The 54,681-nt window shown below is 59.6% G+C and carries 59 protein-coding genes (2 of these 59 cut by a window edge); 21 read left to right on the forward strand and 38 right to left on the reverse strand.

What is annotated here, in order from left to right:
- From ACFPM8_RS16785 to cyoA, 6 genes are all read right to left on the reverse strand, one after another.
- A protein-coding gene (locus ACFPM8_RS16785) for an ATP-binding protein (protein WP_378999075.1) crosses the window boundary here: on the reverse strand, nt 1-908 show its 5' portion. The gene continues 442 nt to the left of window position 1, outside the view; 908 of the gene's 1,350 nt are visible here — the first part of the coding sequence; it begins with the start codon at nt 906-908; its stop codon lies off the left edge, out of view.
- On the reverse strand, nt 892-1,707 hold the full coding sequence (locus ACFPM8_RS16790) for an SURF1 family protein (RefSeq protein WP_378999077.1): 816 nt from the start codon (nt 1,705-1,707) through the stop codon (nt 892-894). The genes ACFPM8_RS16785 and ACFPM8_RS16790 overlap by 17 nt, the downstream gene beginning before the upstream one ends.
- Nucleotides 1,704-2,186 carry a cytochrome o ubiquinol oxidase subunit IV gene (gene cyoD, locus ACFPM8_RS16795; RefSeq protein WP_378999079.1) on the reverse strand — a complete coding sequence of 161 codons (483 nt, stop codon included), beginning with the start codon at nt 2,184-2,186 and terminating at the stop codon, nt 1,704-1,706. The genes ACFPM8_RS16790 and cyoD overlap by 4 nt, the downstream gene beginning before the upstream one ends.
- Nucleotides 2,183-2,818 carry a cytochrome o ubiquinol oxidase subunit III gene (cyoC, locus tag ACFPM8_RS16800; protein WP_378999081.1) on the reverse strand — a complete coding sequence of 212 codons (636 nt, stop codon included), beginning with the start codon at nt 2,816-2,818 and terminating at the stop codon, nt 2,183-2,185. The genes cyoD and cyoC overlap by 4 nt, the downstream gene beginning before the upstream one ends.
- On the reverse strand, nt 2,811-4,814 hold the full coding sequence (gene cyoB / locus ACFPM8_RS16805; RefSeq protein WP_378999083.1) for a cytochrome o ubiquinol oxidase subunit I: 2,004 nt from the start codon (nt 4,812-4,814) through the stop codon (nt 2,811-2,813). The genes cyoC and cyoB overlap by 8 nt, the downstream gene beginning before the upstream one ends.
- A gap of 102 nt (nt 4,815-4,916) precedes the next feature.
- Complete coding sequence (gene cyoA / locus ACFPM8_RS16810) at nt 4,917-5,846, reverse strand: ubiquinol oxidase subunit II (RefSeq protein ID WP_378999084.1); 930 nt, start codon at nt 5,844-5,846, stop codon at nt 4,917-4,919.
- A gap of 150 nt (nt 5,847-5,996) precedes the next feature.
- Between cyoA and ACFPM8_RS16815 the strand changes: the two genes are divergently transcribed.
- From ACFPM8_RS16815 to ACFPM8_RS16825, 3 genes are all read left to right on the forward strand, one after another.
- Nucleotides 5,997-7,346 carry an MFS transporter gene (locus ACFPM8_RS16815; RefSeq protein WP_378999397.1) on the forward strand — a complete coding sequence of 450 codons (1,350 nt, stop codon included), beginning with the start codon at nt 5,997-5,999 and terminating at the stop codon, nt 7,344-7,346.
- A gap of 192 nt (nt 7,347-7,538) precedes the next feature.
- Nucleotides 7,539-8,045 carry an arsenate reductase ArsC gene (locus ACFPM8_RS16820; RefSeq protein WP_378999086.1) on the forward strand — a complete coding sequence of 169 codons (507 nt, stop codon included), beginning with the start codon at nt 7,539-7,541 and terminating at the stop codon, nt 8,043-8,045.
- Nucleotides 8,042-8,764 (forward strand): aquaporin, encoded by a 723-nt coding sequence (locus tag ACFPM8_RS16825; RefSeq protein ID WP_378999088.1) that lies wholly within the window; start codon nt 8,042-8,044, stop codon nt 8,762-8,764. The genes ACFPM8_RS16820 and ACFPM8_RS16825 overlap by 4 nt, the downstream gene beginning before the upstream one ends.
- 30 nt (nt 8,765-8,794) lie before the next feature.
- Here ACFPM8_RS16825 and treZ read toward each other — a convergent pair whose 3' ends face one another.
- Both treZ and ACFPM8_RS16835 read right to left on the reverse strand, forming a co-directional pair.
- A complete protein-coding gene (treZ, locus tag ACFPM8_RS16830) occupies nt 8,795-10,621 on the reverse strand; it encodes a malto-oligosyltrehalose trehalohydrolase (protein WP_378999089.1) in 1,827 nt (608 codons plus the stop codon).
- A 189-nt stretch (nt 10,622-10,810) separates the two neighbouring features.
- Nucleotides 10,811-11,017, reverse strand: a complete 207-nt coding sequence (locus tag ACFPM8_RS16835; protein ID WP_378999091.1) for a hypothetical protein — start codon at nt 11,015-11,017, stop codon at nt 10,811-10,813.
- A gap of 417 nt (nt 11,018-11,434) precedes the next feature.
- Here ACFPM8_RS16835 and ACFPM8_RS16840 point away from each other — a divergent pair, with 417 nt between their 5' ends.
- The 3 genes from ACFPM8_RS16840 (at nt 11,435) to ACFPM8_RS16850 (ending at nt 12,760) form a co-directional block, all read left to right on the forward strand.
- Nucleotides 11,435-11,767: a BON domain-containing protein gene (locus ACFPM8_RS16840; RefSeq protein ID WP_378999093.1), complete on the forward strand. Its 333-nt coding sequence runs from the start codon at nt 11,435-11,437 to the stop codon at nt 11,765-11,767.
- A gap of 68 nt (nt 11,768-11,835) precedes the next feature.
- Nucleotides 11,836-12,057, forward strand: a complete 222-nt coding sequence (locus tag ACFPM8_RS16845; RefSeq protein WP_378999095.1) for a hypothetical protein — start codon at nt 11,836-11,838, stop codon at nt 12,055-12,057.
- Between the two features lie 103 nt (nt 12,058-12,160).
- Complete coding sequence (locus tag ACFPM8_RS16850) at nt 12,161-12,760, forward strand: hypothetical protein (protein ID WP_378999097.1); 600 nt, start codon at nt 12,161-12,163, stop codon at nt 12,758-12,760.
- Nucleotides 12,761-13,019: 259 nt separating this feature from the next.
- Here the strand turns inward: ACFPM8_RS16850 and ACFPM8_RS16855 are convergent, their stop codons facing one another.
- From ACFPM8_RS16855 to ACFPM8_RS16875, 5 genes are all read right to left on the reverse strand, one after another.
- Entirely contained in the window at nt 13,020-14,159 is a 1,140-nt protein-coding gene (locus ACFPM8_RS16855; RefSeq protein WP_378999099.1) for a hypothetical protein, read from the reverse strand.
- A gap of 160 nt (nt 14,160-14,319) precedes the next feature.
- Nucleotides 14,320-15,024, reverse strand: coding sequence for a hypothetical protein (locus tag ACFPM8_RS16860; RefSeq protein WP_378999101.1), 705 nt, complete (start codon nt 15,022-15,024; stop codon nt 14,320-14,322).
- A 60-nt stretch (nt 15,025-15,084) separates the two neighbouring features.
- A complete protein-coding gene (locus ACFPM8_RS16865) occupies nt 15,085-15,627 on the reverse strand; it encodes a hypothetical protein (RefSeq protein WP_378999102.1) in 543 nt (180 codons plus the stop codon).
- Nucleotides 15,624-15,902, reverse strand: coding sequence for a DnaJ domain-containing protein (locus tag ACFPM8_RS16870; RefSeq protein WP_378999104.1), 279 nt, complete (start codon nt 15,900-15,902; stop codon nt 15,624-15,626). Before ACFPM8_RS16870 ends, ACFPM8_RS16865 begins: the two co-directional genes overlap by 4 nt.
- Before the next feature lie 305 nt (nt 15,903-16,207).
- Nucleotides 16,208-16,621 (reverse strand): ACT domain-containing protein, encoded by a 414-nt coding sequence (locus tag ACFPM8_RS16875; protein ID WP_378999106.1) that lies wholly within the window; start codon nt 16,619-16,621, stop codon nt 16,208-16,210.
- Nucleotides 16,622-16,839: 218 nt separating this feature from the next.
- Between ACFPM8_RS16875 and ACFPM8_RS16880 the strand changes: the two genes are divergently transcribed.
- Entirely contained in the window at nt 16,840-17,316 is a 477-nt protein-coding gene (locus ACFPM8_RS16880) for a YbhB/YbcL family Raf kinase inhibitor-like protein (protein ID WP_378999108.1), read from the forward strand.
- A 4-nt stretch (nt 17,317-17,320) separates the two neighbouring features.
- Here the strand turns inward: ACFPM8_RS16880 and ACFPM8_RS16885 are convergent, their stop codons facing one another.
- From ACFPM8_RS16885 to ACFPM8_RS16950, 14 genes are all read right to left on the reverse strand, one after another.
- Entirely contained in the window at nt 17,321-17,737 is a 417-nt protein-coding gene (locus tag ACFPM8_RS16885) for a VOC family protein (protein WP_378999110.1), read from the reverse strand.
- A 22-nt stretch (nt 17,738-17,759) separates the two neighbouring features.
- On the reverse strand, nt 17,760-18,245 hold the full coding sequence (locus tag ACFPM8_RS16890; RefSeq protein ID WP_378999112.1) for an adenosine-specific kinase: 486 nt from the start codon (nt 18,243-18,245) through the stop codon (nt 17,760-17,762).
- A 178-nt stretch (nt 18,246-18,423) separates the two neighbouring features.
- Entirely contained in the window at nt 18,424-18,630 is a 207-nt protein-coding gene (locus ACFPM8_RS16895; RefSeq protein WP_378999114.1) for a cold-shock protein, read from the reverse strand.
- A 155-nt stretch (nt 18,631-18,785) separates the two neighbouring features.
- Nucleotides 18,786-19,139 carry a non-heme iron oxygenase ferredoxin subunit gene (locus ACFPM8_RS16900; RefSeq protein WP_378999116.1) on the reverse strand — a complete coding sequence of 118 codons (354 nt, stop codon included), beginning with the start codon at nt 19,137-19,139 and terminating at the stop codon, nt 18,786-18,788.
- Between the two features lie 14 nt (nt 19,140-19,153).
- On the reverse strand, nt 19,154-19,540 hold the full coding sequence (locus ACFPM8_RS16905; RefSeq protein ID WP_378999118.1) for an SUF system Fe-S cluster assembly protein: 387 nt from the start codon (nt 19,538-19,540) through the stop codon (nt 19,154-19,156).
- Nucleotides 19,541-19,574: 34 nt separating this feature from the next.
- A complete protein-coding gene (gene sufU / locus ACFPM8_RS16910) occupies nt 19,575-20,021 on the reverse strand; it encodes a Fe-S cluster assembly sulfur transfer protein SufU (protein WP_378999120.1) in 447 nt (148 codons plus the stop codon).
- Complete coding sequence (locus ACFPM8_RS16915) at nt 20,018-21,304, reverse strand: SufS family cysteine desulfurase (RefSeq protein WP_378999121.1); 1,287 nt, start codon at nt 21,302-21,304, stop codon at nt 20,018-20,020. Before ACFPM8_RS16915 ends, sufU begins: the two co-directional genes overlap by 4 nt.
- Nucleotides 21,301-22,647 (reverse strand): Fe-S cluster assembly protein SufD, encoded by a 1,347-nt coding sequence (gene sufD / locus ACFPM8_RS16920; RefSeq protein ID WP_378999123.1) that lies wholly within the window; start codon nt 22,645-22,647, stop codon nt 21,301-21,303. Before sufD ends, ACFPM8_RS16915 begins: the two co-directional genes overlap by 4 nt.
- Before the next feature lie 172 nt (nt 22,648-22,819).
- On the reverse strand, nt 22,820-23,596 hold the full coding sequence (gene sufC, locus ACFPM8_RS16925; RefSeq protein ID WP_378999125.1) for a Fe-S cluster assembly ATPase SufC: 777 nt from the start codon (nt 23,594-23,596) through the stop codon (nt 22,820-22,822).
- 22 nt (nt 23,597-23,618) lie between these two features.
- The gene (gene sufB / locus ACFPM8_RS16930) at nt 23,619-25,073 is read right to left on the reverse strand and encodes a Fe-S cluster assembly protein SufB (protein ID WP_378999127.1); all 1,455 of its coding nucleotides are present in this window, start codon (nt 25,071-25,073) and stop codon (nt 23,619-23,621) included.
- Between the two features lie 14 nt (nt 25,074-25,087).
- The gene (locus ACFPM8_RS16935; protein WP_378999128.1) at nt 25,088-25,411 is read right to left on the reverse strand and encodes a HesB/IscA family protein; all 324 of its coding nucleotides are present in this window, start codon (nt 25,409-25,411) and stop codon (nt 25,088-25,090) included.
- A gap of 4 nt (nt 25,412-25,415) precedes the next feature.
- Nucleotides 25,416-25,901, reverse strand: coding sequence for an Rrf2 family transcriptional regulator (locus ACFPM8_RS16940; protein WP_378999130.1), 486 nt, complete (start codon nt 25,899-25,901; stop codon nt 25,416-25,418).
- Nucleotides 25,902-26,133: 232 nt separating this feature from the next.
- A complete protein-coding gene (locus ACFPM8_RS16945) occupies nt 26,134-26,574 on the reverse strand; it encodes a CBS domain-containing protein (protein WP_378999132.1) in 441 nt (146 codons plus the stop codon).
- Between the two features lie 94 nt (nt 26,575-26,668).
- On the reverse strand, nt 26,669-29,731 hold the full coding sequence (locus ACFPM8_RS16950; RefSeq protein WP_378999134.1) for a transglycosylase domain-containing protein: 3,063 nt from the start codon (nt 29,729-29,731) through the stop codon (nt 26,669-26,671).
- A gap of 283 nt (nt 29,732-30,014) precedes the next feature.
- Here ACFPM8_RS16950 and fusA point away from each other — a divergent pair, with 283 nt between their 5' ends.
- The 3 genes from fusA to ACFPM8_RS16965 all read left to right on the forward strand — a co-directional run bounded on the left by fusA (nt 30,015) and on the right by ACFPM8_RS16965 (nt 33,306).
- Nucleotides 30,015-32,135, forward strand: coding sequence for an elongation factor G (gene fusA, locus ACFPM8_RS16955; RefSeq protein ID WP_378999136.1), 2,121 nt, complete (start codon nt 30,015-30,017; stop codon nt 32,133-32,135).
- A 220-nt stretch (nt 32,136-32,355) separates the two neighbouring features.
- Nucleotides 32,356-32,619, forward strand: a complete 264-nt coding sequence (locus ACFPM8_RS16960) for a hypothetical protein (protein WP_378999138.1) — start codon at nt 32,356-32,358, stop codon at nt 32,617-32,619.
- Nucleotides 32,620-32,739: 120 nt separating this feature from the next.
- Nucleotides 32,740-33,306, forward strand: a complete 567-nt coding sequence (locus ACFPM8_RS16965) for a YceI family protein (protein ID WP_378999140.1) — start codon at nt 32,740-32,742, stop codon at nt 33,304-33,306.
- Here ACFPM8_RS16965 and ACFPM8_RS16970 read toward each other — a convergent pair whose 3' ends face one another.
- The 3 genes from ACFPM8_RS16970 to arfB all read right to left on the reverse strand — a co-directional run bounded on the left by ACFPM8_RS16970 (nt 33,307) and on the right by arfB (nt 35,868).
- Nucleotides 33,307-34,275, reverse strand: a complete 969-nt coding sequence (locus ACFPM8_RS16970) for a cucumopine synthase-related protein (protein WP_378999142.1) — start codon at nt 34,273-34,275, stop codon at nt 33,307-33,309.
- A 90-nt stretch (nt 34,276-34,365) separates the two neighbouring features.
- Complete coding sequence (locus ACFPM8_RS16975) at nt 34,366-35,166, reverse strand: alpha/beta fold hydrolase (protein ID WP_378999144.1); 801 nt, start codon at nt 35,164-35,166, stop codon at nt 34,366-34,368.
- Between the two features lie 264 nt (nt 35,167-35,430).
- Nucleotides 35,431-35,868 carry an alternative ribosome rescue aminoacyl-tRNA hydrolase ArfB gene (gene arfB / locus ACFPM8_RS16980; protein WP_378999145.1) on the reverse strand — a complete coding sequence of 146 codons (438 nt, stop codon included), beginning with the start codon at nt 35,866-35,868 and terminating at the stop codon, nt 35,431-35,433.
- Nucleotides 35,869-36,188: 320 nt separating this feature from the next.
- Between arfB and ACFPM8_RS16985 the strand changes: the two genes are divergently transcribed.
- The 6 genes from ACFPM8_RS16985 to ACFPM8_RS17010 all read left to right on the forward strand — a co-directional run bounded on the left by ACFPM8_RS16985 (nt 36,189) and on the right by ACFPM8_RS17010 (nt 41,520).
- The gene (locus ACFPM8_RS16985; protein ID WP_378999147.1) at nt 36,189-36,680 is read left to right on the forward strand and encodes a hypothetical protein; all 492 of its coding nucleotides are present in this window, start codon (nt 36,189-36,191) and stop codon (nt 36,678-36,680) included.
- A 180-nt stretch (nt 36,681-36,860) separates the two neighbouring features.
- The gene (locus tag ACFPM8_RS16990) at nt 36,861-38,000 is read left to right on the forward strand and encodes a c-type cytochrome (protein WP_378999149.1); all 1,140 of its coding nucleotides are present in this window, start codon (nt 36,861-36,863) and stop codon (nt 37,998-38,000) included.
- Nucleotides 38,001-38,034: 34 nt separating this feature from the next.
- Nucleotides 38,035-39,789, forward strand: a complete 1,755-nt coding sequence (gene ctaD, locus ACFPM8_RS16995; protein WP_378999151.1) for a cytochrome c oxidase subunit I — start codon at nt 38,035-38,037, stop codon at nt 39,787-39,789.
- The gene (locus ACFPM8_RS17000) at nt 39,786-40,466 is read left to right on the forward strand and encodes a cytochrome c oxidase subunit 3 family protein (protein WP_378999154.1); all 681 of its coding nucleotides are present in this window, start codon (nt 39,786-39,788) and stop codon (nt 40,464-40,466) included. The genes ctaD and ACFPM8_RS17000 overlap by 4 nt, the downstream gene beginning before the upstream one ends.
- 35 nt (nt 40,467-40,501) lie before the next feature.
- Complete coding sequence (locus tag ACFPM8_RS17005) at nt 40,502-41,197, forward strand: heme-copper oxidase subunit III family protein (protein WP_378999155.1); 696 nt, start codon at nt 40,502-40,504, stop codon at nt 41,195-41,197.
- 8 nt (nt 41,198-41,205) lie between these two features.
- On the forward strand, nt 41,206-41,520 hold the full coding sequence (locus ACFPM8_RS17010; RefSeq protein WP_378999157.1) for a cytochrome C oxidase subunit IV family protein: 315 nt from the start codon (nt 41,206-41,208) through the stop codon (nt 41,518-41,520).
- Nucleotide 41,521: 1 nt separating this feature from the next.
- Here ACFPM8_RS17010 and ACFPM8_RS17015 read toward each other — a convergent pair whose 3' ends face one another.
- From ACFPM8_RS17015 to ACFPM8_RS17025, 3 genes are all read right to left on the reverse strand, one after another.
- Entirely contained in the window at nt 41,522-41,893 is a 372-nt protein-coding gene (locus ACFPM8_RS17015) for a cupredoxin domain-containing protein (RefSeq protein ID WP_378999159.1), read from the reverse strand.
- Nucleotides 41,894-41,895: 2 nt separating this feature from the next.
- Nucleotides 41,896-42,420 (reverse strand): DUF4142 domain-containing protein, encoded by a 525-nt coding sequence (locus ACFPM8_RS17020; protein WP_378999162.1) that lies wholly within the window; start codon nt 42,418-42,420, stop codon nt 41,896-41,898.
- A gap of 132 nt (nt 42,421-42,552) precedes the next feature.
- Entirely contained in the window at nt 42,553-43,449 is an 897-nt protein-coding gene (locus ACFPM8_RS17025) for a LysR family transcriptional regulator (RefSeq protein WP_378999164.1), read from the reverse strand.
- Nucleotides 43,450-43,741: 292 nt separating this feature from the next.
- Here ACFPM8_RS17025 and tmpT point away from each other — a divergent pair, with 292 nt between their 5' ends.
- Together tmpT and ACFPM8_RS17035 are read left to right on the forward strand one after the other, a co-directional pair.
- Complete coding sequence (gene tmpT, locus ACFPM8_RS17030) at nt 43,742-44,380, forward strand: thiopurine S-methyltransferase (protein ID WP_378999166.1); 639 nt, start codon at nt 43,742-43,744, stop codon at nt 44,378-44,380.
- On the forward strand, nt 44,373-45,857 hold the full coding sequence (locus ACFPM8_RS17035) for an MFS transporter (RefSeq protein ID WP_378999168.1): 1,485 nt from the start codon (nt 44,373-44,375) through the stop codon (nt 45,855-45,857). The genes tmpT and ACFPM8_RS17035 overlap by 8 nt, the downstream gene beginning before the upstream one ends.
- 3 nt (nt 45,858-45,860) lie before the next feature.
- Here ACFPM8_RS17035 and ACFPM8_RS17040 read toward each other — a convergent pair whose 3' ends face one another.
- Together ACFPM8_RS17040 and ACFPM8_RS17045 are read right to left on the reverse strand one after the other, a co-directional pair.
- Nucleotides 45,861-46,589 (reverse strand): hypothetical protein, encoded by a 729-nt coding sequence (locus ACFPM8_RS17040; protein WP_378999170.1) that lies wholly within the window; start codon nt 46,587-46,589, stop codon nt 45,861-45,863.
- 185 nt (nt 46,590-46,774) lie between these two features.
- Entirely contained in the window at nt 46,775-47,035 is a 261-nt protein-coding gene (locus tag ACFPM8_RS17045) for a hypothetical protein (protein ID WP_378999172.1), read from the reverse strand.
- Between the two features lie 633 nt (nt 47,036-47,668).
- Here ACFPM8_RS17045 and ACFPM8_RS17050 point away from each other — a divergent pair.
- The 3 genes from ACFPM8_RS17050 to ACFPM8_RS17060 are packed head-to-tail and all read left to right on the forward strand — an operon-like array spanning nt 47,669 to nt 52,796.
- Complete coding sequence (locus ACFPM8_RS17050; protein WP_378999174.1) at nt 47,669-50,452, forward strand: AMP-binding protein; 2,784 nt, start codon at nt 47,669-47,671, stop codon at nt 50,450-50,452.
- Nucleotides 50,452-51,339 (forward strand): alpha/beta fold hydrolase, encoded by an 888-nt coding sequence (locus ACFPM8_RS17055; RefSeq protein WP_378999175.1) that lies wholly within the window; start codon nt 50,452-50,454, stop codon nt 51,337-51,339. Before ACFPM8_RS17050 ends, ACFPM8_RS17055 begins: the two co-directional genes overlap by 1 nt.
- Nucleotides 51,336-52,796, forward strand: coding sequence for a DHA2 family efflux MFS transporter permease subunit (locus ACFPM8_RS17060; RefSeq protein WP_378999178.1), 1,461 nt, complete (start codon nt 51,336-51,338; stop codon nt 52,794-52,796). The genes ACFPM8_RS17055 and ACFPM8_RS17060 overlap by 4 nt, the downstream gene beginning before the upstream one ends.
- Before the next feature lie 9 nt (nt 52,797-52,805).
- Here the strand turns inward: ACFPM8_RS17060 and ACFPM8_RS17065 are convergent, their stop codons facing one another.
- The 3 genes from ACFPM8_RS17065 to ACFPM8_RS17075 form a co-directional block, all read right to left on the reverse strand.
- Nucleotides 52,806-53,723 carry a PA2778 family cysteine peptidase gene (locus tag ACFPM8_RS17065; protein ID WP_378999180.1) on the reverse strand — a complete coding sequence of 306 codons (918 nt, stop codon included), beginning with the start codon at nt 53,721-53,723 and terminating at the stop codon, nt 52,806-52,808.
- Between the two features lie 62 nt (nt 53,724-53,785).
- Complete coding sequence (locus ACFPM8_RS17070) at nt 53,786-54,142, reverse strand: PA2779 family protein (protein WP_378999182.1); 357 nt, start codon at nt 54,140-54,142, stop codon at nt 53,786-53,788.
- Nucleotides 54,143-54,381: 239 nt separating this feature from the next.
- Nucleotides 54,382-54,681, reverse strand: the final stretch of a protein-coding gene (locus ACFPM8_RS17075) for a MipA/OmpV family protein (RefSeq protein ID WP_378999184.1). It continues 516 nt past the right edge of the window; 300 of the gene's 816 nt are visible here — the last part of the coding sequence; its start codon lies off the right edge, out of view; the stop codon is at nt 54,382-54,384.

Raw genomic sequence — 54,681 nt, forward strand, 5'->3', positions numbered from 1 at the left:
AACGTGTTGATGGTGGTTTTCACCGACGATTCGCCGCGCGCCTCGCCTGCCGACAGCAGGATGCCGCTGACGATGCTCTTGCAGCGCTGCAGCTGGGCCTGCATTTCGCCGATTTCCTCCTGTAATTCGGGATTCTTGCTGAATTCGGGCATCCGCCGCCAGTCGCCCAGGATCACGGAAAGGGTCGCCAGCGGGGTGCCGAGTTCATGCGCGGCGCCCGATGCCAGCAGGCCCATGCGCACGATGTGATCTTCCTCGGCCGCGCGTTGGCGCAGGGCGGCAAGTTGAGCGTCGCCCGTACGCAGATTGCGGCCGATACGGGTGATCGAAATCACCAGTAAAGCGGCATCGAGCGCAAAGCAAATCAGCATGCCTTCGATATATAAATTGGACAAGCTATTGCCATGGTCGGCCGGCAGCGCCAGCGGCACGGAAAATTGGGATAAGCCAGCCAGGCAGACACTGGTGATGCCGACGATAGTCCAGGTCGACCAGGCTTCGAGCAGCACGGCGCTCAGAATCACCTGCAGCAGATAGAGGAATGCGAAAGGATTGGTGGTGCCGCCGCTGAAATACAACTGCAGCGTCAATGTGACCACATCCACCAGTAGCGCAAAAAACAACTCGCCGTTGGTCACCACGCGACGTTCGTGCCAGCGCAGATGGCTGGCGATGTTGAATGCAATCAGGCAGGCCAGCACCTTCAGCATGTGCGGCAACGGAAGCTGAATGCCGAAACCGAGGATTACGATGGAGATAGTTGTGATCTGGCCAAGGACGGCGATCCAGCGCAGTTGAATCAGTTGCAGCATGTTCTTGTGGCCGGCAGCGTTTTCAACGCCCGTAGCTGCTGCCGATGTTTCTTTCAGGTCTTCTGTATTTGCAAGAATTTCAATTTTGCCTGCCATCTTCACTTTCCTGGTCAATACCATTAACTCTGGTGTCGGCGCCGCGACGCCGCGAGCGGCGCTCCTCGCGCACGACCCAGAAGCAGGCGCCCGCCACCATCAAGGCGAGAGCATACCAAGTAAGAGCATAAACCAAGTGGTTGTTGTGAAAGGCAATCACGGTCAAACCGCCGATCGGGTGAGTGCTCGGGCTGGCTACGACTGCGCCGTCCACAGGCGCTTTTGCCGCGTCCGCATCCACAAAGTAAGGCGCAACCTGGGACAGGCCACGCGCCGCGGCAATCGCTTGAACGTCGCGCGAGTACCAGCGATCAGCGGCAGGATCGTTGCTGCGCAGGTAACCGCCGCCGGGCTCGCTGATGCGCAGCAGTCCGGTAACCACGGCAACGCTGAACCCAGCGCTCTCGACCCGCTCGCGTTCCTTGGTTGTAACAAATCCACGGTTGACCAGCACCACGCTGCCGTCCGCCGTGAGAAGCGGCGTCATTTGCCAAAAGCCGCTGCCAAGCTCAGTCGAAGCCTGGACCTGGGTAGTGAGTTCATACAGGAAAGTACCGATCAGGCGCACATGCCGGTATTCGTCGGACTCGGCATTGATCTGCGGCCAGCTGTCGCGGCCGGGGGCGGCAACGGCTGGAGCGTGTACCCGTTGCTCCACCCGTGCTATCAGGTCAAGTTTCCATTGCAGGCGCTTGAGCTGCCAGGTGCCAAGTGCAAAAAAACCTGTAAAAACCAGCGCCGCGCAGACCATCAGCGCGAGCCGCGTGGCCGCGGAGCGGGGACGCGGCGCTGGGATCATTGCATGTCGTGCATATTATGCATGTCGTGCATGTCATGCATTTTCGGCATTTCATGCATCGATTCAGGCATACCCTCTTGCATTGAATCAGGCATCATGCCCGGCATCATGTTGTGATTCAGGTGGTACATCACCCATAGCGAACCGCACAGCATGATGATCACCAGCATCACCGTAAAGATCAGCGCCAGCATCGACCAGCCGCCTTCGGATTTGGTGTTCATGTGCAGGAAATACACCATATGAACCACGATTTGCACGGCCGCAAAGCCAAGCAGGACCAGGCCGGTGGTGCTGGACTTGTCGAACACCTTGCCGATTACCAGCCAGAACGGAATGGCGGTCAGGATAACTGCCAGCACGAAGCCGGTCGCATAGCTTTTGAGGCTGCCGTGGTCGGCATGCGCGTGGTGATGATCGTGGCCGCCATGATGGCCGTGTTCGGCGGCGTGAGCCGATTGTGGATGATGTGCGCTCATGGCAGGACTCCCATCAGGTAAACAAAGGTGAAGACGCCGATCCAGACCACGTCCAGAAAGTGCCAGAACATTGACAGGCACATCAGCCGCCGGCCGTTCTCCGGAGTCAGTCCGTGCCGGCCGAGCTGAAACATCAGCGTGACCAGCCACACGATGCCGAAGCTGACGTGCAGGCCGTGGGTGGCCACCAGGGCGAAGAACGATGTCAGGAAGCCGCTGCGCTGCGGTCCGGCGCCTTCATGGATCAGATGGATGAATTCATAGAGTTCAAAGCCGATGAAGCAGGCCCCGAGCACGCCGGTGACGGCCAGCCAGATCAAGGTGCTGCGCAGACGTTTGCGTTGCATTTCCAGCATCGCAAAACCGTAGGTGATCGACGACAGCAACAGCAATGAGGTGTTCAGCGCCACCAGCGGCAGATCGAACAGCTCGGCGCCGGTCGGGCCTCCGGCATAGTTGCGGCCCAGCACTGCGTAGGTCGCAAACAGGCAAGCAAAAATGAGACAGTCGCTCATCAAATACAGCCAGAAGCCGAGCAAGGTCCCGTTCTCGGGGTGATGCTCGCGCACGTAATAGCGCGAGCTCGGATCAGCGCTCAAGGCGCTGGCGGAAGAAGTGATGATCTCAGACATGGCTAGCCAGCAAGCGTGTGCGTTCACCCTCGGTACGGACGACTTCGTCCGCCGAGATGTAGTAATCGCGGTTGTAGTTGAAGGTGTGGATGATGATTGCAGCGAGCATCGCAACAAAGCCGACGCCGGCCAACAGCCACATTTGCCAGATCAGGGCAAAACCGCAGACCGCACTGAGTCCGGCGATGATGAATCCGGCAGCCGTGTTCTTCGGCATGTGGATTGCGGTAAAGCCCTGTTGCGGCCGGGTGTAATTGTTGTTCTTCATGTCAGCCCAGGCATCGTTGTCGTGCACTACCGGCGTGAACGCGAAGTTGTAGTCCGGCGGCGGCGAAGATGTAGCCCATTCCAAGGTACGGCCGCCCCAAGGATCGCCGCTGGTATCGCGCAGCGCATCGCGACGGCGATAGCTGACGATCAGTTGCACGACGAACGAGCCGATCCCAAGCGCGACCAGCACGGCGCCGAAGGCGGCGATCACGAACCAGATTTGCAATGACGGATCTTCGAAATGGCTGACGCGTCGCGTCACGCCCATCAAGCCAAGTACGTACAGCGGCATGAAGGCCAGGTAGAAGCCGATGGTCCAGAACCAGAAGCAGCACTTGCCCCAGAAGTCATCGAGCTTGTATCCGAAGGCTTTCGGGAACCAGTAATTAATGCCTGCGAACATGCCGAACAGCACGCCGCCGATAATCACGTTATGGAAGTGCGCGATCAGGAACAGGCTGTTGTGCAGCACGAAGTCGGCCGGTGGCACCGCCAGCAGCACGCCCGTCATGCCGCCGATCACGAAAGTGATCATGAAGCCGATGGTCCACAGCATCGGCAATTCGAACCGAATGCGGCCGCGATACATGGTAAACAGCCAGTTGAAAATTTTGGCGCCGGTCGGGATCGAGATGATCATGGTCGTGATGCCGAAGAACGAATTGACGCTGGCACCGGAGCCCATGGTGAAGAAGTGATGCAGCCACACCAGGTAAGACAGGATCGTGATGACCACGGTGGCGTACACCATCGAGGTATAACCGAACAGCCGCTTGCTGCAGAACGTCGAGACGACTTCGGAGAAGATGCCGAAGGCCGGCAGAATCAGGATGTACACCTCAGGATGACCCCAGATCCAGATCAGGTTGACATACATCATGGCGTTGCCGCCCAGGTCGTTGGTAAAGAAGTTGGTTCCAACCATGCGGTCCAGCGACAACATGCCGAGCACGGCGGTCAGCACCGGGAAGGCAGCCACGATCAGCACGTTGGTGCACAAGGCGGTCCAGGTGAACACCGGCATCTTCATCATGGTCATGCCCGGCGCGCGCATCTTGACGATGGTCGCGATCAGGTTGATGCCGGACAGCAGGGTACCTACCCCGGCAATCTGCAATGACCAGATGTAGTAGTCGACCCCCACGTCCGGGCTGGCGAGAATGCCCGACAGCGGCGGATAAGCCAGCCAACCGGTGCGCGCGAACTCGCCGACGAACAAGGACACCATCACCAGGCCGCCGCCGAACGTGGTCATCCAGAAGCTGAAGTTGTTCAGGAAAGGGAACGCGACGTCGCGGGCGCCGATTTGCAGCGGCACGACGTAGTTCATCAGACCGGTGACCAAAGGCATGGCGACGAAGAAAATCATGATCACGCCGTGCGCCGTGAAGATCTGGTCGTAGTGGTGCGGCGGCAGGAAGCCGGCCGCATCGCCGAACGCGAACGCTTGCTGGGCGCGCATCATCAAGGCGTCGGCAAAGCCGCGCAGCAACATCACCAAGCCGAGGACGATGTACATGATGCCGATTTTCTTGTGGTCGATGCTGGTGAACCAGTCGCGCCACAAGGTGCCCCAGACGCGGAAATACGTCAGCGCTGCAAGCAGCGCCAGGCCGCCGATGGCCACCATGGCAAAGGTCGCCAGCAGAATCGGTTCGTGGAAGGGAATCGCATCCCAGCTTAGACGGCCGAAGATCAGCTTCGTCAAATCAATATGGTCTAGCATTGTTACTTTCCGAGGAAAAGGGGAAACACGGCGCACACGGCAGCGCCATTACCTGCAGAGCGGCGCGCTGCTGGAGCCGCCGCAAGGTCTTCTCGCAGATATTTACTCATGGTGTTGACCGACTTTGACGTTCATATCGGTTGCCATCATCTTGTCCATGCAAACCTGGTTGCTATCGACGCAACGATTGACGATGGCATGGTAGAGGTCGGCGTCGACCGAGCCGTAGCGGCGCACCGGCTCTCGCTGGCTGGGCTTTTCAAGCTGCAAGTAGCCGGCACGGTTCAGCGCCCCGCCGCCGGTCTTGTTCGCCTGCACCCAGCGCTCGAAGTCTGCCGAGCTCATGCCGTGGAACTTGAAGCGCATATCCGAAAATCCCGCGCCGCTGTAGTTCGCCGAGAAGCCGTCGAACTGGCCCGGACGGTTGATGACCGCATTGAGCGAGGTCTCCATGCCCGGCATCGCGTAGATCTGGCCAGCCAGCGCCGGAATATAAAATGAGTTCATCACCGTCGACGCCGTAATCTTGAAGCGGATAGGCACATCGACCGGCGCTGCCAGCTCGTTGACGGTGGCGATCCCTTGTTCGGGATAAATGAACAGCCATTTCCAGTCCAGCGCCACTACCTCGACCGTGAGCGTCTTGGTGTCGGCAGGAATCGGGCGCGCCGCGTCCAGCCGCGACAGTTTCCGGTACGGGTCCAGCGTGTGGGTGCTGATCCAGGTCAACAGGCCGAGGGCGATGATGATGAGTAGCGGAGCGCCCCAGATCACCAGCTCAAGTTGGGTCGAGTGATCCCAGTCAGGCTCGTAGCGCGCGGCGGTATTATTTTTCCGATAGCGCCAGGCAAAAAGTATTGTCAATGCAATCACCGGAACGATGATCAGCAGCATTAACAGTGTAGAAACGACAATCAGGTGACCCTGCTGAGAGGCGATGTCCCCTGACGGACTCATCACCACAGTGTTACACCCGGCCAACAAAATAGCGGATAAGGGAATCAGTCCGCGACGAGCAATTGAGAAAACCATGCGGCAAAAGTCCAGTCGAAGCAATTAAATCGTGCTAATGTACAACGACTGGTATGCATTGGCGATTGGACCTTTTGTCCTACCCTGACAGCAACATTGGGTGGGACTTGCAGGTTCAACGACCGAAACCCAATTTGAGACAGGATGATTATGCCCAGCACCCCTAGCCACAGCGGCGAATTTGCCGCCAATTTCCCGTCACATTCGAGCATCAGTGGCGCCCGCAATACCAAATCCGATCATTCAAGCATTGCGCCGGGCGAAATAGCCATCGGCGTGGTCATTGGCCGCGCTTCGGAATATTTCGACTTCTTCGTCTACGCGATGGCGTCGGTGCTGGTGTTTCCGTCGGTTTTCTTTCCATTCGAACAACGGCTTGAGGGAACGCTTTACGCGTTTGTAATCTTTTCGTTCGCCTTTCTTGCAAGACCCTTCGGCACCGTGGCCTTCATGGCGATCCAGCGCCGCTTCGGCCGCGAGGCCAAGTTGACCATTGCGCTGTTCCTGCTCGGCATTTCCACCGCCGGCATGGCTTTCCTGCCGACTTTTGAACACCTGGGCTTCGCCTCGATTGTCTTGCTGTCACTGTTGCGCATCGGCCAGGGCATAGCACTGGGCGGATCGTGGGACGGCCTGCCGTCGCTGCTGGCGCTCAATGCGCCGCAGAATCGGCGCGGCTGGTACGCGATGCTTGGCCAACTGGGTGCGCCAGTCGGCTTCATGGTGGCTGGCGGACTGTTCGCCTACCTGCTATCCAACCTTTCCACCGAAGACTTTCTTGATTGGGGCTGGCGCTACCCGTTCTATGTAGCGTTTGCGATCAACGTGGTGGCGCTGTTCGCCCGCTTGCGGCTGGTATCGACCAACGAATACGCCCGCCTGCTCAATGAGCGGGAGCTGGAGCCGACCAACGCCATCGAAATGACCAGGACACAAGGCCGCAACGTGCTGATCGGCGCCTTGGCGGCGCTAGCCAGCTACGCGCTATTCCATCTGGTGACTGTGTTCCCGCTGTCGTGGATCACCTTATATTCGATCCGTTCTATCAGCGACTTCCTGCTGATCCAGGTGATCGGCGCGGCGCTGATGGCGCTCGGCGTGGTCGCCTCCGGCTTGATTGCCGATCGTTTCGGCCGCCGCACCACCCTGGGCACCTGCGCGGCACTCATAGCGCTGCTCAGCGCGTTCGTGCCAATGCTATTGAACGGCGGCGAGCTTGGGCAAAACATTTTCATCCTGCTCGGCTTCGTCCTGCTCGGATTGTCGTATGGTCAGGCGGCCGGCGCCGTCACTGCCAACTTCCCTGCCAAGTATCGCTATACCGGCGCCGCCCTGACCTCCGATCTATCCTGGCTGGTTGGTGCCGGTTTCGCGCCGCTGGTGGCGCTTGGTCTTTCGGCCCATTTCGGTCTTGCCTACGTCAGCTTCTACCTGCTGTCGGGTGCGGCATGCTCGCTGGCCGCACTGAGCCTTAATCGCGCGCTGGAGATCCGCGATTAATTCGGAATTGCCGGCTTCGAAACACAACCGTCTTTCCCTTCCAGGCCCGCTCACAAGCGGGCCTTCTTCTAAATCGCCGTGCGCCAATGAAGGACCGAGGCGCTGCAAAAGGCGCATCCGATGTTCGCCGCCCATCGAAGGTTGGGTTCATTTCTAAATGGCAGCCGCCGAAGGAGTCAAGGAGAAAGCGATATGACTGACAAGATATTCAACGTGCTATTTCTATGCACAGGCAATTCCGCGCGCAGCGTGATGGCCGAAGCGCTGGTCACGATCCTCGGTAAAGGCCGTTTCAAAGGCTACAGCGCCGGCAGCAAGCCGGGCGGCACAGTCAATTCTTTTGCGATAGAGCAAATCAAGCACTTCGATCCCGCCTATCCAACCGGCGAAATGCGCAGCAAGAGCTGGGACGAGTTTGCGCTGCCGGATGCGCCGCACATGGATTTCATTATCACCGTATGCGACAGCGCGGCCGGCGAAACCTGCCCGTACTGGCCCGGGCGTCCGGCCACCGCCCACTGGGGATTTGTCGACCCGGCAGCGGTAGCCGGAAGCGACGACGACAAGCGTGCCGCCTTTCAACAGATATTTGGCCAAATCCTGACAAGCATGCAAGCGTTCGTCGCCTTGCCGATCGAGGCTATGGACGACAACGCGATCCGGCAAGAGATCAGCAAAATCGGCGCGCTTCCGGCATGAGCACACAGGCACGCCGTTTGGTGGCCGAAGGTCTGGGCACCGGACTGTTGCTGGCGGTGGTGGTCGGCTCGGGCATCATGGTCGAACGCATGGCGGGCGGCAACGCGGCGATCGCACTACTAGCCAATGCGATCGCCACCGGCGCCGGATTAGCCGCGTTGATCCTGATGTTCGGCACGCTCTCCGGCGCGCATTTCAATCCGGTCGTGACCTTGTCGGAGGCGTGGCAGAAGAATATACCGACATCCGAGGTGCTGCCGTATATCGCCGTGCAAGTGATCGGAGCCTTTGCAGGCGTCGCGGCTGCGCACCTGATGTTCGGCCAGCCGGTGTTTTTTGCGTCAGCGCACGTGCGTACCGGCGGTGCGCAATGGTGGAGCGAATTCGTCGCCACTTTCGGATTGCTGGCCGTGATCATCAGCTGCTCGCGCAGCCGTCCTGCAACGACGCCGTTTGCGGTTGCCGCCTATATCACTGCCGCCTACTGGTTCGCGTCTTCGACCTCGTTCGCCAATCCCGCCGTCACGCTGGCGCGTGCCGCCAGCGATACTTTCGCCGGCATCCGTCCGATTGACGCGCCAGGTTTCATCGTCGCGCAACTGCTTGGCGCTGCGGCGGCGACCTTGCTGTTTTGCTGGCTCTATCCAGCGCCGCCGCAAAACGCGACCGTCGGCGGCACGGTGGCTCCCGGCGATTTCGCCGCCCAGCAGGATTCCTAGCAACAATGCCGGTCCGCTACGATTCGTGATTCATGGCGCAGGTTCCAGCAGCGCCAGCATCGAGTACGCGGCCAATTTGCCATGCGCCAGCGTATCGACCGCGCCCGGGCTGGCAAATAACACGTCGGCCTCGGCTAGCCGCAGCAACGCATCCAATGCGATCGCGACCGGCTGCAGGCCCAGGTTGAGCATGAGCAGCAGCTCCGTATCGTCACCCATGCGCCAGCGCGCGGCGACCGCTGCCGGACCAATCGCCTGGGCATCGAGTGCATGTGCGTGTTGCAGCCGCGGAATGATGTGCGCATGACGAATCGCCAGCAGTTCAGCCAGCATTTCGTCCAACGGCGCAGCGCCGGCAGCGGCAGCAGTTGGCGCTGCCGGGATCGAGCGCGCAAAGGTGGCCGCCGCGTTGGGATCTGGAATCAGCGTCAGCCGTGCGGCGTCTGCAAATCCCGGAAAGTCGGCAAATTGCCGCCGTCTGCCGCTCCGCACCGCCTCAGCCAGCGCAGCATCCGCATGACTGGTGAAATACAAGAAGGGTTGGCTCGCATCGACTTCCTCGCCCATGAACAACAACGGGATTTGGGGCGACAACAGCAATAGCGCTTGCGCTGCGTGCAAGGCACGCGGATCGGCCAACATCGTCAGGCGTTCGCCAAACGCCCGATTGCCGATCTGGTCGTGATTCTGCAAAAACAGCACGAAAGCGGTCGGCGCCAGGCCGGCGCTCGGTTCGCCCCGCGCCTGCCCTTGCCGAAAGGCCGAAGCCTCACCTTGATAGGCAAAGCCCTCAGCCAGACAGCGTGCCAGTTTTTGCGCCGGCTGCTCAGCGTAGTCGACGTAATACGCGTGCTGCTCGCCGGTCAGCAGCACATGCAGCACATGATGACCGTCGTCGTTCCACTGCGCATCGAAAGCACCGGCAGTAAGCAAATGTGCGGCATTGCCCTCATGTTCCAGTATCAAGTGAATCTGTCTTTGCGGCTGCTCAGCCGCGACAGCGGCACGCAAGCGCAGCGCCAGTTCCGGCAGCCAGTCTTGCTCGCCGATGGCATCCGCCGCAGCCAGCCGCAAACCGTCGAAACGATATTCCTGCAGCCAGTACAAGGCGTTCTCGATAAAGAATTCGCGCACCTCGTGCACGCGGAAGTCGATCGCACGCCCCCATCGCGTGCTCTGGTCATTGCGGAAAAACGGCGCGGCGTAACTGCCGAGATAATTTCCGTCCGGGCCGAAATGGTTGTACACCACGTCCAGCAACACCATCAGGCCAAGTCCGTGGGCGCTGTCGATCAGCGCCTTCAGTTGCTCCGGCGTGCCATACGCGGCGTCGGGCGCAAACGGCAGCACGCCGTCATAGCCCCAATTGCGCGGCCCTGGAAACTCGGCTACAGGCATCAACTCGATCGCCGTGATGCCCAGCCGCGCCAACCTCGGCAGCCGCTGCGCAACTGCCGCGAAGCCGCCCAGAGCGCCGACGTGCAATTCGTACAAAACCGTTTCATGCCACGGCCGTCCCTGCCATTCAGGATGCAGCCATTGATAACGGTTCGGCTCGACCACCAGGCTGGCATCGTGGATGTCGCCGCGCTGGGCCCGCGAGGCCGGGTCCGGCACCAGCAACTCGCCATCGCGGTCCGACTGCAGTCGATAACGATAGGCGCTGCCGGCGGCACACATCAGTTCCGCTTCGAACCAGCCGGGGTGTGCGGCCTCCGGCGTCATCGGCAGCGGCTCCTGATCCTCAAGTTCGACCGCAACCGCGCTGGCGCTCGGCGCCCATAAGCGGAACCTGGTGCGGTCGGGTCCAATGCAGGTCGCGCCGAACGGCAATCGGTAGGCATAGTGCGCTGTCACTCGGATTCTCCCAGTTTGCGGCGGTCGAATAGCATGAGGTTCTGCGTCCGGAACGCGACAGTATCGGCGGCAGATGGCGGCCAATTGTCGGTGGCCTCGTCATTTGACATAGGGACTGGTCAGGCTTGCCGCAACCCGGCGCCTGGCCGCCAAGGGGCAAACCAGGATTGTAAGACGTCTGCGAGCCAATTAGTGAGGCTCTCTTCTTGATTGACTACTTTTGGCAGTTGCTTGAAGCGCAGCAGAAACTCCCCGATTCTTTGGCTGACAACCATTGATCGTCACCAGGTAGAGCTTGCGCTCTTTAACCGGCAGCGCTTGGCTTGGTTCATGAAAGCAACCCACGACCGCCTGGTAGATTTTGCGCATGTTGTGAATGATCTGTGCTACGTCCATGACGCATCCTTTCCTAGGGAGTTTTCTGAAACACGCTTAGAATTTTATCAACAGTTTTGCAAAATTCAAGAACGGTTAAGACATTCTTATCAGGCGAATCATGTCATTTTTGCTTACCAATTTGCGATTGAAAAATGACTCACGACTCCTATACTGAAAATCGCCTGAACGCGCTTATAACAATGTAAGAACAAGCGCTGGCGCTGATGTGCGGCGAATCCGACAGCACCATGGAATGGTGTCCCGTATTAACTTGAATGCGCCAATCTAGGGCGCAAATCGAGTGCGTAAAAATAAGCGCACAAATCGAATGCACAAATTGAGTGCATAAGTGAAATGTGTAGTACACAAATCAAATGCACCCACTGAGTGCGTCATGACTATTCTGGAATGTTTTTTTCAAAACAAGGAGTGATCATGAAAATCAGATCAACCGCTACTTGCTGCGCCGTCATCGGCGCATTGCTGGCGCCGATTGCGAGCTACGCTGCCGATTATTCGATGCCGGCAAAACCGGTGATGATCGTCAAGGATTCGGTCATCACGACAAAAATCAAGACCAAGCTGGCCGCGGAAAAACTGACCTATGCAAAAGATATCAAAGTCGATACCGACAACAGCGGCGTCGTGACCTTGAGCGGCAGCGTCACCAGTCAGGACCAGGCGGACAAGGTCGCTGCCATTGCACGCGATACCGAGGGCGTCAAGTCGGTCGTCAACAACATTAAAATAAGCAGTTCCGGCTACTAGCGTCCCGCCGACGGGTTGAAGTGTGCTGGTCGACGGATGCCAGGCCGACCAATCTTTATGGAGGTCACATGTTAAGCAAACAGCTATTCATCGCCGCAGCCATCGCCAGTACGGTCTTAACAGGATGCAAGAAAACCGATGAAACACCGCCACCGGCGACACCGATGGAAGCCCCGGCTCCGCAGGCTGCACCGGCTACTCCAGCGCCGCCGCCGGCAGATACCGCAGCCGGAACGGCCCCCGCCCCCGCCAAGAGCGGGGAGGCTCCCAAGGCGCCTGGGGCATATTAGGGCCTGTTGACATAGTGTGATAACGCCCACCCATTGCCCACTGATAGCGCGATGAGTAGGTCGACCTGCAAGCAGCTGACAAGATTCTTTAGGAGACTTCCCGATGAAAGCGACCACGATCTTGCTGATGATGTTCAGCCTGTCCGGCACAGCGCTGGCGCAATCCCCGTCGACGCCGCCAGAACTGCCCGCCGACATGCAACCGCAGTTGCAACCTCCGCTCGAACCGCCAATGCCGCCGCAGCAGCCTGAAACCCACCCCCCGATGCAAATGCCGCCGCAGATGCAACAAGCGCCAAGCCCGACTCAGATACCGTCTGGTGCGACGAATAAATCAGTGCCCTCCTCCGGCCCGATCAGCGTCCAGCCCAAGACCGAAAACGGCTTTACCACCTTGTGCGGCGGCGTGGGCCTGGATGAATCCACCTACATGAAACGCGCCGCCAAGAACTATGACGTGATGTCCACCTTTGCCGCCCGCGGCGGCAATTACCTGGCGGATGTCAAACTGGATATTTCGGATAAGAGCGGCAAATCGACATTGCAAACGACTTGCGACGGCCCAATACTGCTAATCAAGTTTCCGCGTGCCGGCACCTATCGGATACGGGCCGATGTCGGCGGCAATGTACAGACCAAAACCGCGCAAATACAGGGCAAGCACGGCGTGCAAACGATGGTCTTTGTGTGGTCCGGCGGCTAGCTTGCTGGCGGGCTTGAGAATAGTGCGAGAAATGGGAGTTGATGAAAGCAGGCAAATCGTAGGGCGGAAAAGCGTAGCGCCTTCCGCCGTTGGATGCACCACCAATGTTTGACGCATCCAGAACGGCGGAAGGGTGTAGCAGGGATTTCGGATGGCATGCTATCCGCCTGCGTAACGGTATCCGCTTGCAAGCGGATACGCGCCCTGCAAGGGCTGCGCTTTTCCGCCCTACAGTGATGGAGGTGTTGTCGGCCCTAGCCTACTTGGCCTTGATATTGCAGTTCTCTTTCAAGAATTTCATCGCTCCGCTGTATTTCGCATCCGAGTCGTCCAGCAGATAGTCCATCGCTTCCGGCAGGAACTCGTCTTGCCACAGGGACAGCAGGTTTTCCTTGATCTCGAACGGCGCCGATTGCTTGATGAAGGCCGCGACCGCGTCGCTGTCGAAGCCGTGTTGTCGGACCTGGCGGATCATGGCCCTAGCCTCGGTTTCCGAGACTGTCGATTTGGGCGTGGCGCCGGTGGCGATGCACATGAAGACTGTCAGGCGGGAATACGGGTCTTCCTTGCCCTTGGTGACCTTGTGCCACTCTTTTGACACCAGCGCATCGAAGTCGCCGACGTCTTCCAATCCGGTCTCGCGCAGGAAATAGCGCGACTCGACCGCATTCAGCAGGGCGTCCAGCGCCAGTTCCGGATTGGCGATCAACGGCGCGTCGTGCTTGTCGATTTCGCGCAGGATCCTGGCGGCGATCGCTTGGTATTGGACCGGAACATCCTCCAGTATTGCTTTTGGCATGCGCAGTTTGCCACTGGCGCAGGTTTTGCCCCTGATGGCGTCCATCAATTTGGCGAATTCGATCCGGTTGGGGCAGCTTTCGCCGCTGCCGGCCCGCACCAGCAGCGCGGTACGGATCACCGCTTCGGCCGCAATGAAATCGAGTGCCGCCGGCGCCACCTCCATGCCCTTGGCCAACCAGAGCGCGGCGTCCATGGTGGCGGCGGCTTGCTCGCGTGCCTGGCATTCTTTCCGATAAGCGCTCAACGAAAACGGCTTGGCCAGCGTACGTTCATCCTGGAACGCTTGCAGCGATTGACCTTTGATATCGCCGAATACCGTGCAATCGGGCCGCGCATGCAATGCTTTCAGCATCTCGTTGCCGCCGCGCGAATGGGACAGGAAAGTGTTGTCGCGCAGCGATTGCGCCGCGGTCAACAGGTTGCCGTCGTACTTGTGTTCCAGGTAAAGGCTGATCAGGTTGACGATTCTTTGGCGGGCGTTCTCGAGGTCGGTGTAGAGGTGGCTGGTGCCGAAATAATTCGCCACCTGCACCGTGCCTTTGGCGCCGTCGACGATCATGGCTTGACAGCTGGCGTGGTCGAGGATGCCTTCTTGCAAGCCAAGGCAGAGCGCCTTTTCAAAAAAGGGACGCTTATCGACTGTTGCGACATTCCGGTGATGATCGGCCATGGATAGTAAGGAAGTGATGAGGGATTGACGGCGGCATGGACGCCTGATGCGCCCGGCAAAACTCGCCGGGCGGTGGTGCAAAGCCTGATTACAGCGCCGATTCCTCGGTTGGGTCGATAGTGACTGTCTTTTTGGGGATCGCCGCTGCCGGTGCCGCCGCTTCCGGTTCATGCTGTTGTTGCTCCAGCAGCTCCAGCTCCGCTTCGCGCCGCAAGCGTTCCTTCAAACGGGTTTTCAGCACCGGCCAGATCTGTCTGAACATGTCCGGGTGTTCGTGCTTGAGCAGCCAGGTCAGTTGTTTCCAGTCGTGATCGCTGATTTCCGCTTTGTCGACGGCGTCGCGCTCTTCCATCAGGTTGATGTTGAAAGTGTCGTAGGTGACAAAATGCACCACTTCCTCGTCGCGGTCGGACAGATAGTCGATCAAGGCTTCGCAGCCGCCGTCGACATCGCCGATCGCTTCAAGGAATTCGCCGGTCGGCGCATCGTGGCGGAACAGCACGGCATTGATCATGCCGCGCAGCCGCGCATGGGTATGGTCGCCGTACAGCTTCTCCATGACCACGGCGCGCGCGAATTGCTCCGGCGTCACCAGCAGGTTGACCACCGACTCTTTGGAAGCGTCGAATTCACGGATGACGGCCAGCAGATCCTTGGGCGGCAACTCTTCCAGCACAGCGATCAGCGCGCGATCGCCTTCGGTGTCGGCCAGACTGACCAGTGCGTACTCGGCACCGGCAATATCGCCGTTGCGGATAAGGCTTGCTGCTTTTACTACTAGCGAGTTGGACATAGGCTTACTTGGTAAAAACGAATTTATATGGATGAGCGATGGGGGCTTTAGGGGTGCCCGTTAGCCGAGGCGATCGAAGCCTTGTTCCTCCAGCCACGCGGCGCCTTCGGTCTCAAGATCCTGGTCGTCATCGTCGTCCCGTTCCACGCCTTCGACGCTGTCGTCGGACTCGGCATTCCCGGCGCTGCCGGCGTATTCGCCATGGAAATTGCCGTTGCTTTTTTCGTGCAGGTATTCAAGGCAGACGGTGGTAATCATGAAGCGTTCGCCGCCGCTTTCCTGCAGCGCGATGGCGCTGAGTTTTTCTGCCCACGGCTCGAATTGCACGGCATCGGAGACCTCATCCCATGATGGGAACTCGTCCGGCTCGCAGGTCGACAGCAGGACCATCGCGCCCGGATTGCTATAGCTCACCCCGCGGTGGAAGGTAACGGCGACCATTTCGGGGGCGATTTCGATCATCGGCATCATCAAGGCGAACTGCGACCGCTTGTCTTTCAGCCGCGACGCCAGGATGTCTTTGCCCTCGGAATCGCTTTGCAGGTCTTCCAGTTCGGCCTGATAGGCCTTGGTCAAGTCTTCAAAATAAGTAGAAAGCATCATCGTAAAACTTTGTCCATATAGGTTTTCCAGATTTGTTCGGCGGTTTCGACCGGGTTTTCCAGCAGGCTGCGGCGCCGGTTTTCGTCGTAATCCTGTCGTTTTGCCGGGACCGACAGCAAGTCGTAGGCTTCCTGGACTTCGCGGAATCTGGCGGGGGCGTCGAGCGCCGCATTTTTGTCGGGATGAAATTCTGACGCCTTCTTGCGGTAGGCGCTTTTGATAGCGCCATCCGACGCATCACTGGCTATGCCGAGAATGGCGTAATAATCTTTCATTCGTCCTTGGGCGTAAATGTGCGTCTGTACTGTGAGTTGATGCTGGCGATTATCGAAGATTGTTGCTGTTTCTCATAGGATACATTCTAAGGAAATATTCGCCGGAGGTGCGGGAGGATACACCACTCTGGGGGTAGACGTCGATGATGGGTGATTTTGCTGCCCTCGCGCGCACCGGGCAGCAGTGGGCCTGGGGAGATAGATGAAGGCGGGACGATACGGCGCTGAACAACTGTTCGCAACCTGGCCGACGCGCTGCCGAACGTCACCGCAGCAGGTGTCGGCCAGGAGCGCGGTTACGCTATTTATTTCGCGCCAAGCAGCTTGGCGCTCTTGGCGACATCTTCCGGCTTGACCCAGAACAGCGCGCCGTAACGCCCTGCGCCGCCGACGGTCGCTTGCATCGCGGTGACGTTGATACCGGCCTCGGCCAGCTTCCCTAACGCATCCGCCAGCGCCCCGGCCCGGTCCTCGCCCTGGACCAGGAAGGCGACCTTTTTAGGACTCATTTCCCAGCCGGCCTTCTTGGCGACGACAGTGAATTTCTTCGTGTCTTCGGGCACAAAATCCAATTGCGCCCGACGGTTGCGCGGAAAGCCGGTGAACGCCAGCAGGTTCACCTCCTTTTCCGCCAGCATCGACAGCACCTTCAATCCTTCGCCGGGCTTGTTGGCAACCGTCATCGAAAAATAGTCCGCCTTGCGTATGGAATCAGCCATTTTTATCTCCTTGTTGTCATCCCAAGCATCAAAAACAATCGACCATTTCATGCATAGCAAAGATTAAGATGAATAGCAATGTGCGCTTTGAATTTACTGCGAAAGAGAGGTGTACGATGCAAGTCTGCTGGCGAATTTCCGCGCTGGCGCTCGCTCTGCTGCCGATAGCCGGCATCCCGACGGCGAGCTCGGCGCCCCTACCGACGGAGGTAAAACCCATGAGCATGACGCTTAATTCTTCGGCCTTCCCACCCAACGGCGCGATCCCCAAGCGCTACACCTGTGAAGGCGAAGACCTTTCTCCCGATTTGTCATGGAGCGGACTGCCGCCGGGCACCCGCAGCCTGGCCCTGATCGTCGACGACCCCGATGCGCCCGACCCGGCCGCGCCGCAACTGACCTGGGTGCACTGGCTGCTGTATAACATTCCACCGGAGACGGCTGGAGTCAAGGCCGGCATCGCCGCGGCGCAGCTACCCGCCGGCACCAAGCAAGGATTGAACGACTGGCATCGCACCGGCTACGGCGGCCCCTGCCCGCCTATCGGCCGCCACCGCTATTTCCACAAGCTGTATGCGCTCAACGCTGTGCTGCCAGACTTGGCCAACCCGACTAAGGCCGCACTGGAAAAGGCCATGACCGGCCATGTGATCGGCAGCACGACGCTGGTCGGCACCTACCAGAAAGGGCAATAGTCGGCTAATCGCCTAAGGGCTTGGCAAAGCTCAGTTCATGCCGATCGGGATCGCGGATGTGAAAGTAGCGCTCGCCCCACAGGGCGTCGCGCGGCGGCGCTTCGGGGCCGAGATTGCGGGCCACGGCCCGGGCGTAGACCGCGTCCACGTCCGCCACATAGAAGATGATGCGGCCCCACCACGACCATTTCTGCGAGGCCGGTTGCGCGATCAGGTTCAGATAGCCGGAGCCGGCATGCAAGCTGGTGAATGATGCGTCCTCGCCGCCGTAGCGGACGACAAAGCCGAGCGCGCAATAAAACCTGACAGCGCGCGCCATGTCGTGCGTCGCCAGCGTGACGGCGCTGATCGAGGTGATGATAGGCGTCGCTTCATTGCCTGCTGATGTTCTTGCTGGGGGCTCCACGCGACTTTCCTCCATGTCGATTGCTGCAGGTAGCGGATCAGAGCTTGTACCCGAACTGTCTCAGCAAATCCTTGCGCCACTTTATGTCTTCTTCGGTTTCGATATTTTTAGGAGGGAACCCATCCACCACCCCCAGGATGGCGCGCCCTTGGTCGGTCTCGGCCAGAATCACTTCAGTCGGGTTGGCGGTCGCGCAGAAAATGCGGCACACCTCCGGCACCATCTTGACGGTGTTGAGCACATTCAGCGGGTAGTAGCCTTCGCCAAGAAAAACGATGAAGCAATGGCCGGCGGCAATCGCCTTGGCGTTTGTCTGGGCCAGCGCGATCAGCGCCGGATCGGTGCCCGACCAGCGCACCAGGCACTTGCCGGAGGCTTCGCAAAATGCCAGCCCGAACTTGATGCCAGGTACCGCGCCTACCAGGGCTTCATGGATGTCTTCGACGGATTTGATGAAATGGGTCTGGCCAAGGATGAAGTTGCAGGCTTCCGGCTTGTCTATTTTGACCGTGATCAGTTGCATATCGAACCCCTCCTTATTCTTGCGCTTAGACGGTCAACCGGATTTGCCGATCTAACAATGACTCGCGCAATAAAAAGGCTCACTAACCGTGGCGGTTGGTGAGCCTGGACCAAGATGTCAGCCTGAAACCTCCTCCTAAGCGACAACGAGGATTTTCATTGCATGCCAGAATCTTCGATCAGGGAGGATTTTGAATGTTGGAAGCTTGCTTCCCTTTGGGACCTTCTGTGACATCGAACGTGACTTTTTGACCTTCTTTGAGGGTCTTGAAACCTCCCATCTGGATCGCGGAAAAGTGTGCGAACAAATCTTCGCCGCCGTCATCCGGGGTGATAAAGCCGAAGCCTTTTGAATCGTTGAACCATTTAACAGTACCGGTTGCCATAATGCATCTCTCAAAAATTACCCACCACACGAGCTGTACAAGCAAGAGGCCGCGCGTCACGCTGTCCCCACTTCAACTGCTCCCCTTGCTTTAGTAAGCATCGACCAGCAACACCTACCCATAGCAATTCATTGTTTTCGTTAGACTTTCAGAAGTCAAGGTCCGCTGCATGAAATGACAGGGTCTGATCCATCCCATCGATCATCCCTGACCTGCACCATTCCCTGCTCCACCCTAACCGGAAAAATCGCCACCGGTTCGTACGCGGGCGGTCCCAAGGCGTCGCCGGTCTTGATTGAAAAATGGGCGCCGTGACGCGGGCATATCACTTCGTCGCCATCCACGGACCCGCCGGTGAGGATGCCGCCATCGTGGGTGCAGACGTCCTCGATCGCATAGTATTTGCCCGCTACATTGAACACTGCGATCTGCACGCCGTCGACATCGACCGTGCGAAATTGCCCGGGCAGCAGCTCTTGTGCCGGCGTCACATCAACCCAATCAGCCATGGCGACGCTCCCGCTTACAGCATCCCTAGTTCCAGACGCGCCGCCTCGGACATCATCTCCCGCGTCCATGGCGGCTCCCAGACCAGTTCCACTCTGGCTTCGGTGACGCCGGGGACGCCGTTGACCGCGCACTCGACGGTGTCCGGGAAGGTTTGCGCCACCGGGCAGGCGGCCGAGGTCAGGGTCATGCGTAGCATCACCGCGCCTGACGCTTGCACGTCCAGCGCATAGATCAGTCCCAGGTCGTAAATATTCACAGGGATTTCCGGGTCGTAAATCGTGCGTAAAACCTGGATCACCTGCTGCTCCAGCGCCTGAACGTCGGTGGCCGGCGGGCGTGCTTGTGCCAGTTCTTGCTCCCCAAGCTGCTCGGCCTTTTTCAGCCAATCGAAAACGGACATTTTGCGTTCCTTTCCAGGTTCCCAAGCTGCGCGCTCATTCCGTGCTTACCGGATCCGTCTGGTTTAGCAAGGCCGCGTGCAAGGTATGCCAGGCCAGCGTCGCACACTTCACCCGCGCCGGAAATGCGCGCACCCCGGCCAGCACTGTCAATTTGCCAAGATCCGGGCCGGGCGCGGCGGCATCCTGCGTCAGCAGGTGGTGAAATTCCTGGAACAAGGCTTCGGCCTGCTGTTCGGTCTTGCCCTTCAGCTGTTCCGTCATCAAGGAAGCGGACGCGGTCGAGATGGCGCAACCTGCCCCCTCGAAGCTGAGATCCCGGATCACGCCGTCTTCCAGCTTCACATACAGCGTCAGGCGGTCGCCGCACAGCGGGTTGAAGCCTTCCGCCTTGCGATTGGCGTCGGCCAGTGCATGAAAATTCCGCGGTTTGCGGTAGTGGTCGATGATGACCTCTTGATAGAGTTCGCGCAGGTCTGTCATGCCGCCCCCCGTTGCTGACGTCCGAACATGTCGATGACTTTATCTATCCCCGCAAACAAGGCGTCGATCTCATCGCGCGTGTTGTACAGAGCGAACGAGGCACGTGCGGTGGCGGCGATCTGGAAATGCTCCATCACCGGCATCGCGCAATGGTGTCCAGCGCGGATGGCAACCCCTTCGCGGTCGAGAATGGTGCCGATGTCATGCGGATGCACGCCGTCCAGCGTGAACGACAGGATGCCGGCCTTGTCTTGCGCGGTGCCGATCAGGCGCATGCCGGGCACGTCATGGGCCAAGCGCGTGGCGTAGGCCAGCAAGTCATGCTCATGGGCCGCAATGCTATCCAGCCCGAGCGCTTGCACGTAATCCAGCGCCGTACCGAGCCCGATCACGCCGGCAATGTTGGATGTACCCGCTTCGAATTTATAGGGCAAGACGTTGTACAGAGTTTGCTTGAAAGTGACTTGACTGATCATGTCGCCGCCGCCTTGATACGGCGGCATCGCGTCCAGCAATTCAGCCTTGCCATACAGCACGCCGATCCCGGTCGGACCGTACAGCTTGTGCCCGGAGAACGCATAAAAATCGCAGTCGAGATCCTGCACATTGACCGCCATGTGCGGCACGGCTTGCGCGCCGTCGACCAGTACTACAGCGCCCATCGCGTGCGCCAGTTCGATGATGCGATGGATCGGGTTGACGCTGCCGAGCGCATTCGACACATGGGCCACTGCCACCAGTTTGGTGCGTGGATTGAGGCATTTTTCAAACTCGTCCAGCATCAATTCGCCGGCGTCGTTGATCGGCGCCACCCGCAACACCGCGCCCGTCTGTTCGCGCAGCAGCTGCCACGGCACGATGTTGGAATGATGCTCCATTTCGGTGAGCAAGATTTCATCGCCGACCTGGAACAGGTTGCGGCCATAGCTCTGCGCCACCAGGTTGATCGCTTCGGTGGTGCCGCGCACGAACACGATCTCGCGGTTGTCGCCGGCATTGATGAAGCGCCGCACTTTCATGCGTGCGCCTTCGAACGCGGCGGTGGCGCGCTCGCCCAATTCATGCACGCTGCGGTGGATGTTGGCGTTGAGCTCGCTGTAATAGCGGCGCTCGCAGTCGATCACGCTGTGCGGCTTCTGGCTGGTGGCGGCGTTGTCGAGATAGACCAGCGGCTTGCCATGCACGGTTTGTTGCAGTATTGGAAAATCGGCCCGCCAGCGCTGCACATCGAAGCCGAAGGCAGGCTGAGACTGGACGGCGGCCAGGTCGTTTGCGTCATTCATAGCAGCTCCCTGATTTGATGGCCGCCCGGCAGGCGGTTGATCAGCAGCTCTTCCAGCCGTTCTTGCAGCAGCGCGATGCCGACCCGCTCCACGATTTCCGAGGCGAAGGCATAAGTCAGCAGCGTAATGGCCTGCGCCGCGTCCACCCCGCGCGAACGCAGGTAAAACACCTGGTTTTCATCCAGCTGCCCGACCGTCGCGCCGTGCGTGCACTTGACGTCGTCGGCATAGATTTCCAATTGCGGCTTGGTGTCGACTTCGGCGGTATCCGACAGCAGCAGGTTGCGGTTGGAGAGATAGGCATCGCTCTTCTGTGCGTCCGGGCGCACGATGACCTTGCCGTTGAACACCGCGCGCGCCGCGCCGCCCAGCACGCCCTTGTAAAATTCGCGGCTGACTCCGCCCGGCTGGGCGTGGTCGATGCTGGTGTGGTGATCCATATGCTGCCGGCCGCTGGCCATATACAAGCCGTTCAGCGTTGCTTGACAGCCTTCCTGATTGAAGCAGGTGCCGATGTCGTTGCGCGACAGCAGGCCGCCCAGCGCGAACGAATGCGAGGTAAAGCGGCTGTTCTGCGCTTGCTGGACATCGATGCTGGCGATATGGAATGCGTGGCCGCTTTCCTGCTGCAGCTTATAGTGCTCGATCGCGGCCCCCGGCTCGAGCACAATCTGCGTCACGGCATTGGTGAAATAGGCGATGTCGTCCGCACCGATATAGTGCTCGACGATCGTGGCCCGCGCGCCGGGGCCGGCGTGGATGATGTGGCGCGGATGAGTCATCAGGTCAGCTTCGGTGGCGATGAACAGAAGATGAATCGGCGCTTCGACTTCCACCGTCGGAGCCAGTTCGATGTAAGCGCCATCGTTCCAGAAAGCGGCGTTGAGCGCGGCGAAACCGTTGCTGCCAGCCGGCATTGCGTCAAACTTGCTTGCATGATCCGCCAGTGCTGCTGCCAGGCTTAGCACTGTTGCACCCTGCGGCAGCGCTTTGAGCTTCGACAAGGCTGGCGCATAGCGGCCGTTGATGTACACCAGCAGATAATCGTCGCTTAATGTCAATTCGGCCAACTCGGCCACTTCAGCCAATTCGCCCAGTTTGCCGATCGTGAATCCGTCCGCGCCGTTGCTTGCTTGCGGGACGAAATTGAAGCCGCGCTTGGCTATCATGCCGACATTGGTGTACTTCCAGTCTTCCTGCGCGGTGTCGGGAAATCCCAAGGCGCAAAAGCGTTCCAGCGCAGCATGCCGCGCCTGCTGCAACCACAACAGATCGGCGCCGGCGAACTGGGTTTCCAGTTGGGCAAACTGTTCTCGGTAACGGCTGGCGGTTTCCGTAATCATTTAAATTCCCGCCTCTTGGCAAGGATGATGTTCCGCACTTGCAGGGAGCGCCGCCGGTTCCTTGCCGGGGTCGCTGTCACCCGCGCCTGCGTCACTGCGGTCTGGCGCCGCCTGGGCTGACGTACCGGCGCCTTTGGCGTCGTCGGCGAGCGTTGGTAAAAAGCGGCTTTGCTCATGGCGACGCTGCTCCTTCCGTTGTGCCGGCCGGCAGCGACTCGACCCAGGCGTAGCCGTGGCGCTCCAGCTCCCACGCCAGTTCCGGCCCGCCCGATTTGACGATCCGTCCCTGCGCCAGCACATGCACATAATCCGGTTCGATGTAATTGAGCAAACGCTGGTAGTGGGTCACCAGGATGATGGAGCGCTGCGGGCTGCGCATGGCGCTGATGCCCTTGGCAACGATCTTCAGCGCGTCGATGTCGAGGCCGGAGTCGGTTTCGTCCAGGATCGCCAGCCGCGGTTCCAGTACTGCCATCTGCAAGATCTCGTTGCGCTTCTTTTCGCCGCCGGAAAAACCTTCGTTGACGGAGCGATACAGCAGGCTGGGGTCCATTTCCATCAGTTTTAACTTGTCCTTCACTCGCACCAGGAAATCCATCGCATCCAGTTCGCTTTCGTCGCGATGCTTGCGGACCGCGTTGAGGCCTGCCTTGAGCAGGTAGATATTGCTGACGCCGGGGATCTCCACCGGATACTGGAACGCCAGGAACACGCCGTTCCTGGCCCGTTCTTCGGGCGGCATTTCAAGCAGGTTGTTTCCCTCATAAGTGACCGTACCGGCGGTGACCGTGATATTTTCCCGCCCGGCCAGCAGTTGCGCGAGTGTGCTCTTACCGGAGCCGTTCGGACCCATGATGGCGTGCACTTCGCCCACTTTGACGCTAAGGTCGATGCCACGCAGGATGGGCTGGTGGTCGACTTCGACGTGGAGGTTTTTGATCTCTAGCATGGTCGCTATCCTTACTACTGTCTTATCCAATACTGCCTTCCAGGCTTACGCCCAACAATTTCTGGGCTTCCACCGCGAATTCCATCGGCAGTTCCTTGAACACCTCTTTGCAGAAACCGTTGACGATCATTGAGACCGCGTCCTCGGCCGAGATGCCGCGGCTCTGGCAATAAAACAGCTGGTCTTCGCCGATGCGCGAGGTGGAGGCTTCATGTTCGACCTTGGCGGTGGCGTTTTTGACCTCGATGTACGGGAAGGTGTGGGCCTTGCACTTATCGCCCAGCAGCAGCGAGTCGCACTGGGTGTAGTTGCGCGCACCGACCGCACTCTTGGCGATTTTGACCAGGCCGCGGTAGGCGTTTTGACCATGCCCGGCCGAGATGCCTTTGGACAGGATCGTGCTACGCGTGTTTTTCCCGTAATGGAACATCTTGGTGCCGGTATCGGCCTGCTGATAGTGATTGGTCAACGCCACCGAATAAAACTCTCCTACCGCGTTGTCGCCTTGCAGCACCACGCTCGGGTATTTCCAGGTGATGGCCGAGCCGGTCTCGACTTGGGTCCAGGAGATCTTCGAATCGGCTTCGCGGCAATCGCCGCGTTTGGTGACGAAGTTGTAAATGCCGCCCTTGCCGTCCTTGTCGCCCGGATACCAGTTTTGCACCGTCGAGTACTTGATTTGCGCGCCTTGCAGCGCGATCAGCTCGACCACTGCGGCGTGCAATTGATTTTCGTCGCGCATCGGCGCGGTGCAGCCCTCCAGATAGCTGACGTAAGCGCCGCGGTCGGCGATGATCAGCGTGCGCTCGAACTGGCCGGTGTTCTTGGCGTTGATGCGGAAATAAGTCGACAGCTCCATCGGACAACGCACGCCGGGCGGGATATAGCAGAACGAACCGTCGCTAAATACGGCGGAATTGAGCGAGGCAAAAAAGTTATCGGTATAAGGCACCACCGATCCCAGGTATTGCTGCACCAGTTCGGGATGCTGCTGCACCGCTTCGGAAAACGGGCAAAAGATAATGCCTAGCTCGGCCAGTTTTCCCTTGAAGGTGGTGGCCACCGACACGCTGTCGAACACCGCGTCCACCGCGACCCCGGCCAGCAACTCGCGCTCCTGCAGCGGCACGCCCAGTTTCTCGTAGGTCCGCAACAGTTCCGGATCGACCTGATCCAGGCTCTTCAGACCGTCCTGGTTCGATTTCGGCGCCGAGTAATAAACGATTTCCTGGTAGTCGATTGGCGGGTGCCGGACCGTCGCCCAGTGCGGCTCGGTCATCGTCAGCCAGTGGCGATAAGCCTTCAGCCGCCACTCCAGCATGAACTGCGGCTCATTCTTCTTGGCCGAAATCATGCGGATCACTTCTTCGCTCAAGCCTTTCGGCACCGCATCGGATTCGATGTCGGTGACAAAGCCGTGCCTGTAAGGTTTATTTACCAGCGCTTCCAGCATCTCCGCCACGATAGTCTCCTGCATTCTTCATCAAGAAATCACACGCTGAAACTCTCGCCGCAACCGCACTCGTCTTTGACATTGGGGTTGCGGAACACGAAGGTTTCGTTAAAGCCATCTTTGGCAAAGTCCACCTCGGTGCCGTCGATCGCGGCCAGACTGACAGCGTCCACCAGCACCTTGATGCCGTGGCTGACGAACACCCGGTCGGTGCTGCCGATGGCATCGGCAAAGGCGATCGTGTAGCCCAGTCCGGAACAGCCGACTTTGCGCACGCCCAAGCGCAAGCCGATGGCCTTGCTGTTCTCTGCCAAAGAGTTGCGGACGTGTTGCGCTGCGCTTGTTGTCAACCTGATTGCCATGGCGCTACTCCTCAGCTTCTGGCCGCTCCACCAAAGGCAAGCTGCGCTGCTCGCGTTGCAGCATGATCAACGGCTGGGCGCGACCCGGCTGGTGCTTTTCCACCAACTGCGACAATCTGACCGATGCCAGATAGCGGACGATTTCCGTATTCAAATTGGCCCACAACTCATGCGTCATGCAACGCTTGCCATCGTGACAATTGAGCTTGCCGAGACACTGGGTCGCCTCTATCGATTCATCCACCGCTTGCAGGATGTCGGCGACCGAAATGTCGTGCAATTCCCTGGCAAGAAAATAACCGCCGCCCGGGCCGTGCAGGCTTTCCACCAGATGATCGCGATGCAATTTGGCGAACAGGTGTTCCAGGTAGGAGCGGGAAATTCTTTGTCGGCGACTGATGTCGTTCGCTGTCACCGGACCGTCGTTGCTGTGCAGGGCCAAGTCCAGCATCGCCGTTACGGCATAGCGCCCTTTGGTGGTGAGTCTCATGGATAAGTGTCCACAATGCAGCAGTTTTTGCTTGAAACCTTCGCCTTGCAGGCGCTGGAACAAGCGGCAATACCATACAATTTTAGTCAACCATTTACGATAAAAGTTCGTTCAATCTCGTTGCCAATTGCAGCTTCCCGGCACAAAACAAAACGACCCGTCGCATCTGCGTCCGGGTCGTCAAGAAAGTAAGTTGGATGGGCTTGGTTTTAGCGCCGAGTCGCCTTGTGGCTCAAGCCCGATCCCCCCTGATGTAGTGTTCGAGCTGCTGGATAATGAATTGCTGCTCGGAGATGATGTCTTTGACCAGGTCGCCGATCGAGATCAGGCCGACCAGCTTGCCGTTGTTCATCACGGGCAGGTGGCGCAAGCGGTTTTCGGTCATCAAGGCCATGCATTGCTCATTGGTTGTTTCGGGACTCACATACATGACGTTGGAAGTCATGATGTCGCGCACCCGCGTATCTTTTGACGTGCGTCCCAGCAGATCGACCTTGCGCGCCAGATCGCGTTCGGTAACGATGCCGATGATTTGCTCGCCCTCCATCACCAGCAGCGCTCCGATATGTTTCTCTGCGAGTAGCTTGACCGCATCCAGCACCAGTGCCGTCGGCGGAATGCTGAAAACCGTCTGGCTTTGTTTGGAACGGAGAATGTGTGCGACAGATTGCATGGCGAGCCTCCTTTATGGTCGAAGTCGAATTCCTAGTTTGGTTGATTTGACCCCGCATGACAATCGCTTTTGTTGACGCTGGCGCAAGCTTGGGTCAGGCCCCGCACGCGCCCCCTTGCCCTGCCTCGACGACCGGCGTATCGATCAGCGGCATCAGATTGGGTGCCAGCATTTTCAGCAATTGCACCGGCAGCGCGCTGGTGAAGTCGTAACGCGCCGCTTGCGGCCCCGGGACGTGGGCGGTGAGCGTGCCAAAGAAGCGTCCTTCGATGTTGAACACGAATGTGGCGGAACGGCTCACCACCCGCGACTCGATCAGTTGGCCGTGCGGGCCGTACACATTGAAACGATGGTCGCCGGTGCCGGTTTTGCCGCCGATCTGGATCGCGCTGCCGTCGGTGCGCACAAACGTGCCGTTGATGCGTTTGGCGGTACCGTCAGCCACCACTTCACGCAGTGCGCCGCGCAAAGCTTGCGCCACCTCCGGCGGCAATACCTGTTCACCGTTGCCGGTGCGGTGTTGCAGCAAGGTATCGTAGGGCGTATCGGCGGCAAAGCGCAGCGATTCGATGCCTGAATTCGGCTTGCGCACGCCGTCATTGACGATGATGCCCATCAATTCGGCCAGCGCCGCAGGACGATCGGCCGAAGCGCCGAGCGCGCTGGCGTAGGACGGCACCATCGAATCGAACGGGTAGCCCAGCCGCTTCCAGTCGCGGTGTATTTCCTTGAAGCCATCCACCTCAAGCAGGTTGCGGATGCGCTTGTCCTGCGCCGGTTTGCGGCGGCTGCTGAACAACCAGTGATACACCTGCTGCCGCTGATCGGCGCTGGCCGCGGTCACTTTGGCCCAATCGGCATCGGGGTGGGCGCGCAGGTACGCCACCATCCACAGCTCCAGCGGATGCACGCTGGCGACGTAGCCGCGATCGGCGAGCGACATTTTCTGCGGCGAATATTGCGCATACAGTTTGGCAAGTTTCTTGTCTGTCAGTGCTTTATCTGTCTGCTGCTTGTTTTTGATGAATGCGGAGAACTGCTCGAACGAGGCATCCGGCGCAATGCTGAGGTACACGCTGGCCAAGTGCGGCGGAGTCGGGCGCAGGCCGTGCAGCAGCAATTGCTCCATCTGTTCCGAGCTCTTGCCCTGGTATTTGCGGAAGAAACGCTGCAGGTAGACCCGCCCTTCCTGGTCCGCGAAGCGGCTCAGGTACTGCCGGCGGCGGGGATCGTCGGCGTCCTGCAACAAGCGGGCGGAGTCGCCCACGTTGCGGAACATGTAATGGTGAACCACATCGCGCATCAAGCGCACGAACACCAGGTTGACCGAATTGCGCAAGCCCTCGCGCACCGTCAACACCCGGCTGTTATCTTCGCGCTTGAAATTGACGAAGCTGTGCAAGCCGCCGCCGGTAAAGAATTGCTCTCCCGGGTTGGCGGAATAGCGGCGCTCCAGCGCAGCTTCCAGCATCTCGCTCAACGAAGCATCGCCGTTAGGACGGATGGCCAGATAGTCAATCGCCCAGCGCGTGATGGGGTCCTGCGGATCGACCGGGACCGCATGCAATTGCTGCGCATCGAGATCGCCGTAGCGCTGATGCAAGCTGGCAACGATTTCCAGATAGGTAACCAGCGTGCGCAGTTTGGCTGTAGAGCCGAGATCAAGCTTGGTTCCCATGTTGATGTCGAACGGCTGGTCGAAATTGTCGGTTTGCACCCGCAGATAATTGGCATTCTCGCCGCGTTCATACAGCGTAAAGCTATAGATCACCTTGGACGGGTCGCCCCGATCCAGCAACTGCTTCTGGTGCAAACCCGCCGCCTCGGCTTTGGCCGGATCACGCAATCCAAGTAAAACGCCGGTCACCGCGTTTTGCACCCGCAAATCCAGCGTGCTGAGCACAGTCAGGTCGTAGCGATCCAGATCATACAGGCGCGAAATGCCCAGCAAGCCGCCCAGCTGGGTGCGCATGCTGGTGGCGGCCTTGCGTGCAACGAACGACTCTTGTGACGCCGCAACGTAGCGCCGCTGCGTGCTGAGAGTGGTCCTGAGCGCCGCATCGCGCAGCGCCGGCGAGATGACACCGGCGTTAGCCAGCAAGCGCAGGTAACTATTGGTCAATTCGTCCAACTGCTCGGCGTTGCCGCCGAAAAAATGCGAAGGCCGGCGCTGCGAAATCAGCAGGCTGAGCGCTTGTTTGTAGGCTTGTGCCGCCCCGCCCTGATTTTCAGCGTAAGTCCGGTTCTCAGTCTGCTCGACAACCGCTCGCAACAGCTGGTTAACTTCCCCGAAATCGCGCCCGTACCAGGCCCACATACCGTCGCCCAAACCATGGATCTCGCCGTAGCCGGGTTTGGCGGAAAGCGGCATCGTGTTCATATAATCCAGCACGATCTGGCGGCGGGCGGCGGTCGTGTCTTCGCCCTGTTGATATGCGCGCACCGCGGCCGACACCATCTGCCGCACTTTTTCCTTGATCGATGCGGTGCGACCGCCCGGCGAATGGCGGTACTTCTCGATTTGCGTCGCCAGCGTGCTGCCGCCAGGCGTTTTGTCCTCTGTGCTGAACTTGTGCAGCGCCTGCATCAGGACCGCCTTGCCCAGCCGGTTCCATTCCACCGCCGGATTGCGTTTCGGATCTTCTGCGTTGAGCAATTCACGGTTCTCGATGAACAACAGGCTGTCGATCAGCAGCGGCGGCAAATCTTCGAAGCGGTCGTAGACGCGCTCCGGATAACGCACGCCAAACAACGGCTGCTGGCGACAATCGAGAATAATCAGCCCGGCCTGGGTCTTTTCGCGATAGGGAACGAAGATGCCTTCATCAATCAGCTCAGTCATGCGCGGCGACATCCGCGCCTGTTGGCTGATTTCGAAATCCTTGCTTTGCAGCTTGTCCAGGAAGGTCGGCAGTTGGGAATATCCGAGCCGCTTATCGTAGGGGCCGCTGTGAGGAAACCGTATCGAGGAACTCAGTCCGGACCCGAGTTGATAGGTCGCCGGTCCGGCCAGGTCGGCGAAAAAGCGCGCCTGGTAGGCAGAAGTCCGCATTTCCGCGTTGACCAGCTGCACCGTCACGCCTATCAGCGCCAGCAATCCCAGCACGATAACCGCCTTGAACAGCCGACGCACCCATGAAGCCTTGCTTGCTTGCATGATATTTCCCGGATATGGTCGTACGCGGCTTGCTACGTTGACGATGCCTGATGCTTGGCGCCTAACGAAATGGGCCGCTATTGATAGCCCCAATAATGTTAATTGTAGCTGGTCGGCGTGCAGAGATTATTTAAAAATTAAGCGCCGATGATGAACAGCCGGCGGCCGCGCATGGCGCCGAAAGCGCGTAAGCTCACTCATCAAACATTTCCCAAAGGATCGCACGCTGACTACAATACTTTCACCGGGAAAATGTAATCGCAGATTGCACTGGAGATACACCATGACTCGCAAGACTCCGATCGAACGCTATCGCAATATTGGTATTAGCGCCCACATTGATGCCGGCAAGACCACCACCACCGAACGCATCCTGTTTTATACCGGCGTCAGCCATAAAATCGGCGAGGTGCACGAAGGCACGGCGGCGATGGACTGGATGGAGCAAGAGCAAGAGCGCGGCATCACGATCACCTCGGCCGCCACCACTTGCTTCTGGAAAGGCATGGCCGGCAACTATCCGATTCACCGGATCAACATCATCGACACCCCGGGCCACGTCGATTTCACGATCGAAGTCGAACGCTCGATGCGGGTGCTGGATGGCGTCTGCATGATCTACGATGCGGTGGGAGGGGTCCAGCCGCAGTCGGAAACAGTGTGGCGCCAAGCCAATAAATACAAGGTGCCGCGGCTCGCCTTCATCAACAAGATGGACCGGGTCGGCGCCGACTTTTTCCGGGTCCATCAGCAGATCCGCGAGCGCCTGAAAGGCAACGTGGTGCCGGTGCAGATCCCGGTCGGCGCCGAGGACAGTTTCCATGGTGTGGTCGACTTGATTAAAATGAAAGCTATCATGTGGGACGATGCCTCGCAGGGCGTGATGTTCGAGTACATCGACATCCCGCCGGCATTGTCGGCCAGCGCCCAGGAATGGCATGCGCGCATGGTCGAGGCCGCGGCCGAAGCCAACGAAGACTTATTGAAAAAGTATCTCGAAGGCGAAACGCTGAGCGAGGCGGAAATCAAGGCCGGTTTGCGCCAGCGCACTATCGCCGGCGAAATCGTGCCGATGTTATGCGGCAGCGCTTTCAAGAATCGGGGGGTGCAGGCTTTGCTGGATGCGGTCATCGACTATATGCCGGCGCCGACCGATATCCCGCCGGTCACCGGCATCGACGAACACGATCAGCCTACCCAGCGCCGCGCCAGCGATGATGAAAAATTCGCCGCCCTCGCCTTCAAGATCATGACCGATCCTTTCGTCGGCCATTTGATCTATTTCCGGGTTTATTCCGGCGTGATGATTTCTGGCGATGTCGTGTTCAATCCCAACCGCAACAAAAAAGAACGCATCGGCCGTCTGTTGCAGATGCATGCCAACCACCGCACCGAAATCAGCGAAGTGTATGCAGGCGACATCGCCGCCGCGGTCGGCTTGAAAGAGGCGACCACCGGCGACACGCTGTGCGATCCTGCCAACGTGATCATCCTGGAACGGATGATTTTCCCGGAACCGGTGATCTCGCAAGCGGTGGAGCCCAAAACCAAGGCCGACCAGGAGAAAATGGGGATCGCGCTGAACCGGCTGGCGGAGGAAGATCCGTCGTTCCGGGTCAAGACCGATGAGGAATCGGGCCAGACCATCATCTCCGGCATGGGCGAGTTGCACCTGGAAATCCTGGTCGAACGCATGCGGCGTGAGTTCGGCGTCGATGCCGCGGTCGGCAAGCCGCAAGTGGCGTTCCGCGAAACCATCCGTAAAACCTGCGAATCCAGCGAAGGCAAGTTCATCAAGCAATCGGGCGGCCGCGGCCAATACGGCCACGTGGTATTGAAAATCGAGCCGCAACCGGCCGGCAAAGGTTTCGAGTTCGTCGATGCGGTCAAAGGCGGCACCGTGCCGCGCGAATTCATCCCGGCCGTCGAAAAAGGCATCCTGGAAACCCTGCCCTCGGGCGTGATGGCCGGCTATCCGGTGGTGGATGTCAAGGTGACGCTGTTTTTCGGTTCCTCGCACGAGGTCGATTCGAACGAGAACGCCTATCGGATGGCGGCTTCGATCGCCTTCAAGGACGGCTGCCGCAAGGCAAGTCCGATCCTGCTGGAACCGATGATGGCGGTCGAAGTCGAGACGCCGGAGGAAAAAATGGGCGATGTCATGGGCGACCTGTCGGCGCGGCGCGGCATGATCCAGAGCATGGACGATATTCCCGGCGGTGGCGGCAAAGTGGTCCGCTGCGAAGTGCCGCTGGCGGAAATGTTCGGCTATTCAACCACCCTGCGCTCGCTGACCCAGGGCCGCGCCACTTACACGATGGAGTTCAAGCACTACGCCGAAGCCCCGACCAGCGTGACCGATGCAGTGGTCAATTCCAGGCATGTCGGCAAGTCAAAACACTGAAAACCTACTGCGCGTCCCAATCTCGGGGCTGCGATGCTCACCCGCTCCGTACGGCTGCAGGTGTTCCAACATCGTCGCCCCGACCTTGGGCCGCTCGCTACGGTTTTTTGAGATGCTCTGAGAATAGGTGCCAAGCGTCGAACACAATTGCTTACATTATGAGCAAAACTTGGGGCCCGCCGAGCATCTCTAACGCATATGGAAAAGAAGGAGGCTTATTATGCGTACACTCATGTTCCTGGCCCTGAGCGCCATGCTCTCCGGTTGCGCGACGGAAGCCGAACGCGCCGCGCAAGCACAGCGCGATGTCGATGAAATGGTCCACGTCTATGGCCCGGCTTGCGACCGGCTCGGATATAAAGCCGACTCCAACCAGTGGCGCGATTGCGTGCTGCGTCTGGACACAAAAAACAACATCGAACGCTACCCAATGACGACCACCTGCTTCGGGCATCACGGCTTCCTCCAATGCTCGACGTTCTGATGCTGGTGCTACCGGGATTTCGGTTTTCTGTAAAACATCAATGCGTCACATCAATGTCACGCATTGATGTCTTGCTTTGATCCCTGCCAGTGCACTTCATCCGATAGATCGACCGATTCGATGATGAAAAGCCTCGTTCATTTGCTGTTACTTCTATCCATCAGCATCCCGGGCTTGGCCGCCGAACGCTTCGATATCGATCCGCAACATACCTGGTCAATTTTCGAATATCGCAATTGGGGCCTGTCGCTGCAACGCGGCAGGTTCGATCGCAACGCTGGCTTCATCGAACTTGATCAACAAACAAAAACCGGCGTGATCGACATCGAAGTCGATGCCGCCTCGATCAGCACCGGCCTGGAACTGCTCAACAAGATCTTGCGTTCAGCCGATTTCTTCGATGTCGACCATCATCCCAAAATCAGTTTTAAATCGTCGCGGCTGCACTTCGACCAGGAGCGTCTGGTGCAGGCCGAAGGCGAGCTGACGATCAAGGGCATCACGCGGCCGACGACGCTGGAAGTGACCCATTTCGATTGCCATTCCACGGCGACCGGCGGCAAGCCCGCCTGCGCCGCCGACGGTTTTGCAAAAATTTCACGCAGCGATTTCAAGCTTGGCCACTTTACGCCGTTCGTCAGCGACGGCGTCACCCTGTATTTCAGCGTCGAAGGGGTAAAGAACTGACTATGCCCGCGCCAGATCGGCGTTGCCGGGCACCCGCTGATAACCGAACTGATTCCCCAATTGCCATGGAAAATAATGCAAATTCCATGTGTTCAGGCAATTCGCGTACAGCGCCAGGGCTGAAATCAGCGAGAAATACTCTTCCCTGGTTTTGAGATGGGGCAGGATGGCGAGAACCTCTTGCGTAAAACTCCACAGATCGTCGAGCCCGCAATACCCCAGGAATTCAGCCGGGGTTTTAATGAAATTCGGCGTCACGATGCGCAGCGTCTCCAGCGAAATATCCTTGTTCTCACACAGCCGGACCAAGCCGTTTAGTGCGTTGTAGCCGAGCGGCCGGGTTTCGCCGTTGACGAACACCATGGTCGACAGGTATTGCTCATAGCTGCCGGCACGGCTGGTGATTTGTCCGGAATGGATGTTGAGCACTTCCTGCGGCGGGCGAATCCAGATCAACTCTGTGGCGGCGCGTATCGCATGAATCAATTGCTTCACGTGGGGAGCGCCGGTCGCCGGTTCCCAGCGCAGCGAAAAATCGCCGCGCTTGGTCCCGTGATGGCTGACCCGGACCTCAATCACCTGCTTGGTTTCATGCGCCGCCTTCCAGCACGCCCGACCGGCTTCGCGCAGCAGCGGCAGGTGTTCGGGGATCACATGACCCACCGGCGCGGCCGGAATGTATTCGGACAAGGGTCCGTACTTGATCGCCAGATGCTGCAGCTGCGACAGGAACAGCGTGCCGTCCACAGATTTGGTGCGGTCTTCCTTGAATGCCGCAGCGGTATAGAGCAGTTCCGGGAACGGAGCCAGATGGTACAAATGATGGCCGGACACCAAGGCGTGATTCTGCAGGCTGTTGTACGGCAGCTTGTCCCACAGCAGATCCGCCAGCTGTGGATTCTTGTCGCGCTCCAGAACAGCGGTAACCGTAATGTCGAGGGACACCCAGGTGATGTCAATTTTGCGCATGTTGACGGTCCTTAGCTAAGGTTGGCAAAAAACTGTACGTGCGCTTTGAAATATCAACAACTGGCAAGCATGACAGGGCTGGGCGCGGCATCAGTCGCGCCCATGCGTCCCTCGCAGATTGATGCCCAGATGTTCCCGCACTTCGGCGCAGACCCGCTCCGGATCGTCGAACAGCGGACGCATGCCGCCGTCCGGTATGGCGACGCAGCGATGCTGCGGAATGCCGCGCACCAGCACGTTATTGCCGCGCACCAGTTGCGAGCGGCGGCCGTAGATGTGCAGTAGACGGCCTTCAAACGCCAGCACCGACGGCCGCACATCGACATCGAGCAGCAATTCAAATCCCCGCGCCAGGCGCTGCGCTTCGTCGGCACTGGTGTTGCTACCGTTGCCGGCGACGTGCCTGTTGCCGAATTTGAGCGGGGATTGCGCGGGCTCGGGCAGCACCAGCCCCTCCAGCAGCGTCAGCGCAGCGCCCAAGCGGCTGGCGCGCGCGTGATCGACGATTCCGCCCAGCCGCAAGTTCAAGGTTTGATCCGCATGGGTCGGCGCCGACAGCAGCAGCACGCGCGGCAATGCCGCGGCCCAGGTATCGTTCAGCAGCGCTTGCACCACGCTGCCGCCCAGCGCGCAGCCGGCCAGCAACTCGATCGGTCCCAGCCGCTCAAGGATAGCCGACCAGTGGCCGACGAACTGGCGAAAAGCCATCGGCTTGTCAGGCAGCAGCGACAGCGTGTCATAGATCACCACGCAATATCCGGCAGCCGTCAGCACCCTGGTCAGCGGCGCAAAGAACTTGCCTTCGTCCCACGCCGACAGCACCGGCGACAGCACCACCACCTGACGCGGGCCTTGTCCATATTGGACCGAAACTGGAATAGGCCGATTCATTGGACACCAGCCATTTCTCCGACGCGGGCCGGTTCATGCTGCGCGGCGCGCACGGCATCGGCGACCGGATGTTGAATGTTGAAAAGCCGGGTGACGGGCAAGGCAAAGCTGGTCATGACAAGTCTCCAAGTTATACAACCGGCAAGTTGTACAGAAGGAACATTGTCTATACAACTGTAGAACTTGACAGGGTGAGGCAGTCGGACGGCTTCTATCAGAGAGGGGCGACTTGCTGCGTGAACGGCTGTTCCTGGAAGGAAATGTTTAGATAAGCACCTTGCCGCGCATCGCCTTGTCTTTGCCGCGCCGGGTTTTGCTATCGACCCGCTTGCGCTGCGCATTGCGGCCGGGCTTGGTTGGACGGCGTTGCGCCGGCGTCACGGTGACGCTCAACAACAGTTCCTGCAAGCGCTGCAAGGCGTCTATCCTGTTTTGTTCCTGGCTGCGCGATTGCTGGGCCTTCAGAATGATCACGCCATCCTTGGTGATGCGTTGGTCATTCAGCGCCAGCAGCTTGGCCCGGTAGATCTCGGGCAGCGACGAGGCAAGAATGTCAAAACGCAAGTGAATCGCCGATGAAACCTTGTTGACGTTTTGACCGCCGGGCCCCTGCGCGCGCACCGCGCTCAGGTCGATCTCGCTGATCGCGATCGCTAGGCCGGGCTTGATGTGCAGGTGTTTGGGGTCGTGATGGATGTTCATTTGCCTACCGGTAAGGCCGCAATTATAGAGCCGCAACGTATGGGCACCTCTAAAAACCTACTGCGCGACCCAATCTCTGGGCTGCGATGCTCACCGTACCTCCGTACGGCTGCGCTTCTCCCCCAGACCTTGGGCCGCTCGCTACGGTTTTTAGAAGTGCCCGTGTGCCCTGGAGCAATGCTGCAACACTCCGTAGCCGCCGCATTGCATGTTATTGAATCTGTACTAAATTGAAGTTGGCAAATGCTCGTCAAGCCGGCAAAACGAGCTAAATCCTTGATTTTGCTGGCGCTTTCCCGGAGGTAAACATGGAACTTCACATGCATTCACATCATTTGGAGCGGCGCATGCCGGACTGGCCTGCGGCAGCGGCATCAGGCTTTGCCGCCGGCGCGATTGTGATGGTTCTGGAACTGCTGTGGACCTCTATCATGGCCGACTCCAGTCCCTGGATCATCTCGCGCATGGTGGCCGCCATCGTGCTGGGACCGGACACCATGCAACAAACCAGCTTCAGTGCAGGCATCGTCGGCGTCGCGCTGGCCACGCACTATGTGCTGGGGATTGTCTTTGGCGTGATCCTGGCCGGCATCATCGCCCCCTTCCATTTCGATTCAAGCGCGGGAATGGTGCTGCTGACCGGCGCGGTATTCGGTCTGGCTCTGTATATGTTCAACTTTTACGGCATGGTCCGCTTCTTCTCCTGGTTTGCCGAAATGCGCGGCTTGGCCAACATGGCGAGCCACCTGATCTTCGGCATGGCGACCGCCATCATGTACTGGCAGCTGGAGCGGCGCACCCCGGATAAATAACAAGCCGCCACATATTGGGAGTACCTGTTGGCCAAAGGCGCAAGTCTTTGGCTTTTTTTTGAATGACGCCGGCACAGCCTGTTGCCTATTACAGGTCATCAACACAAATTCCAAGAGTAGGAGTACTCTTATTGCGTCTTGAGACTTCTGCGCTTCTCCCCCGCGAAAAAGAGGACTGATATGGCCATGGCCATTGCACTCATCGTGATCGTCGTCGCTGCGCTGCTGTTTCATCTGGTCAGCCCGTGGTGGCTCACGCCGCTGGCGTCGAACTGGCGACAGATGGACGATACCCTGACCATCACACTGGTGATCACCGGCTTCTTCTTCGTCGTCATCAATCTTTTCATCGTGTATACGCTGTTGCGCTTTCGTCACCGCAAGGGGCGCCGCGCGGCCTATGAACCGGACAACAAAAAACTCGAATTGTGGCTGATCACCACTACCGCGGCTGCCATCATGGGATTGCTGGCGCCGGGCCTGCTGGTCTACGGCGCTTACCTCAAGGTGCCGCGCGATGCGATCGAGCTGGAAGTGCTGGGCCAGCAGTGGCAGTGGCGGTACCGCTTTCCCGGCGCCAGCGGCAGGCTGGGCCGGACCAGCGTCAACCTGGTCAGCGCCGCCAATCCTTTCGGGATCGATCCGAGCGACCCGGCCGGTCAGGACAATCTGCTGGTCAATAGCAACGAAGTGCATCTGCCGCTGAACCAGCCGGTCAAAGTGCTGCTGCGTTCGCAAGATGTGCTGCATGACTTTTTTGTGCCGCCGTTCCGGGCCCGCATGAATATGGTGCCGGGCATGGTCAGCTCGTTCTGGTTCACCCCCGACAAGCCGGGCCGTTACGAAGTACTGTGCGCGCAACTGTGCGGCGTCGGCCACGCCAATATGCGCGGCTATGTGGTGGTGGAGGATCAGGCCAGCTTCCAGGCCTGGCTCAAAGCGCAGCCGACTTTTGCATTGACCATGGCGGCACCGAGCACCAGCGCTGCCAGCGCCCCGCGCACGCCGGAGGCACTGGTGGCGCAAGGCAAGGCGCTGGCCGAGTCCAAGGCCTGCGTCGCCTGTCACACCGTCGATGGCAGTCCGAGAGTCGGTCCGACCTGGAAGGGACTCTACGGCAAAACCGAAACCATGGAAAACGGAAACACCGCCCTGGTCGATGAAGCCTACCTGAAGAACTTCATCCGCAACCCGCAGGCACTGATAGTGAAAGGCTACGCACCGATGATGCCCAAGATCGACCTCAGTGATGCCGAACTGGAGGCGCTGGTGGCTTACATCAAATCCAACGGCCCGCCAGCCACCACCGCCCAGCAATAGCCGCTAAGTTAGGCCACCTTAAACGAGGAATGCCATGACCAGCAACGACGACAGCATCCACCACGCGCCGCAAAGCTTCCTGACCAAATACGTCTGGAGCCAGGATCACAAGGTGATTGCGGTCCAGTACGCCAGCGTCGCCATCCTGGCCGGGCTGGTGGGGCTGGTGCTATCCAACCTGATGCGACTGCAACTGGGATACCCGGGCCGCTTTGCAGGCATCGACGCCGCCCACTACTACCAGTTCATGACCATGCACGGCATGATCATGGTGATCTACCTGCTCACAGCGCTGTTCCTGGGCGGCTTCGGCAATTACATGATCCCGCTGATGGTGGGCGCGCGCGACATGGTTTTCCCTTACCTGAACATGCTCAGTTTCTGGGTCTACCTGCTATCGGTGATTGTGCTGATGGCCAGTTTCTTCGTGCCGGGCGGACCGACCGGCGCCGGCTGGACGCTGTACCCGCCGCAGGCGATCCTGCCCGGCACTCCCGGCTACGAGTGGGGCATCATCCTGATGCTGGTGTCGCTGCTGATTTTTATCGTGGCCGCCACCATGGGCGGGCTGAATTACGTCACCACCGTGCTGCAGGCGCGCACCGAGGGCATGACTTTGCTGCGCATGCCGCTGACGGTGTGGGGCATTTTCGTCGCCACCATCCTGGCCTTGATCGCCTTCCCTGCCCTGTTCGTCAGCGGCGTGATGATGCTGCTCGACCGTACGCTAGGCACCAGTTTCTTCATGCCCTCGATATTGGCTATGGGGCAGCAGACCGGTTACAAGGGCGGCAGTCCGTTGCTGTTCCAGCACTTGTTCTGGTTCTTCGGCCATCCCGAGGTCTACATCGTGGCGCTGCCGGCGTTCGGCATCGTATCCGACCTGATCAGCGTGCATGCGCGCAAAAGCATCTTCGGCTACCGCACCATGGTGTGGGCGATCATCGCCATCGGCGTGTTGAGCATGGTGGTCTGGGCCCATCATATGTTCGTCAGCGGCATGAACCCGTATTTCGGCTTCTTCTTCGCCACCACCACGCTGGTGATCGCGGTGCCGACCGCGATCAAGGTCTACAACTGGCTGCTGACCTTGTGGCGCGGCGATATCCACATGTCGGTACCGATGCTGTTTGCGCTGGCCTTCGTCAGCACCTTCGTGATCGGCGGCCTGACCGGACTGTTCCTGGGCAATGTCAGCGTCGACATCCCGCTCTCCAACACTTATTTCGTGGTGGCCCATTTCCATATGGTGATGGGGGTGTCGCCGCTGCTGGTGATTTTCGGCGGCATCTATCACTGGTATCCCAAGATCACCGGCCGCATGCTCAACGAAACGCTCGGCCGGCTGCATTTCTGGGTCACTTTCCTCGGCACCTACGCGATCTTTTTCCCGATGCATTATCTCGGCATCCTCGGCATGCCGCGCCGCTACTACGAATTCAGCGGCTATAAATTCATCCCGCCGTCGGTTGCGCCGCTCAACACCTTCATCACCATCGTTGCGATCGTGGTGGCGGCCTACCAGCTGTTGTTTATCTTCAACCTGGTGTGGAGCGTTTTTTACGGCAAAAAGGCCAGCGGCAATCCGTGGCGCGCTTGCTCGCTGGAATGGCAAACCCCGCAGACCCCGCCCGCGCACGGCAACTGGGGGCCGCAATTGCCGGTCGTGTATCGCGGCGCCTACGCCTATAGCGTGCCGGGCGCGCGAGAGGACTTCATCCCGCAGAATGAACCACCCGCAGCCGGCGGCGCCGAACCGCAGGCCGCCAGCACAGGAGCACTGGCATGAACCCGGGCCCGATGTTGAGAGCCGCCGGCGTCGGCCCCCAGGGCTACGACAGCCCTGCCCCCCGATCTGGCCCCGACTACCGGCGCCGGCCCGGCATCGACAGTGCCGCCGCCAGCATCGCCTTATGGCTATTCATGATCGTCGCCAGCACGCTGTTCCTGCTATTCCTCACCGCCTATGCGATGCGGATGAACGCCGGCGACTGGTCGCCGCTCGCCATGCCTTGGCAGCTGTGGCTCAGTACGTTGCTGCTGGCGGGTGGCAGCGTGTTGCTGCATTTTGCAACGCAGGCGGCACGCGCAGCGCATCTGTCAACCGCCCGCACCCTGCTGCTGGCGGGCGGTGCTTGCGTCTGTGTCTTCCTCGGGGTGCAATGGTGGGGCTGGCAAGCGCTGCTGACGATCCACGTCACGGCGGCCGGCAATCCGGCCGGCAGCTTCTTTTACCTGCTGACCGCCATGCACGGGCTGCACGTGGTGGGCGGGCTGGTCGCGTGGGCGCGCACCGCACGCGGCGCGTGGCGCTACACCGCTGCGGTTGACGCCGCCCAAGTCGCCTGGCGCATCGCGTTATGCGCGCGTTACTGGCATTTTTTGCTGGCGCTATGGATAGTCTTGTTCGCAGCGCTGGGCTGGCTGACGCCGGACCTGGTGCGGCTGGTATGCGGCATCCGTTGAACGCTGAAGGCTGACAGACAACACCGGGAGGACGCATGAGTACCCCGATCGTTTCATCGCAAGACAGCGCACCGGCATCGTTCGGCGCCTGGCGCCAGCTGGTCGCGGACTGGTCGTCAGACCGTCAGGCTTTTCACGTGTCGTGGGGCAAGGCGATGATGTGGATTTTCCTGCTGTCCGACACTTTCATCTTCAGCTGCTTCCTGACCGGCTACATGACGGTGCGCATCTCCAGCACCATCCCCTGGCCCAATCCGGGCAAAGTGTTTGCCCTCAACATCGGCGGCCACGAAATCCCGTTGATCCTGATCGCGATCATGACCTTTGTGCTGATCAGCAGCAGCGGCACGATGGCGATGGCGGTCAATTTTGCCTACCGCCGCGACCGCCTGCGCACCGCCTTGCTGATGCTGGCCACCGCCGCCTTCGGCATCACCTTCGTCAGCATGCAAGTGTTCGAATGGACCAAGCTGATCGTGCAGGAAGGCGTACGGCCGTGGGGCAATCCGATGGGCGCGCCGCAGTTCGGCTCCACCTTCTTCATGATCACCGGCTTTCACGGCCTGCACGTCACGGCCGGCGTGATTTACCTGCTCACCGTCGCGGTGCGCGTGCTGCGCGGCCGTTATGAACAAAGCGGCAATTACCAGATCGTCGAAATCGCCGGCCTGTACTGGCACTTCGTCGACCTGGTCTGGGTATTCATCTTTGCGCTGTTCTATCTCTGGTGAGGTGCGCCATGACTTCCGGCACAGGACAAACACATCCGATCAGTCTCTACCTCAAAATCTGGGGCCTGCTGTTCATCCTCAGCACGTTCTCGTTCATGGTCGACGTGCTGCACTTCCAGGGCTATCTACGCTGGGGTCTGATCCTGCTGTTCATGCTGATGAAGGCCGGGCTGATCGTGGCCTTCTTCATGCACATGGCGTGGGAACGGCTGGCGCTGGTGTACGCCATCCTGATACCGCCGCTATGCCTGCTGGTGCTGGTGGGCTTGATGGCGACCGAGGCCGATTACGTGTTTGCTACGCGGCTGGTGTTTTTTCGGTAACTCACTTGACGACAAGTTTTCCCTTCATCGTCGGATGCACGGTGCAGGTGTAGGAAAACTCGCCTTTCGCTTTGGCCGTGAATTTCCATGAATGATCCGGCGCAATTTGCTTGGAGTCGAAACTGCGATTGTCCGCCGTCACCGTGTGCGGATAAGGATCTTTGTTGGTCCATACCACCGTGTCGCCGGCATTGACCTCGATGACCTCTGGCGAATACTTCAAGCCCTCGATCACGACGGTATGGGTGTTGGCTTGCGCGGCGCCGATGGCAGCCGCATAGGCCGTGGCGGCGACGGCGATCAACAGCATTTTGGTCAGGGCCAGCCGTTGATGCCGCCAGCCGCCGCGACTTGAATAAGCGGACGGGTTCATGGTTATTTCATCGCTCCTTGAATTTGTTTCGCCATCTGCAAATGCGCGTCGATTGCAGGCCGTACTTTCGAAATCAAATCTTTCAACTCGGCATTCTGGGCGTTGGGCAGCAGGGTCTGGTCAATCGCATCCAGCACCGCCTGATGATAAGTAACTTCATTGTCGATATAGGCCTTGTCGAACTCGCCGCCCTTCAGCGTTTTGAGATTTTTTACGTTGGCAGCGCCGCCTTCTTTCAGGCTCTTGCTGGTATCGCTGTCCTCCGGCGTGACGCGGAGTTTGGTGACCAGGGCCGTGGCTTGCTTGTTGACGCCGCTATGGTCGGTGATCATGCGCTGCGCAAACTCTTTGACGCTTTTATTGTGCGATTTCGATTTGGCCACCTTGGCGGCGTTGATGTCGACCGTGTTGGCAGCAACAACGATGCCGGCTATTTGCGCATCATTCGGTGCCGCAGATTGCGCCAGCGCTGCCGTTCCTCCCAAAGCCAGCAAGGCTGCCAGCAAACCGCTTATTAGTGTTTTCATTTGGAACCCCATTATTTGATTGGAAATTCTTCACGGGAATAGGAAAGAGCCAGAAAAAACAACGCGTTACGCGTTGCTCTGTCAGCATAGACATTGGTATTGCAAGTTTCAATGTCATGCGCCGCCTAGTATTTAGCGAAGCGCCGCGCAGGTCTCCAGCACCAGGCCGCGCAACCAGCGATGCGCTGGATCGGCATCCAGCCGCGGGTGCCAGAGCAATGAAATCGTCAGTTCCGGCGCCGCGACCGGAAGCGGAAAGCTATGCATGCCGGCGCGCAGGTTTCCGGTTTGCCATTCGGGAACACTGGCGATCAGGTCGGAGGCCCGAGCGAGCGCCAATGCAGCCGAGAACCCTTCGACGATGGTGGCGATCTGTCGTTCCAGCCCGAACGGTTGCAAGGCTTCATCAATCGCCCCCCGGTCAAGCCCCCGCCGCGAGACGCAGATGTGCCGACCGCTCGCATAACGGGCAGGCGTGATGTCGCCTTGGCTCAGCGCGTGCCCGATCCGTACCACGCCGATGAAACGATCCCTGAACAACGCACGTGCACGAACCTCCGGACCAGTCGTCTTGCCCACCACGCCAGTCTCCAGATCGACGGTGCCGTCGCGTAGAGACGTGCTCTCTTTGTTGGTTTTCTGCACGAAGCAGAGCCGTACCCCAGGAGCCTGCTCGCCGACGCGGGCAATCAAATCCGCTCCGAAGTTCTCGACAAAGCCGTCGCGGGTACGCAGCGTGAACGTCCTGACGAGCTGTTTGAGGTAGAGCGTCTCGGCAGGACGGAGCACCGCTTCCGCATCCAAAACCAGCTGGCTAACACGCTCGCGGAGTTCGAGCGCTCGGGGTGTCGGAACCAGACCGCGGCCGGCCCTGACCAAAAGCGGATCGCCGGTCGTCTCCCGCAATCGCGCAAGCGCACGGCTCATCGCCGACGGGCTAAGCCGCAAGCGTTGGGCTGCGCGTGCAACGCTCCCTTCTGCGAGCACTACGTCAAGAGTGACAAGTAAGTTGAAATCTGGAGTCGACATACACAGTGTCCTGAGTTACTAATTCGTTGAATAAATAAGCCGAGAATCGCCCCGATACCGCGTCACAAATGCGCGCAAGGCTCCAGCCTTGCTGTGCTTTGTTCCTTGTCTCGTGACGATTTCGACATATTTAAATCTTCAACGAATTAGTAACTCAGGACACTGGACATTATCGCAGTTTGTTTTTGATATGGCGCCAAACGCACGAATAAAGTGCAAATGGTGCGTCTTCCGCCATACCAGCCTATGGAGTACGCTTCTGACAGGTAAATAAATTTCTAAGGGGAATATTTTGGATACAAATTTTTGGCACCAAAAATGGGAAAAAAATGACATTGGTTTCCACCAAAATGACGCCAATCCACTATTGGTGAATTATTTCAAAACACTTTCTTTAGCGAAAGGCAGTCGTGTGTTTTTACCGTTGTGCGGTAAAACGCTTGATATCCGTTGGCTACTGTCCAATGGCTATCGTGTTGCCGGCGCTGAATTGAGCAAAATAGCCATCGAACAATTATTTGCCGAGCTTGGAGTCGCACCAAAAATATCGGGAGCCGGTGAATTGGAGCACTACAGCGCACCAAATATCGACCTATTTGTCGGCGATATTTTTGATTTGTCTGGAAAGACACTGGGCGTAGTCGATGCCATTTATGACAGAGCGGCGTTAGTGGCACTGCCCCAAACAATCCGCAATCGCTACACAGCGCACTTGATGGAGATAACGAAAAAAGCACCGCAGCTGCTCATTGCTTATGAATACGACCAGAGCTTGATGGAAGGTCCACCTTTTTCAATCAGTAACGAGGAGGTAAATCAACACTACAGGGATAGCTATGATCTGACTCTCATGGCAAGTACAGATGTCGCTGGCGGACTGAAGGGGAAATGTGCAGCACAAGAGAATGTCTGGCTGCTAAAAAATGGCTGATTACAACTACAAACGCCTCATTAGCGGACCAGATGAGGCAGTAGCCGGAAGCGCCTCAAACGCCACAGGCACACCTTCGGTTCGCTGGGCGCTAGCCGGTCTCTCCCTGTCCATGTTGATGTCCTCACTCGATACCAGCATCGCCAATGCCGGCTTGCCGACGCTGGCGCAAGCGTTCGGCGCTTCTTTCCAGGCAGTTCAGTGGATCGTCCTCGCTTATCTCCTTGCCATCACCACCCTGATTGTCAGCGTCGGACGGTTCGGTGACATCATCGGCCGCCGCCGCTTGCTGCTGGGCGGGATCGTCCTGTTCACGGTGGCCTCGCTACTGTGTGGCGTCGCTCCCTCGCTTTGGTTTCTGGTTGCCGCCCGGGCCGCGCAGGGCCTTGGAGCAGCCGTCATGATGGCCCTCGCCATGGCATGCGTCAGTGAGACGGTGCCAAAAGAAAAGACCGGCAGCGCCATGGGATTGCTCGGCACCATGTCCGCGATTGGCACCACTTTGGGCCCGTCGCTCGGCGGCCTGCTGATCGCCGGTCCCGGTTGGCGTGCGATCTTCCTGGTCAACGTCCCGCTAGGCATCCTGAATTTTGTTCTCGCGCAGCGCTACCTGCCCGCTGATCGCCAGAGACCGAAAACGGATCGGACCGGCTTCGACCATACAGGCACGCTGCTGCTTGCTGTTACGCTCGCGGCTTATGCGCTTGCCATGACGATAGGACGGGGCAGATTCGGTGCGCTCAACGCGGCCCTGCTGCTGGCAGCCGTGTTGGTAGCCGCCCTTTTCCTGCGGGTCGAAGCAAAAGCCGCGTCACCTTTGATCCGATTGGCGATGTTCCGCAATCCGGTTCTAAGTGCCAGCCTCGCCATGAGCGCGCTGGTGTCGACGGTGATGATGTCGACCTTGGTGGTGGGACCGTTCTACCTCTCTCGTGCGCTCGGGCTCGAAGCCGTTCTGGTTGGGCTGGTCTTATCGGCCGGTCCGCTGGTTGCCGCGCTGACCGGCGTGCCGGCGGGCCGCATCGTGGACCGTTTTGGCGCGCAACGCATGACCATCGCCGGGCTGATTGGGATGGCGGCCGGTTGCTGCGTTCTATCCCTGGTCCCGGCGACATTCGGTATCGCTGGATACGTCACCCCGATTGTCTGCATCACCGCCAGCTATGCACTGTTCCAGGCGGCCAACAACACCGCGGTCATGAGCGACATCCGCGCCGACCAGCGCGGCGTCATTTCCGGCATGCTCAGCCTGTCGCGCAATCTCGGATTGATTACCGGCGCGTCTGCGATGGGCGCAGTATTCGCGCTGGCGTCGGCGGCGACCGACATGGCAATGGCGCGTCCCGCTGCCATTGCCACCGGCATGCACATCACGTTCGCCGTCGCGGGGATCCTGATCGTCGTCGCGCTCGCCATCGCGATAAAACGCCGCACCGGCTTGAACCAAGCCGATGCGGCGCAATGCACCATCGGCTAACGCTTAGCCAAGCGAAGTCAGGGTGATGCTCACATTGGTGGAATCGTTAAGGCTATCGGCGTTCATCGCCACCCACTGCTGGTTGTTGCCAAACAGCGTGATGTTCACAGATGAGGAAGTCAGCACCACTACCTTGGTGTTTTGAGCGGCGTAGGTGTCGCCGTCGAATTGCTGAACGATAGGCTGATAGGAAGTGTCCGGCGCATTCAGAACATAGATCGTCACTTGCCCGGACGCGTTGAACAGCGCGAAATAAAAGGCGTTGATGCCGGAAGTCACGTTGAGGTTATAGTGCTGCGCGCTCGGAACGAAGTAATAACGGCTGTACTTGTTGAACGGTTTGCTGTCGCCGTTGGCCTGCAGCTGCTGATTGTTGAGACCGGTGGTATTGGTCGGCATCGACTGGCTGCCCAACCACGATTCCGCTTGTACGCCGCTGCCGGCGGAAGGCGTGATCGAAGCGGTCAGGCTGGATGAACCGTTGATGTTTGGGCTAGCGCCGGAGAAAGTCAGGATCGCGGCGGAGCCTTGATTGCCGGTCGTCTCCGGGGCGGTCAGCACGGAGACATATTGATTGGAGCCGATATAAGTAACTGGCACTGCTTGTGCTGCGGTCGTCGAGTTGTACAGGAACGCCACATTGATCGGATTGACGATCACATTGACGGCCTGCAGCGAATTTCCTTGGCTGACGGTCAGACGATTGCCACCATTCCAATTCTGAGTACCCATGAATAATCTCCTGTTTGTAGGATCTATGGTTCCCGACGCCCGGCTGAGCGCCTGGAACCATCATAGGATGCTCCTGTGCAACTTATATCCTGATAGAAGCGACAGCTGGATTAAATGGAATCGGCGTTATTTGCGGCGACGGAGATGAAATGTTGGGCTTCGCCTTCGGCTCAACCGCAACCGAATTACTCCTTGCCTGCCTTCTCCCGTTCCAGCTCGCCACGTTCGGCGTCGAACATATTGAAGTGGTCGTCGGCCAACTTGATGCCGGTCAGCGCCAGTCCCTGCATCACTTCATTGTTTTTGGAAAGGTCGCGCATCGCCTTGAAGACGCGCAGCACGTCTGTTGCGCTATGCATGCCGAGACAGGCGTTGTCGATGGCGCGATTGAGATACACGATTGCGGGGGTAGCTGGGGATGGTTGCGACGGATTGTTGCCATGCATGCTGTTCTCCTCGTACGGTGAATTTAACCGCCCTGCGTCGGGCGACGAAGGTGGCGGGCACAAAGTGGGCGTGAGAAACCGGTACAACTCACCAAAACACCGGCATACCCGTAGGTATTCCCACCAAGTGACCGCCATGGAAGACGAGCATTGATGAGGCAGACGACAAGAGCCGTCTGCCCGGTGAGTTGTAAGCGGTTCTCACACCGCATCGCGTACTTTCTGCGCGACGTGGGCAAGATAGCGCAGATTGTTGTTGGCGACAAGCCAACTTCGGCAATTTGAGCTGCTAAAGGATCGTAGGTCGGAAAAGCGCAGCGTCTTCCGACGTGCCGCCGGCCGCTAAAAAAAACAAGGGCTTGACCGATTGACGCGATTCACGCCGTCGGAAGGCGCTGCGCTTTTCCGACCTACGTTTTTCCGAGTACGTTTTCCCGAGTTGTCGCAGCTGGCAAACTTCTCCCCTGTCAACCCTGGCAGCTACGCCTCCTGCGCCGGCGACCTACATTGAAATTCCAACGGTCCCATCCGAAGTCACTGCAGCGGGACCTGGCAAGCCTTCCCGCAGTAGAACTGCAAGTGGACGGGCTGACTTGGGGCGACGCAGACATCGTAGCCCGAGGAGATGTCGTCATGGCTCAGCAAGCTTTATTCTCACGTCCCGTCAATCCCAACCTTGGCATCGCCGACTTGCTGTTGTCGGCGGCACACCGGCATCCTGGCTCTGGTCTGCGTTTTATCTCCGGCGAGCCTGACCAACAAGGTGATTTCCTGAGCTATCCGGCGCTGCTGCTTGAGGCGCGCCGCATCCTCGGCGGCCTGCGCGCCCAGGGCCGCAGCTCCGGCGCCAAGGTCGTACTTCTGCTTGAACGCAGCGATGATTTCATCCCGGCCTTCTGGGCTTGCGCGCTGGGCGGGTATATTCCTTGCCCGCTGACGCCGATCCGCAACGACCCGGAGCGCTGGGTAAAGCACCTCGCGCATGTGATTTCCTTGCTCGACGGTCCGCTGCTGGTAAGCACCGCAGCTCTGCGCAAAGAGCTTTCCGGCATGACCAACGCCGTCGATCTGCAGTCGCTACGCAGCAATCCCCCTGAGGAATCGGTGTATCCGCCGCAGCGCGAGACCCCGGCCGTCCTGATGCTGACATCCGGTTCCACCGGCAACGCCAAGGCGGTCGCGCTCACGCATCGCAATCTGCTGGCGTCGATGGCAGGCAAGACCGAGCGGCAGCAGTTGACGGCCGCCGATGTGACGCTCAACTGGATCTCGTTCGACCACGTTGCGGCCCTGCTGGAGGCGCACCTGCTGCCGTTGTACGTCGGCGCGACGCAGCTGCATGTGGAAACGGCGCCGATTCTGGCCGATCCGCTGCTGTTCCTGCGTCTGATCGACCGCTACCGGGTGTCGATGACTTTTGCGCCCAACTTTCTGTTCGGGCAAATCAATGCCGCATTGCAGCCGGGGCCGACCGAGCGCCAGTCCGGCAGCCTCGATCTGTCCTGCTTGCGGCACATCATCTCCGGCGGCGAGGCGATTGTGGTCGAGACCGGGCGCCGCTTTCTCGATCTGCTGGCGCCGCACGGACTTGCCCGCAGCGCGCTGTGGCCGGCGTTCGGGATGACCGAGACTTGCGCCGGCTCGGTGTATTCGCGTGAATTCCCGGACGGCGACGGCAATCGGGAGTTTGCCTCTCTCGGCCGGCCGATCACCGGACTCCAGATGCGCATCGTCGACCAGCGCGGCAGCGCGCTGCCGGCCGGCGAATCCGGCGAACTGCAATTGCGCGGCCCGATGATCTTCAGCCACTACTTCAACAACCCGGCGGCGACCCGGGCCGCATTTACTGCCGACGGTTGGTTCCACAGCGGCGACTTGGGGCGTCTCGAACGCGGCCGGCTCAGCCTGGTCGGCCGCAGCAAGGACAGCATCATCGTCAGCGGCGCCAATTATTTCAGTCATGAGCTGGAGACGGTGCTGCAGCAACTGGACGGCATCGAGCGCTCCTTCGTGGCTGCCTTCCCCACCCGCCCCGAAGGGGCCGACACCGAGCAGCTGGTCGTCACGTTCGCCGCCTCCTTCCCGCTGGATGACGAGGCCAGGCTGCACCGGCTCTGCGTCGCGGTGCGCAATACCACCATTTTGCTGTGGGGGTTCCGGCCGGCGCTGATCCTGCCGTTGCCCAAGGATGCGTTCGCAAAGACCAGCCTGGGCAAGATCCAGCGCGCCACGCTGCGCAAGCGCCTGGAAGCCGGCGAGTTCGCCGAACATGTTGCCCGTATCGCCGGCGTGACCAGTCGCCAGCAAGGCGGATACAGCGCTCCCGAGGGGCCGGCGGAAGCCGCGATCGTGCAGACTTATGCCGAGATGTTCGGGCTGGCGCCGGCAACTGTTAGCGCCAGCGCCAGTTTTTTCGATCTGGGCGGCACCTCGCTCGATATTCTCAAGCTCAAGCGCAAGCTCGAACAACGCTTCGATGGCGGCATTGACGTCTCGATCATGAGCATTTTGCAAAACCCCAGCGCCCGCGCGCTGGCGGCCCACACCGATGCAGCTGCGGCTGCCGGCCAGCGCACCGAATACGATCCGATCGTCCCGCTGCAAGCCAGCGGCAGCAAGACGCCGCTGTTCTGCATCCACCCCGGCGTCGGCGAGGTGCTGGTGTTCGTCAACCTGGCCAATTATTTTGTCAACGAACGCCCTTTTTATGCGCTGCGGGCGCGCGGCTTCAACCGGGGTGAACAGCACTTCCAAACGTTTGACGAAATGATCAGCGCCTATGTCGCCGCGATCCGCAGACGCCAGCCACACGGGCCTTACGCCATCGCCGGCTATTCCTACGGCGGCCCGGTGGCGTTGCCGGTTGCCAGCATGCTGGAGGCGCAAGGCGAGCGGGTTGCCTTCGTCGGCAGCATAGACGCGCCGCCCTGGATCAAACATCCCAGGGGCAAGGTCGACGCGGTCGAGAGCGCCGTCATGCTGGCTTTCTTCCTGTCGCTGATAGACCGCCAGCAGATGGAGGAATTGCCGCGGCAGCTGCGGACCACGCTGTCGGCGCAGGACCCGTGCGCCTACCTGTTCCAGATCGCTGCGCCGGATCGGCTGGCGGAGCTGGATCTCGATTTGCCCAGGATGCAGGCTTGGGCGGCGCTCGCGCTGGGCTTGTCGGACCTGGGCCACGCTTACGTCCCGGCCGGCATGGTGGAGTCGGTGACGGTGTTCTACGCCGATCCACTGTGGGGCAGCAAGCAGGATTACCTGGAGCACGAACTGAAGCGTTGGGATGACTACGCGCGCGCGCCCAACCGCTACATCGAAGTCGGCGGCGAACACCATACGCTGCTCGACGCCAAGCACGTGACCGGTTTCCAGGCCGTGCTGCGGGCCGAGCTCGATCGCGCACTGGGAGGCAAATAATGAACAATCCGATCACAGCAAGCATCAAGCAGGTCAGTGTGAACGGCGTCAGTCTGCCGTTTCTGGAACAGGGCCAAGGCACCCCGGTGGTGTTCGTCCACGGTTATATTTCCGACCACCGGGTCTGGCGCGGGCAGCGCCAGGCGGTCGCACAGCGTTACCGCTACATCGCGTTTTCGCAACGCTACTTTGGCGCTAACCCATGGCGGGACGGCGGCGACAAGTTCTCGTTCGCCACACACCTGGACGACCTCGCCGCCTTCATCCGCGGCTTGCATGCGGGCCCGGTGCATGTGGTCGGCTGGTCGTATGGCGCGGCGCTCGGCTTGGTGCTGGCGATGCAGCATCCGGAATTGGTCAGGAGCCTGTTCGCCTACGAACCCGGCAGCGGGACCTTTGTCACCGATCCGGTGGATGCCAAAACGATTGCCGAGGATCGCCAGCGCATGATCGCACCCGCCATCAGCGCCAACCAGGCCGGCCAGTTTGCCAGGGCGGTGCAGTTCGTGTTCGACAGCGCCAACCATCAAGCCGGCCTGTTCGAGACGCTCGCGCCTCCACTGCGCGCAGTCTTTCTCGACAATGCGCGCACCATTCCCCTGTTGTTCGGCGCCCCGCCGCCACCGTCGCTCAGCAGCGCCCAGCTCGGCCGGAGCTCGGTGCCGGTGGCGATCGCAAGGGGCGAATTGACGCGGCCGTTTTACCGAATCGTGGCCGACACCGCCAGCCGCTGCATTCCCGGCGCGCGGCTGGTGGTGCTGCCCAACGGCATGCATGCAGCCCCGGTCCTGACACCTGCGGCGTTCAACCAGGCACTGCTCGACTTCCTCAGAGCGACCGAGACTGAATTGTCGGTGGCCGACATCACCACGCAGGAGGCAATATGATGCGCAGCCAACAGGATAGCCAGCTCATGGGGCCGGCCAATAAGCCGGCCAACGACCGCGCCACCAGGACCTGGGTCCTGGTCCTGACCTCGGTCGCGGTGCTGATGGCCATGCTGGACGCGATGGTGGTCGCGACCGCGTTGAACGCCATCCGTACCGACCTTCACGCCTCGGTCGGCGCGCTCGAATGGACCATGAATGCCTATAGCCTAAGTGTGGCGGCTCTGTTGTTGAGCGGCGCCGCGCTGGGCGACCGTTTTGGCCGGCGCCGCATGTTCGTCCTCGGTCTGGGACTGTTTGTCGCGGCGTCGGCCGCCTGTGCCTTATCCAGAAACATCGAGTGGCTGATTGTTGCGCGCATCGTGCAGGGGGCCGGCGCCGCGCTGCTGACCCCGCTGGCGATGGCGCTGTTGAGCGCGGCATTTCCGCCGGAACAGCGCGGCAAGGCACTCGGCCTGTTCAGCGGCATCACCGGGTTGGCACTGATCGCCGGCCCGCTGCTGGGCGGCGCGATCGCCGGCAGCCTGGCCTGGCAGTGGATCTTTTGGCTCAATATCCCGATCGGCCTGGTGCTGATCCCGCTCGCGCAGCGGCGGATACCGGAGAGCTTTGGCGCGCCAACCGCGATCGATGTCGCCGGCGTGGTGCTGGTGACCGGCGCGGCGGTCGGTCTGGTGTGGGGGCTGATGCGCGGCAACGAGGCCGGCTGGAGCAGCGTCGAGGTGCTTGCCGCCCTCGCCGCCGGACTGGCGTTTGCCGCCGGCTTCATTGCCTGGGAGTTGCGCAGCGCGCAGCCGATGGTGCCGATGCGGCTGTTCCGCTCACGCGCTTTTTCGTCCGGCATAGCCGCCAGCTTCTTGTTGTATGCCGCGATGTATGGCGTGCTGTTCTTCTTGCCACAGTTTTTCCAGTCGGCGCAAGGTAATGGTCCGCTCGGCGCCGGCCTGCGCCTGCTGCCCTGGACCGCCACCCTGTTCGCGATCGCGCCGGTTGCCGGCAACCTGGTCGACCGCATCGGCGAGCGGCCGCTGATGGTCGCCGGGCTGGTGCTGCAAGCGCTAGGATTCGCCTGGATCGCGCTGATCGCTTCACCCGACCTGCCCTATCTCTTTCTGGTGCTGCCATTGATTGTCGCCGGGGCCGGCATCTCAATGGCCGGACCGGCCGCCCAGAAAGCCGTATTGGGCGCGGTCAGCAACGCCGAGCTCGGCAAGGCGTCCGGCGTCTTCAATATGTTCCGCCTGCTCGGCGGCGCATCGGGGATCGCGATCGCGGTCGCGGTGTTCGCCGGCACCGGCGGCCTCGGCTCCGCACAGACCTTCAGCGCCGGATTTGTCGCCGCGATCGCGGTCTGCGCCGTGTTATCGCTGCTGGCGGCGGCCGCCGGACTGTGGCAGCCGGCGCGGAGAGCATCGGTTCCAGAGCCCGCAGAAAATGAGCGGCGGCTTGGGTGGTAGAGCTTCTCTCTAGTGTGATAAAGGTTGCGCGGCCCCTCTGCTCAGAATGCCCTCAAGCGTGTCCTTGGATGCGGATAGAAAAGGCCCGCCGAGACTGACCGCCGTTTGCGCTGCCTGCAATGCTTGCGGGAGCTTGCCCTGATCCGCGAGGGTCTGGGCCAGGTTGTTGAAGGCCGGGGCCGAGTCCGGGTGGCTTTCTGTCGCCTTGCGGAATGCGGATTCGGCTTCGGCCAGCTTGCCGGCTGCATAGTAAATGTTGCCCAGCCCCAGCTGGCCGACCAGGCTGTTCGGCCAGCGTGTCAACAGCGTGGAATAGGCCGTGGCGGCGGCGGTTTTTTGTCCGCTTGTGTTCAGCGCATCCGCGGCGGACGCATAGCCGATCTCGGTGGCGGTCGCTGGTATCTGATCCGGGCGGACCGCCACCATCGCCCAATGCTCGCTGGGCTGCCAAGTGTGTTCGAAATACCAGAACGGCAATACCTGGCGGGCGTTGGTGCCCGAGCGCAGGATCAACTTACCCTTGTCCAGGTCATACCCGACCACGACCGCGTAATGCCACAGCGGATACCAGCTCACCAGCATATTCTGCAGTACGACGACCGGCGTACCGGACGCGACTTCCCTCAGCACATCGGCAAGCTGCGGGGCCAGAACGTACGCGGCAAGCCCGTTGCGGCGCGTGGCTGCCAGCATTTCGACCTGCAGGCTGCCTTTGCGCGACGGCAGATAAACCTGATCGGTCAATATTTCCGGTCGGATTTCCACGCCGCCGCTGTTGAGGGCCGTGGCAAGTGCGGCTGGTCCGCATTGGTATTCTTCCTGCGGGAAGAAAGGGACTGCCGTAAGCTCCACGCGCTCCGGCAAGCCGCTTGGACGATTGGTTTCCAGCGAGCGCGTTTGCGGTGCAATTGCGCAGCCGCCAAGCATCAGCGCACAAAAAAGAATGCCCGCCAGGAGGCGGGCCGATATTCCAAGCCGCATGCGGCGCATTATTTGTACACGAAATAGAAAATCGCCGCGGCAATGAGAATGACGCCTGCCGCAATAGCCCAACCGTTGGAGCCGCCGGCGGGCAAGCTATCGATCTGGCCGGCGATGGTTCTGACTTCTTCATCGGTCATGGCAGCGACGCGCTCTTTCGCCGCCCCTGGCGTCACCCCGAGTGTCTCGAACTGCTGCTGGACATTGGTGCGGCTAATAAAGTTCATCACCTTTTCACGGTCGCCTTGTGCCTGCGTCGCGCTAATCAACTGGTTGGTTCCAACGATACCGGCGTGAGCCGGATAAAAACTTACCAGCATGCTCACAATCAAAATGCGACTGATCATTTTGAAAAAACGATTCATGTTTACGCTCCTTCGATGTCCGGTTGTGTGAGATCCCTTATTGGCGCCTTTACCAACAAATACGTCCGTGCAGACAGGTGCGAATTGCATTACTTCCGGTGGCAATAGCGGGAACAAGATAATGCGTTTTTTCTTTATAGGTCGCGCCCCTGGCAGTGTCAAGCTGCGCTTGTCGCGTGGTTGGCCGCCATGTCAACCACGCCTGGATTAACAACTGCCGACGATCATTTCCCGTTCAGCTAAAACGAATAATTGATTGTTGTAAATCCGCTGTAGTTCGTCTTGGCAAGCACGATCGGACTGCTGGCCGCTTTTTGCACGTAATGCGTGACGCCTAGCATGGTGGAGACAGACCAGGTCTTGCTCAAATTGTGCGTCCACGTGACAGAAGAATTCAGCGCGTTCAAGCCTGAGTCCGCCTTATATTTTGCGTAGCCTGAATTTCTGCTTTGGATCGCGCTGACGCCAAAGTAGGTCTGGTTGTATTTCGCGCTGCCGAAGGAGACGCCACCGCTGATTTCGACCCGGTCTTTTGTCAG

The sequence above is a fragment of the Paraherbaspirillum soli genome (assembly GCF_042654985.1).
Lineage (GTDB): Bacteria > Pseudomonadota > Gammaproteobacteria > Burkholderiales > Burkholderiaceae_D > Paraherbaspirillum > Paraherbaspirillum soli.

What these genes read in the sequence shown, in the direction of transcription:
- ACFPM8_RS16790 (WP_378999077.1), bottom strand. Translation starts at nt 1,707, where the DNA reads ATGATCCCAGCGCCGCGTCCCCGCTCCGCGGCCACGCGGCTCGCGCTG.
- cyoD (WP_378999079.1), bottom strand. Translation starts at nt 2,186, where the DNA reads ATGAGCGCACATCATCCACAATCGGCTCACGCCGCCGAACACGGCCAT.
- cyoC (WP_378999081.1), bottom strand. Translation starts at nt 2,818, where the DNA reads ATGTCTGAGATCATCACTTCTTCCGCCAGCGCCTTGAGCGCTGATCCG.
- cyoB (WP_378999083.1), bottom strand. Translation starts at nt 4,814, where the DNA reads ATGCTAGACCATATTGATTTGACGAAGCTGATCTTCGGCCGTCTAAGC.
- cyoA (WP_378999084.1), bottom strand. Translation starts at nt 5,846, where the DNA reads ATGGTTTTCTCAATTGCTCGTCGCGGACTGATTCCCTTATCCGCTATT.
- ACFPM8_RS16815 (WP_378999397.1), top strand. Translation starts at nt 5,997, where the DNA reads ATGCCCAGCACCCCTAGCCACAGCGGCGAATTTGCCGCCAATTTCCCG.
- ACFPM8_RS16820 (WP_378999086.1), top strand. Translation starts at nt 7,539, where the DNA reads ATGACTGACAAGATATTCAACGTGCTATTTCTATGCACAGGCAATTCC.
- ACFPM8_RS16825 (WP_378999088.1), top strand. Translation starts at nt 8,042, where the DNA reads ATGAGCACACAGGCACGCCGTTTGGTGGCCGAAGGTCTGGGCACCGGA.
- ACFPM8_RS16835 (WP_378999091.1), bottom strand. Translation starts at nt 11,017, where the DNA reads ATGGACGTAGCACAGATCATTCACAACATGCGCAAAATCTACCAGGCG.
- ACFPM8_RS16840 (WP_378999093.1), top strand. Translation starts at nt 11,435, where the DNA reads ATGAAAATCAGATCAACCGCTACTTGCTGCGCCGTCATCGGCGCATTG.
- ACFPM8_RS16845 (WP_378999095.1), top strand. Translation starts at nt 11,836, where the DNA reads ATGTTAAGCAAACAGCTATTCATCGCCGCAGCCATCGCCAGTACGGTC.
- ACFPM8_RS16850 (WP_378999097.1), top strand. Translation starts at nt 12,161, where the DNA reads ATGAAAGCGACCACGATCTTGCTGATGATGTTCAGCCTGTCCGGCACA.
- ACFPM8_RS16860 (WP_378999101.1), bottom strand. Translation starts at nt 15,024, where the DNA reads ATGTCCAACTCGCTAGTAGTAAAAGCAGCAAGCCTTATCCGCAACGGC.
- ACFPM8_RS16865 (WP_378999102.1), bottom strand. Translation starts at nt 15,627, where the DNA reads ATGATGCTTTCTACTTATTTTGAAGACTTGACCAAGGCCTATCAGGCC.
- ACFPM8_RS16870 (WP_378999104.1), bottom strand. Translation starts at nt 15,902, where the DNA reads ATGAAAGATTATTACGCCATTCTCGGCATAGCCAGTGATGCGTCGGAT.
- ACFPM8_RS16875 (WP_378999106.1), bottom strand. Translation starts at nt 16,621, where the DNA reads ATGGCTGATTCCATACGCAAGGCGGACTATTTTTCGATGACGGTTGCC.
- ACFPM8_RS16880 (WP_378999108.1), top strand. Translation starts at nt 16,840, where the DNA reads ATGAGCATGACGCTTAATTCTTCGGCCTTCCCACCCAACGGCGCGATC.
- ACFPM8_RS16885 (WP_378999110.1), bottom strand. Translation starts at nt 17,737, where the DNA reads ATGGAGGAAAGTCGCGTGGAGCCCCCAGCAAGAACATCAGCAGGCAAT.
- ACFPM8_RS16890 (WP_378999112.1), bottom strand. Translation starts at nt 18,245, where the DNA reads ATGCAACTGATCACGGTCAAAATAGACAAGCCGGAAGCCTGCAACTTC.
- ACFPM8_RS16895 (WP_378999114.1), bottom strand. Translation starts at nt 18,630, where the DNA reads ATGGCAACCGGTACTGTTAAATGGTTCAACGATTCAAAAGGCTTCGGC.
- ACFPM8_RS16900 (WP_378999116.1), bottom strand. Translation starts at nt 19,139, where the DNA reads ATGGCTGATTGGGTTGATGTGACGCCGGCACAAGAGCTGCTGCCCGGG.
- ACFPM8_RS16905 (WP_378999118.1), bottom strand. Translation starts at nt 19,540, where the DNA reads ATGTCCGTTTTCGATTGGCTGAAAAAGGCCGAGCAGCTTGGGGAGCAA.
- sufU (WP_378999120.1), bottom strand. Translation starts at nt 20,021, where the DNA reads ATGACAGACCTGCGCGAACTCTATCAAGAGGTCATCATCGACCACTAC.
- ACFPM8_RS16915 (WP_378999121.1), bottom strand. Translation starts at nt 21,304, where the DNA reads ATGAATGACGCAAACGACCTGGCCGCCGTCCAGTCTCAGCCTGCCTTC.
- sufD (WP_378999123.1), bottom strand. Translation starts at nt 22,647, where the DNA reads ATGATTACGGAAACCGCCAGCCGTTACCGAGAACAGTTTGCCCAACTG.
- sufC (WP_378999125.1), bottom strand. Translation starts at nt 23,596, where the DNA reads ATGCTAGAGATCAAAAACCTCCACGTCGAAGTCGACCACCAGCCCATC.
- sufB (WP_378999127.1), bottom strand. Translation starts at nt 25,073, where the DNA reads ATGCAGGAGACTATCGTGGCGGAGATGCTGGAAGCGCTGGTAAATAAA.
- ACFPM8_RS16935 (WP_378999128.1), bottom strand. Translation starts at nt 25,411, where the DNA reads ATGGCAATCAGGTTGACAACAAGCGCAGCGCAACACGTCCGCAACTCT.
- ACFPM8_RS16940 (WP_378999130.1), bottom strand. Translation starts at nt 25,901, where the DNA reads ATGAGACTCACCACCAAAGGGCGCTATGCCGTAACGGCGATGCTGGAC.
- ACFPM8_RS16945 (WP_378999132.1), bottom strand. Translation starts at nt 26,574, where the DNA reads ATGCAATCTGTCGCACACATTCTCCGTTCCAAACAAAGCCAGACGGTT.
- ACFPM8_RS16950 (WP_378999134.1), bottom strand. Translation starts at nt 29,731, where the DNA reads ATGCAAGCAAGCAAGGCTTCATGGGTGCGTCGGCTGTTCAAGGCGGTT.
- fusA (WP_378999136.1), top strand. Translation starts at nt 30,015, where the DNA reads ATGACTCGCAAGACTCCGATCGAACGCTATCGCAATATTGGTATTAGC.
- ACFPM8_RS16960 (WP_378999138.1), top strand. Translation starts at nt 32,356, where the DNA reads ATGCGTACACTCATGTTCCTGGCCCTGAGCGCCATGCTCTCCGGTTGC.
- ACFPM8_RS16965 (WP_378999140.1), top strand. Translation starts at nt 32,740, where the DNA reads ATGATGAAAAGCCTCGTTCATTTGCTGTTACTTCTATCCATCAGCATC.
- ACFPM8_RS16970 (WP_378999142.1), bottom strand. Translation starts at nt 34,275, where the DNA reads ATGCGCAAAATTGACATCACCTGGGTGTCCCTCGACATTACGGTTACC.
- ACFPM8_RS16975 (WP_378999144.1), bottom strand. Translation starts at nt 35,166, where the DNA reads ATGAATCGGCCTATTCCAGTTTCGGTCCAATATGGACAAGGCCCGCGT.
- arfB (WP_378999145.1), bottom strand. Translation starts at nt 35,868, where the DNA reads ATGAACATCCATCACGACCCCAAACACCTGCACATCAAGCCCGGCCTA.
- ACFPM8_RS16985 (WP_378999147.1), top strand. Translation starts at nt 36,189, where the DNA reads ATGCATTCACATCATTTGGAGCGGCGCATGCCGGACTGGCCTGCGGCA.
- ACFPM8_RS16990 (WP_378999149.1), top strand. Translation starts at nt 36,861, where the DNA reads ATGGCCATGGCCATTGCACTCATCGTGATCGTCGTCGCTGCGCTGCTG.
- ctaD (WP_378999151.1), top strand. Translation starts at nt 38,035, where the DNA reads ATGACCAGCAACGACGACAGCATCCACCACGCGCCGCAAAGCTTCCTG.
- ACFPM8_RS17000 (WP_378999154.1), top strand. Translation starts at nt 39,786, where the DNA reads ATGAACCCGGGCCCGATGTTGAGAGCCGCCGGCGTCGGCCCCCAGGGC.
- ACFPM8_RS17005 (WP_378999155.1), top strand. Translation starts at nt 40,502, where the DNA reads ATGAGTACCCCGATCGTTTCATCGCAAGACAGCGCACCGGCATCGTTC.
- ACFPM8_RS17010 (WP_378999157.1), top strand. Translation starts at nt 41,206, where the DNA reads ATGACTTCCGGCACAGGACAAACACATCCGATCAGTCTCTACCTCAAA.
- ACFPM8_RS17015 (WP_378999159.1), bottom strand. Translation starts at nt 41,893, where the DNA reads ATGAACCCGTCCGCTTATTCAAGTCGCGGCGGCTGGCGGCATCAACGG.
- ACFPM8_RS17020 (WP_378999162.1), bottom strand. Translation starts at nt 42,420, where the DNA reads ATGAAAACACTAATAAGCGGTTTGCTGGCAGCCTTGCTGGCTTTGGGA.
- ACFPM8_RS17025 (WP_378999164.1), bottom strand. Translation starts at nt 43,449, where the DNA reads ATGTCGACTCCAGATTTCAACTTACTTGTCACTCTTGACGTAGTGCTC.
- ACFPM8_RS17035 (WP_378999168.1), top strand. Translation starts at nt 44,373, where the DNA reads ATGGCTGATTACAACTACAAACGCCTCATTAGCGGACCAGATGAGGCA.
- ACFPM8_RS17040 (WP_378999170.1), bottom strand. Translation starts at nt 46,589, where the DNA reads ATGGGTACTCAGAATTGGAATGGTGGCAATCGTCTGACCGTCAGCCAA.
- ACFPM8_RS17045 (WP_378999172.1), bottom strand. Translation starts at nt 47,035, where the DNA reads ATGCATGGCAACAATCCGTCGCAACCATCCCCAGCTACCCCCGCAATC.
- ACFPM8_RS17050 (WP_378999174.1), top strand. Translation starts at nt 47,669, where the DNA reads ATGGCTCAGCAAGCTTTATTCTCACGTCCCGTCAATCCCAACCTTGGC.
- ACFPM8_RS17055 (WP_378999175.1), top strand. Translation starts at nt 50,452, where the DNA reads ATGAACAATCCGATCACAGCAAGCATCAAGCAGGTCAGTGTGAACGGC.
- ACFPM8_RS17060 (WP_378999178.1), top strand. Translation starts at nt 51,336, where the DNA reads ATGATGCGCAGCCAACAGGATAGCCAGCTCATGGGGCCGGCCAATAAG.
- ACFPM8_RS17065 (WP_378999180.1), bottom strand. Translation starts at nt 53,723, where the DNA reads ATGCTTGGCGGCTGCGCAATTGCACCGCAAACGCGCTCGCTGGAAACC.
- ACFPM8_RS17070 (WP_378999182.1), bottom strand. Translation starts at nt 54,142, where the DNA reads ATGAATCGTTTTTTCAAAATGATCAGTCGCATTTTGATTGTGAGCATG.